The organism is Pantoea sp. 1B4 (assembly GCF_016925765.1).
GTDB lineage: Bacteria > Pseudomonadota > Gammaproteobacteria > Enterobacterales > Enterobacteriaceae > Pantoea > Pantoea agglomerans.
On record NZ_JAEUWZ010000001.1, the window covers coordinates 980,418 to 1,037,237 of the forward strand.

Consider the following 56,820-nt stretch of genomic DNA (forward strand, 5'->3'; position numbering starts at 1 on the left):
TAATCATTGTGCAGCAGAACAAGGGAAAAGCGAGTGATAAAATAGCCCTCTGCTTCATCCTTTCTATCACAAATTAAACAGAAACTGATGCATAGCACTTGCTGAGGCAATGCCCCCCTTATACAGAACTGTATCCTTGCTTTGAATGATTTTTATATTGAGGAAATGCCAGCTTAAGTTGCCCATGATCCACCAGCTGCTTAAGATATTGCTGGCGCAGCGCATTAGGGTTACGGTTCAGGATTTCTCCTAGCGCAGATACTGAAATAAAATGTCCCTGGCATACTGTCAGGATCACCGTATTCATCTGATCCTTGTTCTTTAGTCGCAGCTTTTTACGCGGGACTGCCGCTTGCGCATACAAATTATTACGGAACGCTTGTGTCAGATTATCTACAGAGTCTATGTAGGGTAAGTCAATAAAGCGGTTTAATATGCGTCCATGTTCATCCCTTATAACGTATTGATGACCATCTTCCAGACCAGACTCGTTCATTGCTGAGTCATCTGGCGCAATATCACGCTGTGTCAGGCCATCATCGATATGTGTGGAGTCCTGTACGCTATGTGTGGAGCTCTCACCATAATGTGTGGAGCTGCTTAACACATTAACCACACCCTGTGAGAAGACTTCCTCTGGTGTCATCACTGATACGCCTGGCAACGTGTAATGTTTGCTCTTCTGCTCCCCAGCTGACGCGAGGAAACCTTTACTTTCCAGCCGGGGGAGTGTCAGAGTAACTTCCCGTGGATGCTTAGTGGTTAGCTGACATGCACGTTCATGATTTACCCAGCCTTCAATGGCTGCTGTTGCAATAATGACCTGTTCAAAGTCGTCAAGCACGTTGAACCGCTCACCAAATTGCTGGTGTAACGCGTCAAGGATGTGCTGAGGAATAAGACTTGCAGTTGATAGCTCGAGCAGCGTCTGCGCTGGTATTGGTTTTTCCCATAACTTTGGTGTTCTCCAGTTAGCCGACGTCCAGCCACTGAATATTTTAGGCATTCCTGAACCGGCTTTCTCGCCCAGCCCAATAAGCAGAAACATCTGGTGCAGAAGGCGATTACGACAGTCGCTTGTACCGCCTGCTACCACATCTTCTAAAGGCAGGCGCATAAGCCCTGGGTTCCGAAAACCGAACATATCGGGTCGTTTAACAATGAGAATGGAAACCCGATCCGAGTAATCAGCGTGCACCAGCGTATTAACCAACGCTTCGCGCAACGCGATGTGGACTGGCGTATCGGTTTTACGCTGCCCTTCCTCAAGGGTAAAAGGGACTTTAAGATCGGAAACCAGCCTCTGATAAACTTTGCGGTAAAAATCAAAGAGGTTGCCTGACCAGGTGCCGTCAGGAGTTATCCTGTCAACCCAGCGCAGTTCCGTTTTTGCCTCTGGACGCTCCTGATAATCCACTATATAGTTAGGTAAAGCAGCCGTAATGGCCTCCCACTTACCAAACATCAGAATTCCTGCAAGTGTTATGCCCTGCTTTCCCGTTTCACGGTCTTTTCTCCACCCACCAACCATCTTGAGTAACTCAAAAGGTTCACAGGCTAGATAGGGATGCTGGGGATTATTTAAAGAAAGTAAGTTGCGGTAAACTTTCAGGCTATCAAGATCGATGTCTTCGTCGAAACCATAATGCTCAGAGAGGACTTCATTGTCGCGACTGTCGTGGATTTGCTCGGCAAGCATACGCTTAACCGTCATATCATCACAGACGCGATCCCCTTCATGAAGCCGCTGGTAGGTGTTACCAAAAGGGGATTTTTTTAAGTGAACGGGCTTTTGTTTTCGCATGGCGGGAGAGATGTGTATAGCTAATACCTCCTTACCCTGTAAGCTCACCAGCTGCACATCTTTTTCGGATCGAATTACATTGGCACTGACCCGATCGCGATCGTTCAGTTGATTGAATAAATCAGTTTTAATCTTTTGGGAATCAACTACACCGACGGGCGTGAACTCACCATCCTGTTCCTTGACGCCCAGGATGACCCAGCCACCTCTTCCATTTGCCATTGCAGAATAAGTCGGCCAGAAATCTTTTGGTAACTCACCTTTGCCGTCTTTGCCACCAGCCAACTTAAACTCGACCTGCTCTGATTCAATGAGAGTCTGCAGATCAATGATATCCTGTATTTGCAAAAACATATCTATTCCTCATCCCCGAAAAACGGACTAACTTAACATACATTAATCACCCGATTTTTATCACCGCCAGTAAAATGCAGCGGATCCTCACTGCCGGGATATCCAGGAAAGACTCACGAAGAACTTTTGTGATAATCATTTTGCAAAATGTTATTCAGTAAGAAGCTGCTATGCACGAGAGGTGGTATGAACGGGAGTCATTATCATTGATGATTTGAAAGCCATGGGTATCGTCAACTCGCTCCATTTTTAGTTAACAGGCTGACCTTCAACATTACTCAATTAAAGTGGGATACAGGCTTATCGCTGCGCAGAAATCAGCACCATCATTGGTCGTTCCGCTTTTTCGGCTAAAGCCTGGTTTGTGTCGATCAGCTCTCTTGTCGGTCCTCATTCATTGACTTGAAGGAGAGTAAAACCCGCCCTCATTAGGGCATTCCGCAGTGTGCTTAAGCAGAAAGTCGATTAACGTTTTTACTCTTTTCGTTTTACCCGCGCTTTTAGGATAATAGAGATAAACCGGCGGATAAGTTTTCCAGTAACGCTCCATCACCGGAATAAATGCCTCTTTATCCGGCTGTAAATTATGAACCGGTTCAAACAGTCGCCCGATACCCAGCCCGTTGCGAATGCCATCAGCCATCACCTCAATATCATTACTCATCAACTGACCCGGCATCTCAACGGTCAGCTGTTCGCCATGATGATCCAGAATCAGCGGCAGAATACGATTATTGGTGATAAACCGGTAACCGATAAGCCGGTGCTGATGCAGGTCAGACGGAGACGCTGGAATGCCGAACGCTGCCAGATAGGCAGAAGAGGCATACAAACCTTCGCGAAACGGCTTCATCAGCGGTCGCGCCACCACGCCACCTTCCAGAATGTCGCCAAACCGGATCCCCAGATCAAAACGTTCATCAATGATGTTCACGGTACCATCGTATACCGAAATTTCCAGCTGAATACCGGGATATTGCTGGCAGAAAGCGGCCATCGCAGGTTTCAGCACCAGCAGATAAGCAAAGCGCGAAAGGGTGATTCTGACCAGTCCCGACGGTTCCTGATTCTGGTCACGGATGCTTTCCAGCGATTTTTCCAGCGAGGCTACCGCTGCTGAGGTTTGTTCCAGCAGCTGCTGTCCGGCATCGGTCAGCTCAATCCGGCGCGTGGTTCGCACAAATAGCGGATGACCGATGTGCGCTTCAAGCAGCTTCAGCGCCTTACTGACAGAGGGGGGAGTAATCTCCAGTTTGCGAGCAGCCGATGAAATATTTCCTTCGCGGGCAATGCTCTGGAAGATGCGTATCTGATTATAGATGGCGTTGTTCACGGGATAATCCTGACACAATCGGGCTGCTTATTATTAGCCGCAGGCTAAATATCTTTGAGTCAATAGTGGCCTAATCTTCACTAAATCGCGAGCATATACTCCTTATCAGTTCCCCCCTGGCCGTGAATCTCAGGAGATTGATATGCGAATTTTGTGTCTGGATAAACCCGCGCCCGAAGCCACGCTGGAAAAGTATCACCCTCATCTGACTGCCGAAGCTTTCCATGCCTGGAGTCTGTATAAATCCGGTGCGCTACGCGATATTTACTACCGACAGGATCGACCCGGCGTCGCGATTTCCTTGAATGCGACTCGGTGGAACAGGCCCAAAGCCTGCTGGCTGACTTTCCGCTGGCAAAAGCCGGTCTGCTGAGTTTTGACTGCATCCCGTTAGGTGCATTCACCAACTGGGAAAGCCTGTTCGCTGCGGAGTATAAGCCTCAGCAAGAGGGCGTGACCCAATGATCAGTCGCAAACCGCTACCGTGTGTTGTCACCAGTCATCCGACAGGTGTCAGGCAGGCGGCGCAGTAAAAACGCCGCGTGAAGCGCTAACGGCAGGAAAGGCGGATGCCGTAGCGAGTGGATTTGATTAAACGGTGCCGGACGGCAAAAAGTACCCAGCGCGTGATGGCATCGCCAACGCCTGGCCATCTGTTAAAAAAAGATGATTAAAAACTGAAAATGAAAAATATATTAATTATTTCCGGTCATCCTGACCTGAGCCATTCGGTCGGTAATGCTACCATTCTTAATGAAGTCGCTTCTGCGCTGCCTGATGCTGAAATCCGTCGTCTGGATGCACTTTATCCGGACAACAACATCAATGTCAGCGCCGAACAGGATGCACTGCTGAAGGCAGATATTATCGTCTGGCAATTTCCCTTCTCATGGTATTCGCTGCCAGGGCTCATGAAGTTATGGCTGGATGACGTATTTGTTCATGGGTTTGCGCACGGATCGACGGCCAGACTCGGCGGTAAAAAAACTGATCCTCTCCTTCACCACTGGCGCACCGCAGGCGTTATACGCGGCAGATGGCGTCTTTGGTCATCAGCTGGAGGATTATCTGATTCAGTTTGAAACCACCGCCCGGCTCTGCAATCTGGAGATGCAGAAACCGGTTTATACCTGCGGGATAAGCTATGCCAGTCGTAATGAAACTATTATCACGCAGCAAATTGCTGCAGCAAAGCAACACGCGTCGCGACTCATTGCTCAGCTCAATACGGAACTCACAACGGCTTAATAGCCAGATGAAACAGAAATCGCGCCGGTTAATACACCGAATGAATCGCAAATCACCTCATCCGATAATTAAGGCAGACCGTGAACAATATTACCGCTCTGACTCTGACTCTGCTGATGGCCGGCCCGGCATCGGCAGCCGCTTTAACAGAACCCACAAATCGTGTCATTAATCTGCATGAAATGGAAATTAAGGCCGGGAAAAACGGACAGTACGATGAAGTTGCCAGAGATAATATTACCCGTTCGCTGGCAGAGCAACCAGGTACGCTGGCGATGTATTCACTGAAACATAAAGAAAATGCTCATCAGGCTTATATGATTGAAATTTATGCGAGTGAAGAGGCATACCAGCAACATCTCAGTTCTGAGCCGTACCGGTCTTTTATTACACGCGCACCTGATCTTATCGGCCAGAAAAAGAGCACCGTGCTGGAGCCGCAGTTTCTGGGTGATAGACCCTTCGTACAGAATAAAGAAACCATTAATAACCTGGTGATTGTTGACGTGAAACCGGCCGATCAGCAGGCATTCCGCGATATTGTGCTGCCTGAAATGGCGGAATCAATGAAGGTGGAACCGGGCGTACTGGCGATGTATGCCGCGACCGATTCGAAAAACAGATATCGCTGGTTCTTCTATGAAATCTACGCGAGTGACGCCGCCTATCAGCAGCACCGCGAAACGCCCCATTTTCGCGACTATATCCGGCTGACAGCTGAGATGACCGACCGCAAAGAGGCGATCCCCGTGGTGCCTGCTCTGCTGAAAAACCGCGGCGCTCTTAATGCTTTTGTTAACTGACCTTTACCAGGGAGCTGATCAGAGGATGAAAAAAGTGATTGCCGCCGCCGCGATCTCCATGATGCTGGCCGACCTGGCCGCTGCTGAACCCAAAAGAGGTGAAACTATGTTGAACGTTAATCCATCCAGCCTTTCGGTTGCCGACATTGAGTCCGTCTCTCCCGCACTGGCTCGTTTCGGACGTGAAGCGATAACCGACGATCTCTGGAAACGCGATGCACTTTCGATCCGTGACCGCAGTATCGTCACGCTTGCCATTCTCATCGCCCGCAACCAGCCTGCTGAGTTACAACATTACGCCGGTGTGGCGCTCGACAGTGGCGTGACGCCTGCTGAAGTCTCCGAAATAATCACTCACCTGGCGTTCTATTCCGGCTGGCCTAATGCGATGTCCGCAATTGCGGTGACCAAAAATGTGTTTCAGGCGCGAGGTATTGGTGCCGATCAACTGGCCGAAGCCTCTCCGGCACTGCTGCCACTGAATCAGACAGCAGAACAGCAGCGTTCTGCAACGGTGGAGAAAAATGTGGGGCCGATCTCGCCCGGGCTGGTCAGATTCACCGCCGATACGCTGTTTCTCAATCTGTGGCAGCGGCCAGCGCTACAGCCTCGAGACAGAAGTCTGGTGACGGTCAGCGCACTGATTGCTTCGGGACAAAGTGCGCAAATTAGCTACCATCTCAACCGGGCGATGGACAACGGATTGACGGCTGAAGAAGCGGGCGAGATTATCACTCAGGCCGCGTTCTATGCTGGCTGGCCAAATGCCTTTTCAGCGGTTCCGGTGGTGGGGGGAAGTGCTGCGGGATCGCGCAGCAAAACAGGAATAACCCGCAGCGGGTGAGGATCTCAGGTTTTACTTCACCCGCCGTTTCTTATGCCCGCCGGATACCGGCAGAGATCCGGCAAAGTGCTGCGCCATTCTGGTGTTTTTTTCACTCCCGCCGCAATGTCATGATGATCCACTCAAAACCTCCGCTCACGACCAACCGGCCACAGAGCATAAAAACAGGGAGCACCGCGTCATGGAAAGTAAAAATCTGACAGATATTGCTGAAGACGTTTCAGACGGTGTGAAATATAAAGCAGTAATAAAGGAAGGATGGGCAGGGAAGGACGCAGGAGTTATTTAACAGAATAAATGAATTAAGCCGTGGCGGGCGCCACGGCTAATGTTTTATGCAGACTGCCACTCACTTTCAACATCCGCTTTGGCTTTAGAAAGGATGACTTTATTATCATCAACCTCTTTCACCCAGCTGAATGGAATAATGTGGTGTTTGCCGCCCGCTTCAGGATCGCTTTTCGCCAGCTTAATTTTGTCGTCGCCTTCGAAGTGGTCGACAATCCCGACATGTTCGCCATTCACATCAACAACCTGCGCGTGATCTAAAATTTCTGATTTATCTACCATGGTGGCTTAATCCTTATATTTAATGAGTTCAGTTGCCCTCAGACAAAACAAGCCTGGTTGTTAAATGCTGTTTTCGCCAGGGGGATTAACAAAATGAAATAGTTCAGTGAACTGGACCTGGTCGCAGTTATTTATTTGCGGCAGGAGAATAAAGGGCATATAAGCGAAACCGCAAACAGAGCCGGAGTATCTGCAGCCACGGGTCTGCTGACCTCACTGCCTGCCACATCGACACCATCAGATTTGCCGCAATCGTCTGCCGCCCGTTCAACAATCAACGCTATGATAATCAGGTCAATCGCCACGCCGCAGATCGGCCAGCACGCGGGCGGTTTAACTTACCCAAAGGAGTGCCTATGACAGCAGTCAGTTCCATTACCACTGAAGGTGGCGTCTGGATTAATCAGCCGCCGGTACACAGCCTGGATGGCGATACGCTGAGGTTCGAAACCGCGCTGAACAGCGATTTCTGGCAGCGTACCTGGTACGGCTTCGAACGGCACAGCGGCCACGCTTTCGGCTTCTGGGTGGAAAATGACTTTACCGTTCAGGTGCAGGTAAGGGCGGATTTCAGTCAGCTCTACGATCAGGCCGGGCTGTTTATTCAGGATAACGAAACGCACTGGGTTAAGGCGGGCATTGAGTTTAACGATGACCAGCCCGCAATTGGCAGCGTGGTGACGCGCGAGTTTTCCGACTGGTCTACCGGTGTGTTTCCCGGCGATGCGCGCCAGTTCTGGCTGCGCGCCACCCTGGAAAACGCGGCCTTAAGAATTCAGTACTCTACCGACGGCGTGAGCTGGCCGCTGTTACGGCTCTGCCCGTGGCCCGGTCAGGCGCGGCGGTTTGTCGGAGTAATGGGCTGCTCGCCTGAACGTGAAGGGCTGGCGATGAGTTTTACGGACTTCGCTATTACTCCACCGCTCGGCAAAGCACTGCACGATCTCTCCTGAGCCAGGCGGCGCATTGCATATCGTCGCAGAATCGGCTTAATTGTCAGGTCAGAATTTGCGGTGACGCGTCGCCCGTGCAAGACGACGCCTTAACAGGGAAAGCTATGCGTTGCGCCACCTCGTTTATCCCGCTGCTGGTCATCAGTTGCTGCGCCGGATGGGCACAGCAGGCCACTGCTGATACCGTCTGGCTGAATAATGGCGATCGGCTGACCGGCACGATTCGTTATCTCAGCGACGGCAAGCTGGGGATAGAGACACACTACGCCGGTACCGTCACGCTGGACTGGAGTGCGGTCAGTACGCTCGCCAGCGAGAATCCGGTGAATGTCGAAAACAAAAAGACCGGCGAACATTATCAGGTGCGGCTCTCCTCATCCGATCCCGGCTATGTCTGGGTGGAACGCAACGAGCAGGAGCAGCAGGTTTCGCTGCGGCGCATTGATGAGTTTATGAAAGCCAAAGTCCGCAGCGATCAGCTTGCCTGGACCGGCAACATTGATGCAGGCGTGAAGGTCAAAAAAAGCCTCGACCAAAACTGACGACTACAGCTTCGCGCTCAACACGAAACTGAATCAGGGAAAATGGCGTCACGATATCGGTGCGACCTACAATCGCGAGCAGGAAAACGAGAACATCAATACCGATAACTACAGCCTGCGCTACGCCTTCGACTATCTGGTCAGGGAGCAGTTCTTCTGGCAGACCCGCGCCACCTACAAGCGCGACTGGGTGGAGAATCTGTCACGTCAGGCGCTAATCGGCACCGGTCCGGGTTATCAGTTGTGGGATACCGAACTGAGCGCGTTCTCACTCTCGGTGCTGGGTGGTGCCTTTGAGTATGGCTACAGCGATGACCGGGAAGAGCGGCACTTTGGCGGCTCGCTGCGCTGGAACTATCAGCGCTATCTGCTGGGCAAATCGGTCACGCTTTACAGCAATGGCGATGTTGGCCATTCGCTGGATGATGACGGCGTATTTATGCTGGATGCTGAAGTCGGGCTGCGCTACAGCCTGACTTCGTGGTCAACGCTGCACGTTGGCTATCACCGTAATCTGGTCAGCGGCATACCCGATACCCTGAACGAAGGCATTTTCTCCACCGGATTAGGGCTGAAGTGGTAAGCCGCTGATCGAACAGCGTCGCAGCAAATCCTTACGGTTTTTATCCGGTTACAGGCGCGGGATTGGCTAAGCTGCATGTATTGTCACAACGGGAAAGCAGAAGATGATCGTAAGCAGCAGGGTGTATCGTCCGGGATGCGCGGGCGAAGAGGTCGAAGTCGATGATATCAGTGAAGTGATCAAAGAGCCTGAGGCGTTTATCTGGCTCGGGTTGTGGCAGCCAGACGCTGAGTTTATGGCGAAGATTAAAGAGGAGTTCGGCCTTCATGAACTGGCGGTTGAGGATGCACTCAATGCCCATCAGCGACCTAAAATTGAACATTATGGCGAATCGCTGTTTATCGTGGTGAAAACGGTGTGCGCTAAGGATGACAGCTGCGAACTGGGCGAAACGCATCTTTTTGTCGGAAAAAACTTCCTGATCAGCATCCGTCACGGTGCCTCTGAAAGCTACACCCCGGTGCGGCAGCGGGCGGCTGAAAACCCGGCGCTGCTGAAGTTTGGTCCCGCTTATCCGCTCTACTGCCTGCTCGATTTTATTGTTGATCGCTATGCCGAGCTCTCTACCTCGCTGAATGAACGGGTCGGACAGATGGAGAACGATCTCTTCACCAGTGAATTTGACCGCAAGTCGGTGCAGTCGGTCTACACCGTGCGGCGTCATCTGCTGAAACTGCGCAATGCGGCGCTGCCCGTGGAGGAGATCTGCAATCAGCTGATCCACCTGCATGAAGATCTGATCCCGCGTCCGCTGCGCGCCTACATCCGTGACGTGCAGGATCACGCCCGCCATGTCGTCACCGACGCGGAAGATATGCGCGAAATGCTGACCAGCGCCATGCAGGTCAATCTGGCGCTGGTGACGGTGCAGCAGAATGAAGTGGTGAAAAAGCTGGCAGGCTGGGGTGCGATCCTGGTGATCCCGACCGTGGTCTTCAGTATGTATGGCATGAACTTCGAGCATATGCCGGAGCTGAAGTCGCTGTATGGCTATCCGCTGGCGGTGGGGCTGACCCTGCTGGCCTGCGGCGGGCTGTGGGCCAAACTGCGTCGCTCCGGCTGGCTGTAAACGGCAGGATGCGGTGCCAGATTGTCCCGGTGAAAAGGTCACGACCCGCCAGATAGTGAACCGATACTGTCTGGCTATGCTTAACGCAGCGTGCAGTTTTTGTTCCTGAGCCAACAGTGTGTGAGGTCACGGTGAAAAAAGAGGATAGCAGCGGTCAGGCAGTACCGATTCAGGAAAACCTCCGCTGGGTACGCCGTGAATGGCTGATTCAGCGTATCGGTGAATACGTCCTGATTGCGCTGGTGATTCTGGGTGCGTGCGGACTCTTTTCCAAAGGCGTGCTGAGTAACGGCAGCGCCCGCTCGCCGGACGGGACCATCCAGGTGGAGTATGAACGGTTTGGCCGGGTTGAGAGCAATATGGATATGCGCATTCGCTACAACGCACCAGTAGCCGATCGCTTTACCGTTACGATTGGCGGTGGCGCCCTGGATAACCTGCAAATCCAGACGCTGCAGCCTCAACCGCTGGAGGCGGTGACGATTGGCAGCGATCTGCGGCTGACCTTTTCGGCCCGCAACACCGGACCGGATCACGCGATCTGGCTTGGCCTGCAGCCGCGCAATGCGGGCCGCATTCACGTCACTATTCACGGTGACGGCCATGCTCCGGCCCGTTTTACCCAATGGATTTATCCCTGACAGAGGCGCTTTATGGAAACGGTATTACGTGCCGCAGCGATCTACCTGGTGCTGATGGTCGTGTTCAAAATTGCCGGCAGACGCACTCTGTTGCAGATGACCTCTTTCGATCTGATTCTGCTGTTGATCATCAGTGAAGCAACTCAGCAGGCGCTGCTGGGCGACGATTTTTCTGTTACCGGCGCGGCGCTGACTATTATCACGCTGGTAGCGATTGATATTGTGCTGGGCAAATTGAAAAGTCGCTTTCCGGTGGTGGAGCAGGTGATCGATGGTGGCCCGGTGATCCTGGTCGAGAATGGTAATCTGCTGACTGACCGCATGAAGATGACCGGCATCAGTCCTGATGATGTGCTGGAAGCGGCGCGCTCCGGGCAGGGTCTGGAGCGATTTGATCAGATTAAATATGCGGTGCTGGAGGTTAACGGGCATATCTCGATTATTCCCCGAGCCGATAAAGAGTCCTGAGGGGCGTTCGCCCTGGCCTGACAGGAGAGCGCCCGTGCCGGAGCCGCGCAGGTTACACACACCTGAAATATCCTCATCCCCTTGCTGCAGCAGGCCCTGAATGCATTACAGATCCTCATTGCGTCACGCTGCGCTTGTTATGCCGCTTCCCTTGTAATCCTGTCGATTTCGTTCAGACTGAGTATTCCACTCATGCTTTATCATCAGAGCTGGCCTGACTATCAATCAGCGTTATGCTTTTACAGTCAGGATTAAATGAATGAATTTACGCGATTTACCTTCTACCCGGTTACCGGCTGGCATATTGGTCCCCTGAATACCCATCAGGCACTGGTAGTGAAATTCGGTTATATCGATCCCGATGCCCCGCGTGAAAAGGGCCCGCAGGAGACCCTGTTTCTGGGTCTGACCCTCGAAATGGCGAAAAAGCTGGTCGCCAATCTTTCCGAACACATCGACTACGCTGAAAAAAAGAGCACCCAGCACTAGTTTCTCACCGCGATCGGTACCGCGCCCACCGTCGGGCTATTTTGCTGCGCTGTCGCCCGGTGCATAAACCCGCAGTGCACTGGCGATCAGGCGAAAATGCGCGGGTGTCTGACCGATAATCTCACCATCTGCATTGATGTAATGGGGACGGCGCGTCTCAATCGTCAGCTCCGTGGCGCTGAATGCCCGCACGTTACGCCAGCGACCGTGAGTGCCGCGCCGCAGAAAGGGCAGCAGCGCAATGAGCTGCCAGCTATGCTGCAGCTCCAGACTATAGACATCCAGTAACCCATCGTCCGGTGCGGCACGCTGTTCCACTGTCATGCCGCCCCCCATAAAAGCGTCCATTGCCCACCGACACCTGAACCGTTTTGATCGGCGTCCGATGGCCCTGATGCACCAGCGTAGCGCTGAAGGGACGGCTCTGCCGCAGCACCCGCAAAGCCGCCAGGGCATAACCGCCCACTCCCCAGCGTTTTTTCGATTCCGCCGTGAGGTTGCGCGCCAGTTCCACTGAAAAGCCGATGCTGGAGACGTTCAGAAACAGGTGCTGATTCACTTCACCCAGGTCCACTGCGCGCAGCTGCCCGTCAGCGATAATCTTTATCGCGGACTCCAGGCTGGCAGGAATGCCCAGCGTGCGGGCAAAATCGTTGGCGGTGCCCAGCGGTAAAATGCCCAGCGGCAGGCCGGTCTGCATCAGTCCTGGCGCGGCCGCATTAAGCGTGCCGTCGCCACCGCCGACGATCACCGCATCAACGCGATGGGCATACGCCGCGATTAATTCGCTGTAGCTGCGGGTATCATCTCCGGCCGGTTGCAGCAGGGTGAACCCGGCCTGAGCCAGCAGCGACTGTGCGCGGCTGGCCTCGGCGCGTCCTTTGCGCGAGCGCTGATTAATCAGCAGCAGGGCAGTTTTCTCCTGTTGAGACATACTTTTGCGTTATCCCGATGTCAAAATGGCTGTAACGAGACGGCAAGTACAGCACTGGCCTGACCGGTGAACAACCCTGCTTGCGCTACTTTACGTAACCTGTTGAGTGCCATAAGCGGCGATAAAGATCGTCTACACTGCTAAGGGTCAGATCCACACTGAGGAGTTGCGATGACAGAACACGAATTCAGAAAATTGTTAGCCGAACAGGGTTTTGACGAGCCTCTGTTGATTGAGCGTGCAGCCGCCGCCCAGCTTGATAATCATGTACATCCCTTTGAAGCACTGGCACTGATTCTGAGTGGTGACATCACCATCAGTACCGAACAAGGCGATACCACCTATCATCCCGGTGAGACATTTCATCTGCAGCCCAATGAACTCCATCGTGAGGCGTTCGGGTCGCAGGGCGTACGCTATCTGGCGGGACGTAAATATGAGTGACTGGCAATCAGCATGAAGGTTTCTGACGATCTTTTTTACCCGGCTGTCACGCTCGCCGTTCCGCCAGCGCTTTCGTCTGGGACGCGCGGAATATGATTATGCGAGCAGCAAAGGCGAGCCGGTATTGCGCCAGCACGCCGCTGAGTTTGTGGCACAGCGGCTGGCGCCTGCGCAGCCTGAAAATGATGGCAAGCAGACGCCGATGCGCGGCCACCCGGTGTTTATCGCTCAGCACGCCACCGCAACCTGCTGTCGTGGCTGTCTGAGTAAGTGGCACAATATCGGACAGCACCAGCCGCTGAGCGCGGAGCAGCAGACCTATATAGTGACGGTGTTACTGCAGTGGATCACTCATCAGATGCAGCAGCCTGCACCGCCTGCTCGCGTTAGCCGAAGCCAGCCGAAACCGGACGACGATCCGCAACTCGCACTTTGGTAATGGACGAAAAAGCTACAACCGGCGGCTTTTTCTGGTGAAAACTGGCCCTTTTTCATTCCTGGTTTATTCTTAAATCTTTCCTGGGAACACTATGCCAGGATTAAAACCTACACGGCAACGATTCATACAGAGGGAATTATGAAGAAATCAATTATTGCACTGTCTGCTATTTTGCTGGCCTCGCCGGTATTTGCTGCTACCACCACAGACAACACCGTTGCGGAAGCGCATAAAGGCGCCGATACCGCGAAGGAAAAACTGCATCAGACCCAGAACGAAGGCAAAGAGCTGAAGCTGAAGTCTGAGCACGCCGCTGAAGGCAAAAGCGATACCACCGGCAGTAAAATCACCGAAGGTACGCAGAAAGGCTGGCACAAAACCAAAGAAGGCACTGAGAAAGGCTGGGATAAAACCAAGCAGGGTGCTGAAGATCTGAAAAACAAAGCGACTAACTAATTCGCGGCTGTTCTCAGGTTAAAAAAAAGAACCCACCGAAAGGTGGGTTTTTTTTATGGGTGATAAAGCCGACGCGTAATGCCCCTGGCAGCAACGCATAAGCTCAACGCGCAGGGAACACGGTCAGAAGAGGAAAGCGTCCCGCGCCAGGGATGGCGCGGGCCGAGCATGCCATGGATGGCGGGTTTTGCGCCTTTCCGATCTGACCGTGTTTCCTGAGCAGGCCTCGCTCTCACTGCGATACTAACCTGGGTTTGCCTGACGCGGATTAGGCTTTCTTTTCCGCTGTTTCTTTCTCCGAGGCGGCTAACGCCGCGACTTTCCTTTCCGTCTCTGCAGCCGCATCGGCGGAGGCCGCCGCCGCTTCAGCCGCAGCCTCTGCCGCGGTATCGGACTGTTTCTTACCTTCTTCGATAAACTCTTCGTCGATGGCTTCGATGTTTTCGCGGTTATCGCGTCCGGAGAGCAGGTTCCAGCAGGCGATAAACAGAGCGGCAATCACCGGACCGATAACAAAACCGTTGATGCCGTAGATTTCCATGCCGCCCAGCGTGGCGATCAGAATCAGATAGTCAGGCATTTTGGTGTCTTTGCCGACCAGCAGCGGACGCAGGATGTTATCCACCAGTCCGACGATCACTACGAAGAAGCCCACCAGGAACAGCCCTTTCCACAGTGCACCGGTGGCGAAGAAGAAGATCGCCGCAGGCACCCAGATAATGGCGGAACCGACTGCCGGAATAAGGGAGAGGAAGGCCATCAGCGCGCCCCACAGCAGGCTGCCGTCTATACCGGTAAACCAGAATGCCAGCCCACCGAGAATACCCTGAACAATACCGACCACCACCGTGCCTTTCACCGTCGCGCGCGCCACGGCCGCAAACTTCACCATCAGGTGATGCTTCACGTAGGTTGAGAGCGGCAGCGCTTCCAGGATCAGATGCACCAGATAGGAGCCATCTTTCAGCAGGAAGAACAGCAGATAAAGCATCACGCCAAAGTCGACGGTGAAGTTGAACGTCCCTTTACCGATGATAAAGGCGCTGCCTGCCACATACTGACCGCCCTTAAGGGCAAACGAGGAGAGCTTCTGCTGAATCTGTTCGGCGTTATCCAGGTTGTTTTCAGCCAGATAATGTTTTGCCCAGCGCGGCAGATGCTGCAACAGATCGGCGAAGACCGCCGGGAACTGCGCCGAATTGGTCTGCAGTTTGTGATAGACCGCGTTGGTTTCGACCACCAGCGATGAGGCGATAATAGCCAGCGGCGTGAACACAATCAGGCAGATACAGAGCAGGGTAATCAACGCGGCCAGGCCATTGCGTTCGCCCATTCGGACCCGCAGATACGTTTTCAGCGGATGGAAAATCACCGCCAGAATCGCCGCCCATAAAATCGGCGAGAAATAGGGCGAAAGCACCTCGAAAAAACCGAGGGTGGCGATAGCCAGAATCAAAATGAAAAACCCGATGTTCAATCCTTTAAAACGCATGGAAAAACCTCATCTCGAACAACTCTGATAAACCCGACGCGCGAATTTTCTGTGTCTGGCTTTGCTTATGCGGCTGCCTCGATCACTGATTATCGGTCAGGGTTTGCTTTTTAAACGCTGCTGATGACAGCATCATGCTGGCTAACTCTTTGAAAGGTCTGGCAGAAGTGATGAACGGGCAATGTGCGTTCGCTGCGTGACTTCCTATAGGTAACACGCTGCAACTGACAGCAGCGCGCTGAATCCTACATTAGCGTAGCGGTTTCGACCATTATTGGTAGGTCAGAGACTCATGATCCCGGGGGGATGCTGCCGATAACAGTATTAACTGGATAAAAAACAGGCAATGAAAAATGAGTAAACAGAGCGTTTTAATCGTGCTGCTGACGCTGGTATTAAGCGGCTGCGCCACCAAGCAGTATCCGCAGGCATCCGCGGTCACCCCGGAAGAGACGGCGATGCTGAATTGCAGCGCGCTGGATCAGGAGCTGGTGAAAGCGCACAGCGTGCAGAGTGATATTGAGCAGACCGGCCAGTTCGATGCACTGACCGTGCTGGGCTTTGTCGGGGATTTCGGGCTGGGCAATGGCATTGCGAAATACAATGCCAGCCAGAAGGCGGAGCGGCGACTGACGCAGTTGCAGTCGCTGAAAGCCGCGAAGTGCAGCCAGCGGCTTTCGTAGCGACTGCGCCGGGTCAGCCGAGCGTCCGTTCGCTGACATGCTGCAGCCGGACATTTTCGGCGGCGCGTTTACCGGCAAGGAAGGCGTGATCCGAGTTGTAATATTCCCACTCGCTGTAGCGGCCTGACAGATGAATGTCCTGGGTCAGCAGCCACTGGCGGATCAGCGCCACGTTAGCGCTGCGCGCATGGTCATAGACCACGTAGGCGTAGGGCATATCGACCTCTGAGGCACAGAGCAGCGGATCGTCCGCGGTGATCATGCCAACTCTGATGCAATCCTGACGGCAGCGCTCAATCAGCGCATCCCCCGCTAGCGGCAGCGGATTGGCCGCGTTATAGGTAATTTCGCAGGTTAAGCCGAAACCGCCCGGCGGGTTGCAGTGCGGACTCGCATTGCCCTGCACAAAGATGCGGTGAAACAGCGTATCACCAGGATAGTAAATCCAGTGCTTTTCGGTCAGGTCAGCGCGGCCAATCCCCAGATTAACGCAGCGCACCGAGACAAACTGCAACTGCTGCGCCGCCCGTTGCACACTATCCGGCACTTCATCGCCCATCAGTTTAATCAGCTCCGGCAGCGGCATGGTGCTGATCAATTGTTCATAACGGTAGTGGCGGCCATCCGCCAGCAGCGCGACGTGCGCCTGCGGGTAGAGGCGGGTCAGGGTGGCGTCCGTTTCCAGCGTACATTTCAGGTGCGGCAAAAAGCCGGACATCAGCGCCTGGAAGCCACCGCGCAGCGGATAGCCGAAACGGGCGTTGGGGCCAACCGGTTTCGCCAGCGGTTGCAGTGCGCCATCAATGATCTGCGCCAGATCGGGCAGCGGTACGCGTCCGCCCAGCCATGAAGTTTCCATGTCGGTCAGCGGCACCTTCCACAGTTTCTGGTTGTAGGGCAGGGCAAAGTGACGCGCGATGCCTTTGCCCCAGGTGCGCATAATGAAGTGCTGGAAATCCTCTTCGCCTTCCACCACGCCTGTGCTGCTGCCCTCATCGGGGATCGCGCCATCTGCGCAGCAGTCCCGCCGTGCCCGCGCCCGATCCAGTGGCACCGCGGCGGCGGCCGTTTCGCCATAACGCGCCTCGATAGCGCCCAGCACGCACTCTTTTACCACCTCGACCGGCAAGCCGTGCAGCGCGGACTGGAAGGGATAGCGGGTATAAACGCCATCGCTGTAGACCCAGGCTTCACGCGCCTGCCAGTGCAGGTTGTCGCCCAGCAACATCTCATACAGCTGCAAGACGTACGGGTCCTGCGAGAACATAATGTGACCGGCATAGTCGAAGGTAAAACCCTGATCGTCAATCGAGCGGCACCAGCCGCCAGGCGTGGCATTTTTCTCCAGCAACACTGCGCCTTCGCCATAGTGATAACCGGCGCTCAGCCCGGTTGGCCCGGCTCCGATAATCAGGCAGGGCACGGCTTCACTCTCCAGCATCAATGGGGTTAACGGCGTGATATTCGCCTGCGCGCTGCCCTGGCTGGCCGACCTTAGTGCGGGCTGACGCTGCGTCAGCGCCTGCTGGATCAGTCCATGAATCTGTTCAGCGGTGCGATCCCATGAGGTGGCATCGACCTTTGCCTGCATCCGTCCCGCCAGCGCCAGCCGTTCTGCGGCACCAATCGCCATTGCCTGTTCACAGGCGGCAATAAATTCCGCGTGGCTCTCTGCCACCGCGACTTCCTCTGCGTAATGCCGCGCTACGTCAATAATCGCGGTACTGACAATCGGCAGCTGCGCCGCCATATACTCCAGCACCTTAGTCGGTGAGATGTAGCGCGTCGAGGCATTGATGGCAAACGGCATCAGACAGACATCCCAGCCTGCCAGAAACTGCGGCAGCGCCTGATAGGGCTGCTGTCCGAGCCAGTGAATATTGTCGCGCTGCGGCAGGCTGGCGGGATCAATTTTTACCACCGGCCCCACCATAATAATCTGCCACTCGGGGTGGCTGTCCGCCAGCGCCGCAATCAGCGGCAGGTCTATGCGCTCATCCAGCACGCCGTAATAGCCAAGACGCTGTGCCGGAATCGCATCCTGCATCGGATGACGATTGCTGCGATCGCGCGCCTGCTCAAAATGAATAGCATCAACGCTGCTGGGAAAGCAGTAAACCTGAGGATGTTTGTCACGCTTCGCTTCATAGAGGCTGGTGCCGCCGGTAAAGACCAGATCGGCACGGGTCATCAGCGCGGATTCGCGCTGCTGCAGCTGGCGCGGTGCATTCTGAAAAGCGGAAAGCTCATCCATGCAGTCGTAAATCACCAGTGACGGATCAAAAGGGGTCAGCAACGGCAGCGCCATCGGCGTATAGAACCAGATCAGCGGCTGTTCATCTTCCTCCAGCAGCGGCGTCAGCAGCAGCAGCAGCGGGGCGATCTGGCTGTCGTGGAAACCAGGCGCGTCGCTGTCGGTATGCGGCTGGATCACCGTGATGTTAGCGGCAGGCGAGCTCTGATGCAGGCCCTGTGGCCCCGCCTGCCAGACCGGCTCTTCGACAAACAGCACGCGATAGTGCTGTGCCAGTCGTGTCAGTAGCTGCTGCGGACGCTGAAAAACAAATCCCCAGCGTAAATGGCTGAAAACAATGAGAACAGGTGGTTTCATAGGGTGCTCCTGACAGGGGTGTTTTGAGGAGTGGATGTGCTGCAAAAAGCGCTGCGCCTGACGTAATGCGTCGGCATAAGGCTGCTGTAGCTGGCGGGCATAGGGATCGGCCCCCAGCAGATCGAGATCCCACAAACCGCTGCGGGTCCAGAAAGTCGTCTCCTCCCATAAGGGACGATCGAGGATCGGATAGAGGCAGATGCCGTGCAGCTCAACGCCTGCCAGTTGCGCCTGCGCAACCTGCGCGGCGATCTCAAGGATCCAGCTTCCGCGTCCGCTGCCGACGTGGCTGGTTTCCGCCAGCAGCTGTGGCCGCTGATAACGCTGCCAGACCTGCTGCAGCATCCGATGCAGCGGCAGGCGTCGGCTGTCGCCCAGATGCCAGTAAAGCCGCCGGTTTGATCCCTGCTCCCACTGATTGTCGTGGTAGTAATTCACGCCAATCAGATCGAGATAGCGTGGGGCGCCGCCCAGTTCCGGGTTGCGCCTGCCGCTCAGCATGTCCCATGCCTGATACTGGGTGTCACACATCTCACGTGCCAGTACGTCGCTGGCCGGATCGGCGGGATCGGGCACGATATGGATCAGTGGATCACAGTGCAGCAGACGGGCTCGCGGATCGGCCAGCCAGATGGCATCACAGGCTGCCAGCGTAGCGCGCACCAGCTGCTGCTTGGCGGCATCCGCCCGATCCGCTTCAGGGATCGCCTCACAGGTGAACAGCCCTACCGAGATACCCCAGCTGACAAAGGAGATCTCATTCATCGGAGAGTAGACCGGCGCCTGCTGATACCAGGGGGCCAGGAAGCGGGCCAGTGCGCCACAGAAGGCGGCGAAACGGCTGACAAAGTCGTGGTCAAACAGGCTGACGCCAGCGGGCCAGCCGTAGTGGCAGATTGTCCAGCTCAGCTGAATGCCCTGCTGCTCTGCGGCCTGCATCCGGGCCGCGACCGTCGAGAAGTCATAGCGGCCATCGTGCTCACATAACCGCCAGCCGACGCTTTCGCGCACTGTGCGAATGGAAAAGGGGGCCAGCGCGGCATAATCTTCTGCTGCACGCGCCTGATGCTGGTTAAGATCGTTCATCGACAGCGCAAGGCCGGCAGGATTGATATGATCGGCACCTTCGTAGCCGGCCTGCCAGAAACTGGAAAAGGGCGTCATGGCATCTCCCGAAAAAAAGCAACACGCTTCCCGCTGACGAGCCGTCGTGAAACGGGTCAGGGCGTCAGGGTATGCATTGCAGACTGATCGATCTGACCACTCTGAACGGACGGGCGATCCATGCCATAAGCCACAGACACTGAGTTGCAGGCATCAGGGCCTGTCGCGGTGTGGACGAGTGAGATAGCAGGTATAGGCCAGTGACGCTATCGGCAGAAAAAGGCTGGCTTCTCTGGATGTTGAAAGGATTTACGGAAGCCTTACTGGAAAGTATAGGCAGTAAGGTTTGGTTCGCAATTTATTGAAGTAAAAGAAAAAAGCGCAGCGGTAAAAATTATCCAGCCAGAAACAGGAGGTTTTAGCATGCGGTTTTGCGAACGGCCCGATAAGCGTAGCGTGAATAGTGTCAGCGCCATTTTCAGCTTTGTTAACCTTTTCCTCAACATGCAGAGAGGTCAGACTCGCCCACTTTCGCGTTACAGCTTCGCTTGCCTTTTGGCGGGCTGGCGACAAGATTTACTTATCACTGGCCTGAATCTGCGGGTCATCAACGGGTGATGCGACGATGCGCGCCCCCTAAAACAGGATGTTTTACAGACTATGTTCTCATTCGACTGGCATCGTTTCTTACTTAACGATCAACCGGCCACCTTTTTGTTTGAGGTGGTGGTACGGGTCATGATCGCTTATCTGGTGGTGTTCACCTTTCTGAAAGTCTCAGGACGACGCGGCGTGCGCCAGCTGTCGCTGTTCGAGCTGGTGGTGATCCTGACGCTGGGTTCCGCGTCCGGTGATGTGACATTTTACGATGATGTGCCGGTGCTGCCGGTCATTATGGTGTTTGTAGTCCTGCTGGCGCTCTACCGCTTCACGACCTGGCTGACGGCGCACAGCCCGCGCTTTTCACGGCTTATTCAGGGCGACGTGATTACCCTGATTAAAGAGGGATTGTATGTGCTGGAGAGTCTGGATCGTCTGAATATTTCCGAAGATGAGTTTTATATGGAGTTACGGCAGAGTGGTGTGGAGCATCTGGGGCAGATCCGGCTGGCGCTGGTGGAGGTCGATGGTCAGCTCAGCCTCTATTTCTACGATGACGATGAGATGCGCGCCGGGTTAAGCGTACTGCCCCCCTGAGCACCGGCAGGATTACAGCACTGTGCCGGTCAGCGCGCTCTATGCCTGCACCCATTGCGGCCAGACGCAGATCATTGAGGCTGAGCAGCAGGCTGTCTGCCCGCGCTGTCAGCGACAGCGCTGGTCCGCGGCACTGACCGTGCGTCGGTTGCATTAACGAGATCAGCAAATCGGGCTAAACAGCAGTTAAACCGGTTGTGCCTTGTCTCCGCTTACCACATAACTTTGCCTGTTACTGACAGAAAATGAAAACCCTTCGGGCAGCATAGCGGCACCGTTACCAAAGAGGTGTGCGTATGAAAGTGAGGCTGGCCAGTGCATTACTGTTTTTGCTGTTATCGTTTGGCGCGTTTTCACAACAGGTGATCAGCGAAAGTCATCCCCATTCACGCAGTGCGCGATGGCTGGAGCAGAGCAGTCAGGTTGATACGGCGGATTCGCCGGATGAACATCTGCTGGAGAGGCGGGAGTGGCGAAGCAGCCTGCAACGCAAGCCGTTCTGAGATGAGATCCCCGGCGGAGAACAGCCGGGGAGCCAGGGGTTAAGCGTTTCAGACCCGATGTGAAATTATATTGTGGCCTGTGTCGCTGCCATGCCAGGCACCAGAATCACCTTGCGGCACTCCTCTTCGCGTTTGGCGAAAATATCGTAGCCACGCGCAGCATCTTCCAGCGGCAGATGGTGGGTCACAATCTCTTCCGGCGTCAGATGACCCTGTTCGATCAGCTTCAGCAGGTCGGGCAGATAAGCGTGTACGTGGGTCTGTCCCATCTTAAAGGTCAGCCCTTTGTCAAAGGCGTCACCAAACAGGAAGCCGTGAATGAATCCGGCGTAAACGCCCGGCACGCTGACGATACCGCCACGCCTTACTGCGGCAATACACTGACGTAACGCTTTACCGCTGCTGCCTTCCAGTTTGAGATTGGTGAGCACGGTTTCGGTCATGCTGCCTTTTGCCTCGAATCCTACTGCATCAATTACCGCATCCACACCGCGATTGCCGGTGCTGTGTTCGATAATCCAGCCGGCCGGGTCATCGATCTCATCGAAGTTAATCGGGATAACACCGTAGCGCTCGCGGGCAAAGTTTAAGCGGTAATTGTTGTGGTCGATCATGTAGATCTGTTCGGCACCCTGCTGTCGGGCGCAGGCGGCACTGAGCAGGCCAACCGGTCCGGCACCGAAAATCGCCAGGCTGGAGCCAGGTTTCACCTCGGCGTTTTTCACCGCCTGCCACGCGGTGGGCAGAATGTCTGACAGGAACAGCACTTTCTCATCCGACAGTACCGACGGCACTTTAAACGGGCCGGTATTGGCTTTCGGCACCCGGACATATTCCGCCTGTCCACCAGGCACACCGCCATAGAGTTTGCTGAAACCAAACAGGGCTGCGGGCGGCGTGATGTTTTTCCGGTTCAGGATGGCACCCCGTCCGCTGTTGGTATTTTCACAGGCAGCATACTGGCTCATCAGGCAGAAAAAACAGTCGCCACAGGCGATAACAAACGGGATCACCACCCGATCGCCTTTGGCCACGGCGGTCACTGCGCTGCCTGTCTCAACCACTTCGCCCATAAACTCATGACCAAAGATATCTCCGTGCCCGGTACCGGGGATTTTGCCGCGGTAAAGGTGCAGGTCTGAACCGCAAATAGCGGTGGCGGTCACACGCAGAATAATGTCATCTGCGGCTTCCAGACCGGGATCGGGAACGTTATCGACGCTGACTTTATGGGGGCCGTGATAAGTTAATGCTTTCATCTGTTCATCTCCTGATGATTAGGGGACGGCGGCCAGACCAGAAGGCGTGGCCACGCACGGGAAAGACTCAGGAAACCTGAAATCGAAACCTGCCTGAAGTGTAGTAATCCTTTAAGGAGTAAGCAGAGCGGTGCAGCAGACTGGTCAGTTTCAGCCGGGCTGACAGGGCGGCTGAACCTGCGTTGTGGCGACCGTTACGGCTCGGGTTTCGGGTTGCCAGAGAGCGAGGTCGGCAAACGCACGACGATAAACCGTGTCGATTTGTGCCGGAACCTGTTCGATGTAGTGCCAGGCATGCTCACGCGTTTCACCGGTGAGTTGCTGCAGATAGTGCCGCGCGTCGTCCAGCGTCGGGATCTGGCCTTCGACACCCGCCATGCGGGCAGGCAGACCGGTCCAGATCAGACCTTCTATGCCTTTGGTCTTAGCCCACTCTGCCAGTGGTCCCGCTGAGGTCGCTGTCACCGTCATCATCCCGATGCCATCGATACGGCTGTCCGGAATGGCTTCACGGAGGCGCAATGCGCGGCAGGCGCTCTCAAGTGAGGCGGTATTCAGCCAGGCCCAGTACACCGGCACCGGGCTGGCGTTAAGGCAGATCGCGGTCGACAGCTCGCCGCCGTCAGCGATGCGCACAAACTCAATCGGTAGCTCAGGACCATCATGATGCCACTGACTGGCCACCGGCAGTGCGCCAGCTTTCCAGATTAACGATCCCCATCCGAGGCAGGCAATTTTCATTCTCTTCTCCAGTGCACCTGTCGGCGTGATCGCGACAGAATCTGTTTAAGCGTAGCCCGTTGCGCTGAACCGTTACAGGGATCACCTTTTTAGGGGCGGTAAAACCGCCACAAAGATGGCATGATCGCCGCGCAGTCACTTTGCACAACCTGACGGTTTTTTCAGCAATCCATGCGTGTTTATCTGCACGGCTTGAACTTTAATCGTCAGGTAGTGTAAAAAAGTGGCGCACGCAATCGATTACCTATGCACGGGCGGGTCAGCATCACGTTGACTGATCCGGTTGCAGCTGAGGCGCAGAGTGGGGCGGACATTTGCCTGCCTGACGGCTCAGGTTACTGGCGGCTTTTAAAACGGAAGATCTGATGAAAACCACGCAAACTGGCACGCTGGGCGCGCTTGAGAGTGACGTCGATACGGGATGGCGTAAAACCGACACCATGTGGATGCTGGGTTTATACGGCACGGCGATTGGGGCGGGTGTGCTGTTCCTGCCTATCAATGCTGGCGTCGGCGGGCTAATCCCGCTGATCATCATGGCGATACTGGCGTTTCCGCTGACCTTTTTTGCGCACCGCGCCCTGACCCGATTCGTTCTCTCCGGTAAAAATCCGGCCGGGGATATCACCGAGGTGGTCGAGGAGCATTTTGGCGTTGGTGCGGGCAAGCTGATTACGCTGCTCTATTTCTTCGCTATCTACCCGATTCTGCTGATGTACAGCGTAGCGATCACCAACACGGTTGAGAGCCTGATGGTGAATCAGCTCGGCCTGGTGCCGCCACCGCGTGTGCTGCTGTCGCTGCTGCTGATTGTCGGACTGATGACCATTGTGCGTTTCGGCGAGAAGATGATTGTCAAAGCGATGAGCGTGCTGGTTTATCCCTTTGTGGCGGTGCTGATGCTGATGGCCTGCTATCTGATCCCGCACTGGCACGGCGCTGTGCTTTCGACCCTGAACGTTCAGCCCGCGGGCAGCAGCCTGTGGATGACGCTGTGGCTGGCGATTCCGGTGATGGTCTTCTCCTTTAATCACTCGCCGATTATCTCCTCATTCGCGCTGGCAAAGCGGGAAGAGTATGGCGATGCCGCAGAGAAAAAGTGTTCGCGCATTCTGGCCTGCTCGCACCTGATGATGGTGGTGACGGTGATGTTCTTTGTCTTCAGCTGCGTGCTGAGCCTGTCGCCTGAAGATTTACACGCCGCCAAGGCGCAGAACATCACCATTCTTTCCTATCTGGCGAACCATTTTAAGGTGCCGATGATCGCCTGGCTGGGACCGCTGATTGCCATTGTGGCGATCACGAAATCGTTTCTCGGTCACTATCTTGGTGCGCGCGAAGGATTTAACGGCATGGTTAATAAGGCGCTGCGCAGTCGCGGCAAAACCATCGCGCCCGCCAGACTGAATCGCCTGACCGGACTCTTTATGCTGCTGACGACCTGGCTGGTGGCAACGCTGGATCCCAATATTCTCGGCATGATTGAGACGCTTGGCGGGCCGGTCATTGCGATGATTCTGTTCCTGATGCCGATGTACGCTATCCAGAAGGTACCCGCGATGCGGAAGTACAGCGGTCACATCAGCAATCTGTTTGTGGTGCTGATCGGACTGATTGCCATCTCCGCAATCTTCTATTCGCTGGTGAAGTAACACTTAGCGCAACAGGCGCATCTCAATCCCCCCTGGGATGCGCCTGCCATTCTGCCCGCCCTTCGCCATTCTCTCCGTGCACCTCCACGTATTCAGCGATATCGCTCCCTGATTTAAGCCCGCTGCCGCGTTGTTAATGCCGCCTCTCAGACGCATCTGGTTAGCAATAGTTACATTTGGTACTTATCAGCATGGTAGAGTTAACGCGAATAATTATTATTCCCTAAAAGGACAGGAGAAAAATGAAAATCGGGATAGTTGCTGCCACCACACTTTTACTGTCAACCGCCTGTGCGGCTACCACCTATCCGGTCACGGTGACCGATATGGATGGTCAGAAAATCACGCTGCAAAAAGAGCCGCAGCATGTGATTTTACAGGATGGGCGTGACGTGATGGCGCTGGCATTACTGGATCGCCAGAACCCGTTTCAGCGTGTCGTTGCCTGGAACAACCTGCCGAAAAAGCAGGATACCCAGACCTGGGACCTGCTGAAGCAGCGCTGGCCGCAGGCGGCATCGATTGTTGATATGGGCTTTAACGATCAGGGGCAGGTCAATCTGGAGAGCGTGCTGGCGAAGCAGCCCGATCTGATGATTGCGCAGCTGCGCGCCAAACCGGCCCTGACGCAGTCAGGCGTGCTCGCCACCCTGAAAAATCTCCATATCCCGGTGCTGTTCCTTGATGTTGAACTTCATCCGAAAGAGAACACCCTGAAGAGCGTGAAAGTGCTGGGCACCGTTCTGAATCGCGAAGCCGAGGCGAAAGCTTACGCCGATTTTTACCAGCAGCGCTGGCAGATGCTTCAGCAGAAGATTGCGCAGGTGCCGCACAAGCCAACCGTGTTTATTGAACCGATTGCCGGTAACAGCGACAACTGCTGCTTTACCCACGGTCATAACGGCTGGGGCGCGCTGGTGGAAGCGGTCGGTGGCAAGAATATCGGTTCTGCACTGCTGCCCGGCAGCTCAGGATTTGTGTCGCTGGAGAAGATTATCGCCATGAAGCCGGACGTCTATATCATGACCGGCTCTAAACGCCCGAACAGTAACGTGCTGCCGTTTGGTTACGGTGCCAGTCAGACCGACGTGACCGCCACCTTTAACCGCCTGCAGAGCCGCACCGGTCTGGAGCAGATCGAACCGGTGAAACAGAAACGGGTGTATGGCGTTTATCACCATTTTTATAATCACCCTTACAACATTATCGGCATGGAAATTCTGGCAAAAGATCTCTATCCGGAAGTGTTCCGCGATCTGGACCCGACGGCTGATTACCACCACATCGTGACGCACTTTACCGGGTTACCGGATGCGCCAGTGATCCTCAGCACGCCATAACCGCAAAAATGTCAGGGTGCGTTTCAGCATTCTGACTTTTCATCGGCCATCATCCGTCAACCAGAGCGTGATTTTCAGACAGCGCAGGTTGCCCGTTTAACCTCTGGATTGCGTCAGCAACGTTGTCATCGCATGTCCTGTGTTAAGAAAGCGCTAAGCAAGCGTAATAGTGTGTAAGTTACCGGATTTTAAGACTTTTACAGATGTCTCCCGCCACAATTATTGCCATGATGCCGATCAACGGTGCCTGAACAGCCGTTATTTTCGGAGGCAGTATCATGAAAAAAACAACATTAACGCTTATCGCTTCACTTTTAACATGCAGCACACTCTTTTCTCAGGCCTCACGGGCAGACGATCGTGATGACGCGCACCGCAAGCCTGTGCCGCATCAGAACGGTGACCATCGTGCTGACAATCGCGGTTCTGACCAGAATCAGGAGCGTGGCAACAACCGTCATGACAGCGTCAATCATCGCCCGGATCAGGACAACAACGGTCGGGGCAGAGAGGCACGTAATGACCGCGACCATTTCGCCTGGCAGGGACACGACTTCCGTCGCGGGCATCCTGTCCCGCAGGCGTACCGCGGCGACCATTACCGCGTAGCCGACTGGCATGAACGTGGTCTGCGTGAACCGCCGCGCGGTTATCACTGGGCAAACATCGACGGCAACTATGTGCTGATTGCTGCCGCAACCGGGGTAATTACCGCGCTGGTGCTGAACAGCGCCCTGAACTGATCCCCAGGGGATGGCTGCGGCCATCCCACTTTCTTTCCGTTTTGCCGCGCCAGCGGCTATCCTGACACTCCACGCTGAAAATTCCCTGTGTAAGGAGTCATGATGACGACGGTTAAGATGGTTGCGGTAGATATGGATGGCACCTTTCTGGACGATAACAAGCAGTACAATCGATCCCGCTTTCTCGACTGCTATCAGCAACTCACCGCCCGTGACATCAAATTTGTGGTGGCCAGCGGCAATCAGTATTACCAGCTCAAATCATTCTTCCCGGAGATCGCCAGCGATATCGCCTTTGTAGCCGAAAACGGCGCATGGATTATCGATCGTGATGAGGAACTGTTTTGCGGTGCCTTTGAACGCCGCGATGTTGAAGCGGTAATCGATACCCTGCAAAACGGCGACTATCCGGGTCTGCGTTACCTGCTGTGTGGCCGGGAGAGCGCCTGGTACTTCGACGGCATGGAAGAGAACTGGCTTAAGAAGATGCGCCATTACTGTCACCGGCTGAAGCCGATTCATCATCTGGATGAGGTGCAGCATGACCGGCTGTTTAAGTTCGCGCTGAATCTCTCTGATGACTATATCGAGCCACTGATGGCGGATATTGAACGTCTGCATCAGGGGCGTGTGGCAGCGACCTCAAGCGGTCACGGCTCGGTGGATTTGATCGTGCCGGGGAATCATAAAGCGCACGGTCTGGATCTGCTGGCACAACGCTGGGGGATCTCGCACGACCAGGTGCTGGCCTTTGGTGATGGCGGTAACGATCTGGAGATGCTCAGACAGTCTGGCTTCAGTTTTGCCATGGACAACGCGCCACAGCGGGTGAAACAGGCGGCACGCTATGCCGCGCCTTCTAACAACGAGCAGGGCGTGCTGCAGGTGATTGAGCAGATGCTGGCAGGTGAGGGGCCTTTTAGCGCCATGCAGGCTTAGCCGTCTGGCGCTGCGATTAAGCCAGGGCGGTTAGCGCCGTGATTCAGCCAGCCGCCTGGCTCAGAGAGCGGGTGCAACAGGATAGCGCTGAGGAGCAGCAAAGCCGGGCGAGGCTGGCAGGCCCGGTTGTGCCTGGTCAGCGAATGCGGGCAACGCGGCTCCTGATCACGCCGTGATTTCCCAGGCCTGCGCGATCATCATCTGCATCTGTTCGCGGCTGTAATTCACCAGCGAATTTTTGCTGTTGGCTCGCGCCAGAATCCACTCCACCTCGGCGCGGCTCAGTGAAGGGCCATCCTGCCAGAATGGGGTGATCGCCTGCTGCTGCAGCCACTGTTTCAGAAACTGCGCCGGTGAGTCCGTGGTTTCGCTGAAGAGCTGCGGGTGCAGTTCCGCCATTAGCTTACGCTGCAGCGGCTGTTCGCTGTCGGACAACAGATCCAGGAACGGAAACAGCAGACGTCCGCACACTTCACCGTGATGGAACGGCTTTATCGCGCCCAGTTCCCCCCGCAATACCGTGGATCACCCCCCAGACCCGCACTGCTGAGACTGACACCGCCCAGCCACGACGCCATCATCATCGCTTCCCGTGCCGCGTCGCCAGCAGCATCCTCACGATTAAGGGCAGGCCAGGCCTGAACAAACTGATGCAGGCCGGTCAGCGCCAGCTGTCGGGTAAAGAGGTTGCCTTTGCCGGAGAGATACGCTTCAAACAGGTGGGTAAACGCATCAATACCGCAGGTCGCCAGCACCCGGTCAGGCGCACCTTTCAGCAGATCGGCATCGAGAATTGCCACCTCCGGCACAAAGACCGGGTGGCGCAGTGACGCTTTTATCTGAATGTCACGCTGATCAGTCACTACCGCATTTTGCGTCACTTCACTGCCGGTACCGGCGGTGGTCGGAATAGCAATCAGCGGCAACGTGATGGGCTGAACCGCGGTGTCACCCACTTTTTCCAGATAGCGGGCGGTTGGCAATGGGTGTTGCACCATCGCGCTAAACGCTTTCGCCGCATCCAGCACGCTCCCGCCGCCAATCGCGACGACCCGATCCACATGACCGCGCCAGCGCGCAACCCAGCCATCAATCTCGGCGGGTGAGGCTTCATGGCTGACAATTTCATAGCCAATAATATGATCGTTGAGTCCGGCTTTTAGCCGGGCATATGCGGGGCCTTGCAGAAAAGATTGTCCACAAAACAGCAGAGTAGGCTGTGACCGGGCGGTCAGCAGCGGCACCAGTTTATCCAGGCTGCCCCGGCCAAAGAGGGTTCGTTGATTACTGTACAGCTCACTCAGGTTCTCACTCACCAGCGCATCCTTTTTACATTTCGCTAAAATCTGAGTGTAACGAAAAGCAAGGCGCCGGGACTGGCAAACTTTCTGATAACGCATTGGCAAAAAAGTTGATCACCTTCGCAAAACAGAAATTCACCCCCCGGCGGGGTGGTGCTTTCCTGCTGATGTTACCCTTAACATGTTATCGGTAACAGCGTTTGTCGGGATGTGTAAACATCTTACAGCGCACTGTTTTGTAGCCCTCAGGGGATCATGATAATAAACCGACACTGAATGATGTTCAGTGCACAAGGTGGAGAAAAGCTATGCCATTACTCTATGTGGCGATTGGCGTCGCGTTACTGCTGCTGCTGATGATTCGCTTTAAGCTTAATGGATTTATCGCGCTGATCCTGGTGGCGCTGGCGGTCGGTGTGATGCAGGGCATGCCGGTTAATAAAGTGATTACCTCAATCAAAGCGGGCGTGGGTGGCACGCTGGGCAGCCTGGCGCTGATCATGGGCTTTGGTGCCATGCTCGGTAAATTGCTGGCCGACTGCGGCGGTGCGCAGCGTATTGCCACCACCCTGATTGAAAAATTCGGCACTAAGCATATTCAGTGGGCGCTGGTGCTGACCGGTTTTATCGTCGGATTTGCGCTGTTCTATGAAGTCGGCTTTGTACTGATGCTGCCGCTGGTGTTCAGCGTTGCGGCGTCGGCACGTGTGCCGCTGCTCTATGTCGGGGTGCCAATGGCGGCTGCCCTGTCCGTGACGCACGGCTTTCTTCCGCCGCATCCTGGCCCGACCGCAATCGCGACGCTGTTTAACGCTGACATGGGTAAAACGCTGCTGTTTGGTACGCTGTTGGGTATTCCTACGGTGATTCTGGCGGGTCCGGTCTACGCCCGCTTCCTGAAAGGCATCGACAAACCGATTCCTGAGGGTCTCTATAACCCGAAAACCTTTACCGAGGCGGAAATGCCGGGGTTTGGCGTCAGCGTCTGGACGGCACTGGTACCTGTGGTGCTGATGGCGCTGCGTGCGGTGGCAGAGATGCTGCTGCCTAAAGGCCATGTGCTGCTGCCCTATGCGGAGTTCTTTGGCGACCCGGTGATGGCGACACTGATTGCGGTGCTGATTGCAATCTTCACCTTTGGACTGAATCGCGGCCGCACGATGGAACAGGTCATGGATACCCTGACCGACTCGATCAAAATCATCGCCATGATGTTGTTGATCATCGGCGGTGGTGGTGCCTTCAAACAGGTGCTGGTGGATAGCGGCGTGGATAAATACATTGCCAGCATGATGCATTCTACTCAGCTGTCGCCAATCTTTATGGCCTGGTCGATTGCCGCGGTGCTGCGTATTGCTCTGGGTTCTGCCACGGTAGCGGCCATTACCGCCGGGGGGAATTGTGGCACCGCTGATTGTTACCAGCGGCGCCAGCCCGGAACTGATGGTCATCGCCGTAGGGTCCGGTAGCGTGATCTTCTCGCACGTTAATGACCCGGGCTTCTGGCTGTTCAAAGAGTATTTCAACCTGACGATTGGCGAAACCATCCGCTCCTGGTCGGCGCTGGAAACCATTATTTCGGTCTGTGGTCTGGTGGGTTGCCTGCTGCTCTCCTGGGCGATTTAACCTCTGGCCGCTGGCAAGCCTGCCAGCGGCTCTCCGCTTTCGCGTTTCTCCCGCTGCCTCTTTGAGCTTTGAACATCCCGTCGCGCTTGCTGCCCCTGTTGCCGGTTAAACCGGAAAGGCGGGATGTGCGGGACAGACAGCATAAAAAAAGGCCGCAAGGTGCGGCCTGACAGAGAAGATTCAGTCTGAATCTGCCACGTTAATGAGGCGGTTCAAAACCGGCTTTCACCATCTGTTCCCGCAGCGCGTGTGCAATGTCACGGTTGCCACCGGTAACGGGGTAGATAACGTTATTCACCACATCATCAAGGTAGTGCTCGTCAAACTCCTGCAGAGAGAGCCGCGTGCCGCCTTCATCGTTGATGGCGAAAGTCCCTTTGATGTGGTTACCGCTGTTTTTTGCCTTGAGGCTGTAGCGGCCCATGCTGGTATTAATCGTGCTCATAAGATCTCCTCGCGACTCATTTTCAATCTCATCACTCTTGAGGCCTGCCTTGCCGCCTAAATTTTAGCCAGGAGTGTTCTGTAAAACGAAGAAAGAGAGCCGTTAAAAAGTGGTGTTGCGATCGTTATCTCAGAATTTAAATAAAGCTCAGGGTTGATGAACTTATGACCAGTTGAGCCGTAAGTGAAGCGGCAGGGCGCATTTTCCTGTCTATAATGCTTACAGGAAAAGTGTTTAATTGGTGAGGGGAAAGGAAATGAAAATTATTCTGTGGATTATTGCGATCATTTTTATCGTTGGCTTACTGACCCTGACAGGGGTGTTCAAACTGATTTTCTGATATCTGTTAACGCTTCAGCAACAGCGGGCACCTAATCAGGTGCCCGCAATGTTTTCTGGCTGGCCAACAGAGCGTCTGTAATGGGATCCATCGGCGTATTGGGCAGCAGATCCTGTGAGCCCAGAGGTTTCTTACAGTATGCGCAGCAGGCACCATGAAAGTTTCGCTGGCCCTCGCGGTAATCAGTAAAAACGAATCGGGCGCTTCCACATTGACCGCAACGTATCTTCATCACCATCCTGTGTCTCACCCTCCTTTTACTCAGCATTAACGGATGCCTGTGCCTGACAGGTTAAGCGGACTTTATCTATTGCGCGGCAATATTATTTCGCACTGCGATAAGAAAAGTAGTTTCTTATACTTTTGATTGTTTGTTGCCAAATGCGCATTCGGCCACTAAAAAGCATTTCATTGATCCAGATCAGTGTTTATTAGTTGTTGGCTAAAATATCCGCGAATAGCCTGCCATGACTGATGATAATGGCACAGCCGACTCATTTTTTTTGGCGAGGGAGCGGGATCTGCGCCAGTGAATTTAAGATTTATCGTACAATAAATAGCCACTGGCAGGACGCAGGCCTGAAAAAGCAGAAAAACGGGTTTAAGGTCATGGGACTTACCGTCTGGATGATAGAAAAAAAATGTCTTTTTTAGCGGCGTAAACGTCATTAAGAACAGGAATATATCTTAATCAGATTTTTCTTTTTAACGTCAGTAACGTAACCGCTTAAAATTAAAAAGGGTTTCGTTTCCAGCAGGTTAGCGACCGATACCCGCTCTGCGCCTGATACGCGTTGAGCGATGTTTCGCAAGTCGAAAAGCAGGAAAGTGTGATGGATGTACAGAATGTCGATATTTATCACTTTTTCATCAAATCATGCTGGACAAATCCCTCAGCAATTGCTGTACTAGACCCCGACACAGTTTAGTGTCCATTTTTCATGTAAAGGTAATATAGATGTCTAAGATCAAAGGTAACGTTAAGTGGTTTAATGAATCTAAAGGATTCGGTTTCATTACTCCTGAAGATGGCAGCAAAGATGTATTCGTACATTTCTCTGCAATCCAGAGCAACGGCTTCAAAACTCTGGCTGAAGGTCAGCGCGTAGAGTTTGAAATCACCGACGGCGCTAAAGGCCCATCTGCTGCTAACGTTATCAGTCTGTAAGTTAACAGTCAGAATTCTAAAAACCCGCCTTATGGCGGGTTTTTTTTATGGCTGTAATCTGCGCTTCATCCCCCCCTGTCGTACTCTCACTCTCGGCGTGTTGCCGCACAAACTGCGCGGCGGTTCACACTAAATAACCGTAACATATTTATAACAACCCGATATGCAGCTTTTTGGCTTGCGACGCTATATAACTGTGCGACAGAACCCGGTGAGTGAGGAGGCAGGATGAACATACGTCAGGCAGAGTTGAAAGACAGTTTTGCGTTGAGTGCATTACTGAGCGAGTTAGGCTACGGCGGCACTGAAAGCTTTATTGAACAGCGCCTGGCGCAGTTATGCAGCGATCCCAGTGAAGCGCTGTTGGTGGCTGAACATGGCAGTCAGGTGCTGGGGTTTCTCTCCTTACATTTTATTCCTCAGCTGGCGCTGGCCGGTGATTTCGCCCGCATCAGCTATTTCTGCATTGCAGAAGGTGAGCGCAGTAAAGGCGTCGGCCAGCAGCTGATTCAGCATGCCGAAATGCTGGCGGCTCGTCGTGGCTGCGATCGCATGGAAGTCCATTGCCATCAGTCACGTCTCAAGGCGAACCAGTTCTACGCCCGCGAAGGCTATGTTGAATCCCCCTGTTATCTCATCAAAGATCTGCAAGCGAGTTAACTTCCCGTCCGCTGGCGATGATCAGCGCCCCGGCAATCATCTCCCGCTGTTCATCCCTGAGGCTGGCGATACTGACGCGAATAAATTGGGTTGGGCCGAGCCGACAGCGCTCGCCTGGTACGACCGCAATACCGCGGGCAGCCAGCGTGATCATGGCAAACTGCTCTGAAGTCACCGGAATATAGAGGCTTAATCCGTCGCGAAGCGGCAGATCAAGCCCACGCTGTGCCAGCGCCGCGAGCAACGCTTCACGCCGTTGCCGGTAGGTCGCGCGTGCGGTGGCGATCTGCCGTTGCGTTTCCTCATCCTCCAGCAGCCACGCCACCGCATCCTGCAGAATGCGGCTGGTCCAGCTGACGCCAAAATTTCGCCATGACTGAATGCGCCTGACCATCTCCGAGGTGGCAGAGAGCACTGCCAGCCGCAGATCCGGTCCATAGGCTTTGGAAAACGAACGGACGTGCAGCGTGCGCTCAGGAAAGATTGAACCCAGGCTCCAGCTCGCCTCCGCGGAGAGATCGCCAATACCATCATCCTCAACGATCAGTGTGTTGCTCTGTTGCAGAACCTGCGCCATTGCCTGACGTCGCGCCGGGCTGATGCTGTTCCCGGTGGCTGAGTGGGTGCGGGGCTGATAGATCAACATTACCGGTGCCTGCTCCAGCAGAAGAGAAAGAACCTCTGGCAGCGGGCCTTGATCATCACACGCCAGCGGCAGAATCTCTGCGCCGACGTTATCCAGTATATCGAGCAGCCGGGTCGCGGTCGGATCTTCAATAATCACGCGGTCTCCCGGCGAGACCAGGGTTTGCACCAGCAGATTCATCGCGTCAAAACCGCCATCTGTCGCCAGAAACGCCTCTGCAGCATAGGGCCAGCGCGGCGCGATCGCCTGAAGCAGCGGCGCGGAAATCGCCTCACGGGTGTAGCTGTTGAGCTGCGGTGAGTGCAGGGCCGCCTGCAGCGCACGCTGCAGGTCAGGCAGCAGGGCGGGGTCGGGCGCGGCGAGGGTCAGATCGGCGCGGATGTTATCACCGTAGTTGCCGATCTTCTCAAAGCGAATCGGACGCGGCATCACCGTATTACTACTGACCCAGACACCACTGCGCCCCTTGCCCGCCAGCACTTTCTGCTTTCTTAGTTGCGCCCAGGCAGCAGAAACGGTTGCCGGGCTGACACCCAGCTGCTCCGCTATCTCGCGCACCGCAGGCATCTGCATACCTGTCGCGATCTGTCCGTCACGAATCAGCGCGGAGGCTGCCTGTGCAATGCCTTTCACTGAAGGCGATTTTATCTGGCTGCAAAACCAGTTGAGGTCGACGCTCTCTGTCATAAGAAAATACTTTGTTCAGTAACAAATTAATGATTGTTCAGGTAAGTATTCCGGATCTAGTATCAAATTCAAGCACTATTTTATGCCCCGTCCCGACGGTGCAGCGTAAACGGAGAGATCATGGCAAGGCTACTCATCAGACTGGCGGTACGCGACTGGGACTACTTTACCCCGCTGGCGCTGGGCGATATCAGACCAGAAGGTTTTGAACTGCAGATCGACCGCGTCGGCACACTTGTGAATGATCTGGCGACCAGCCCCGACTATGACGCGGGCGAAGTCTCCTTCAGCCGCTATGCTCAGGGCCGGGCCAGAGGAGACGAAACACTACTTGGCCTGCCACACTTCCTGATGCGCGGCTTCCGCCAGCGCTGCATTATCACCACCAGCAGCAGCCCCATCACCACGCCTGCGCAGCTGAAAGGTAAGAGAATCGGCGTCACCGGCTGGCAGGATTCGGGCAATACCTGGACACGCACGGTGCTGCGTGAAGCAGGCGTCGAAATCGATGATGTGTTCTGGTATGCCGGTCGTCTTACTGCCGATCATCCGATTGTCGATCGGCTGGCGGGATTTGGCCGCCCGGGCCGCATTGAACCCGCGCCTGACGAACGACCGCTGCTAGAGATGCTGCAGGCGGGTGAGCTGGATGCCATCTTCACGCCATTTATGCCGGAGGGCTTTTTCCTGCCGGGTTCGGGATTACGTCAGCTGCAGACCGATTTTTATCAGGCGGAGCGGGACTACTTTAATCGTGTCGGCTATGTGCCGGGCATCCACATTCTGGCGCTGAAACCGGCACTGGCGGCGGAGCATCCGTGGCTGCCTGCGGCGTTAAGTGAGGTCATCGATCGCTCTTACCGGCTGTGGATGCAGAAAAGAGAGAAATATGCCGACACCACGCCGTGGCTGCTGGACGATTTGCGACGCACTGCGCAGGAATTGCCCGCTGACTGGAATCAGAATGGTTTTAGCGTTAACAGAAAGATGATTGCGGACTTTGGTCGCGAGCTCTATGAGCAAGGGCTGACTCACCAGGTACTGACGCCGGAAGCAATGTTTCCGGCCGCTGCGGGAGAAGAGAAATGATGAAAGTAGCACTGGGACAATTTGCGGTGAGCCGCGAATGGCAGGAGAACGCCAGTATCTGTCTGGACTTAATGCAGCGGGCGACAGAAGGTGGCGCCGATCTGCTGGTACTGCCGGAAGGGGTGCTGGCACGTGATATAGCCGACCCCGATTTAGTGCTGAAGGCGGCGCAGCCGCTGGATGGCCCTTTTCTGAGCCAGCTGCTGGCCGCCAGCAAGCAGACTGCGCTGACCACCATGATGAGCATTCACGTTCCCACCGGGGAGCAAAAAGCGCTCAACGTGCTGGTAGCGATCCGCAACGGTGAGATCATCGCCGCCTATGAAAAGCTGCATCTGTACGATGCCTTTGCGATGCAGGAGTCGCAGCGGGTCAATCCCGGCCACGTCATTCCGCCGCTGATTGAGGTCGCGGGTATGAAAGTCGGATTAATGACCTGCTATGACGTGCGCTTCCCGGAGCTGGCGCGTCGGCTGGTGCTGGATGGTGCAGAGGTGCTGGTGCTGCCTGCCGCCTGGGTTAAAGGTCCGCTGAAAGAGATGCACTGGGAACTGCTTACCCGTGCCCGCGCGCTGGAAAACACCTGCTATATGGTGGCGGTGGGGGAGTGCGGCCCGCGCAATATCGGCAACAGCCTGGTGGTCGATCCGCTGGGCGTAGCGGTGGCGAATGCGGCGGAATCGCCGGCGCTGCTGTTTGCCGATCTCGATCCTGAGCGCGTCGCCTATGCCCGCCGGGTGCTGCCGGTACTGGAAAACCGGCGCTTTGCCCGTCCCGAACTCAACTGATCCGCTGAACCAGGAATCCATTATGACGAAGAGAGCAACCGCCTTAATCGTGGCGCTGGGGCTGACTGCATCCCTGGCGCAGGCTGCCGACGCTATTCCGGTGCAAAAAGTTGACCAGGCCCTGCATGACAGGCTGCCAGATGAGATCAAAAAATCGGGCAAAATGATTTCAGTGAATAACGGTTCATTTCCGCCCTATGAAATTGTGAATGGCCCGCACTCAATGGAGGGCGCGTCGGCGGAGTTAACGACTGCGCTGGCACAACTGCTGGGTGTGAAGATCGAGCATGCGACGGTGAGTGGTTTATCAGGCGTACTCACCGGCATCAATGCGGGTCGTTATCAGCTGGCGATTGGGCCGATTGGTGATTATCCGGACCGCCAGCAGAAAGTGGATTTCATCGATTTTGTGCAGGAGTTTGTGGTGTTTGGCGTGCAGAAGGGCAATCCGGCCAGAATCAATCAGCTGGACGATACCTGCGGCAAGCGCATTGCCGTTATGGCCGCTGGCTCTGCGGAACAGGTTATCCGTAAGCAGTCAGCCCGGTGTGTGGCCGACGGGAAACCGGCCGTGACGGTGCAGGCCTTTACCGATCAGCCTTCATCAATTCTGGCGGTACGCTCTAAACGCTCCGATGCGTTCTTCTCATCACAGGCGCCGCTGACTTACTTTGTTAATCAGGCGAAAGGGCAACTTGAGCTGGCGGGCAAAGGGCAGAAAAACGGCTTTGGCGATATTTTCCAGGGCACGGTGGTGCCGAAAGGCTCGCCGCTGGGTCAGGTGGTGCTGGATGCCTACAAAGAGCTGTATCAGAACGGAACGTATGCGGCCATCATGAAAAAGTGGCAGCTTGAGGGCAACATGACCACCGCACCCGGACTGAATCTGGCGAAAGAGGCCAGCAAATGAGCCCGCCGCGCCATCTGCACAGCGGCGAGGCACAGCTGCGCGACGTGGCGTTCGCTCGCAGCGCCCCCACTTACGGACGCTGGATCAGCTGGATTTTAGTGCTGGTGATCGGCACCAATCTATTGTGGCTGGTGGCGAGCAACCCTAATTTTGAATGGCAGGTGGTACTCAAGTGGTTTACCGAAGGATCCGTGCTCAAAGGGTTGCAAGTCACTCTGGGGCTGACAGTGGTGTCGATGGTGCTCGGCACGCTGCTCGGTCTGCTGCTGGGTGTCTGGCGGCTCTCTGAGAACCGGTTGCTGCGCGGCGTTGCCGGACTCTATATCTGGTTCTTTCGTGGCACGCCGCTACTGGTACAGCTGATCTTCTGGTACAACCTTTCTACGCTGTTTCCGGCGCTGTCGCTGACGCTGCCGTGGACCGATATCACGCTGGCCAGCTGGAACACCAACGATCTGATCACCCCACTGACAGCCGCTATTGCCGGGCTGGCGCTGAATGAAGCGGCCTATATGGCGGAAATTATTCGCGCCGGTCTGCTGTCGGTGGATAACGGTCAGGTAGAGACTACCCAGGCCTTTGGCATGAGTCGTTCACGGGCGCTGCGGCGCATCATCATTCCTCAGGCGATGCGATCGATTATTCCACCCACCGGCAACCAGCTGATCAGCATGATCAAGGCGACGTCGCTGGTCAGCGTGATCGCAATGGGCGATCTGCTCTACTCGGTGCAGGCGATCTACAACCGTACCTTCGAGATCATCCCGATGCTGATGGTGGCGGTGATCTGGTATCTGCTGATCACCTCGATCCTCAATCTGGGCCAGTCCGCCATCGAGCGTTACTACGCGCGTGGCACTCGTCGGGTGGCCAGCGCCCCCCAGACGCGCCACCATCGCGGCTAACGTGCAACCCCAGCAGGAGGAGCAATGAGTCAGCGTGAACCCCTGGTCTGCGCCCGCAACGTGCAGAAGAATTACGGCGACAATCAGGTTCTGAAAGGGATCGATCTGGATGTCTGGCCCGGTGAAGTAGTGGTGATCCTCGGGCCATCTGGTTCCGGTAAATCCACGTTTCTGCGCTGCATCAATCATCTTGAAGAGATGAACGCCGGATCGATTCGGGTCGGTGATGAGCAGATCGGGTATGTACTTAAAGGGCATGTGCTGCACCGGTTGTCGCCACGCCAGATCGCCCGTCAGCGCCAGAAAATTGGCATGGTGTTTCAGCAGTTCAATCTCTACCCCCATATGACCGTGCTGCAGAACATCACTGAAGCGCCCATCGGCGTGCATAAATTCCCGCGTCAGGAGGCGATGGCCCATGCCCGATCGCTGCTGGCGACGGTGGGGTTAAGCGATAAAGCGGACGCCTGGCCACGTCACCTCTCGGGGGGGACAGCAACAGCGTGTGGCGATTGCGCGGGCGCTGGCGATTAAGCCGCAGCTGATGCTGTTTGATGAGCCGACCTCCGCGCTCGATCCGGAACTAGTGGGCGAAGTGCTGGCGACCATGCGTACCCTGGCCGACCAGGGATTAACGATGATCGTGGTGACTCATGAGATTAGCTTTGCGCGGGAAGCCGCCGATCGCGTGGTCTTTATGGATGGGGGGTGGTGGTGGAGCAGGGCACGCCTGAAGAGGTGATCGCGAATCCACAGCATCCGCGCACCCAGGCGTTCCTTAGTCGCTTCATCTGAGATCTTACTCTGTTACAGATTCCAGTTGTCGCCGCAGGCAAACTGCGCGTAAATATCAGTCACCGTGATTCGATAAAGTTGAAAGGTTAAATATGGAAGGTATCAGTATTGCCAAGCTGCTGATTATCGGTGCGCTTATCGTACTGCTTTTTGGTACCAACAAGTTGCGCTCACTGGGTGGCGATCTGGGCTCCGCAATCAAGGGCTTTAAAAAAGCCATGAAAGATGAAGATACCAGCGCAACCCGAACTGCGGCTGAAGACGTGCCGGCAGAACGCGTCGTTCATAAAGATTAATCGGTTATTTGCTGCAAATAACTGTTACTTTTTATTTCAGGCACAGATAAAAAAAACCAGACTGTTTCCAGTCTGGTTTTTTGTTTTTCGGGCTTTCTAAAGCAAAAGCGTGCTTATTTCACTTCTTCGCCTTTGGCCTGCATATCCGCATGATAGGAAGAGCGGACAAACGGACCGCACGCGGCATGGGTAAAGCCCATCGCCATCGCTTCTTCTTTCATCTCATCGAACTCAGCTGGGCTGACGTAGCGCTGAACCGGCAGGTGGTGGCGGCTCGGCTGCAGATACTGGCCCAGCGTCAGCATGGTGACACCATGGCGACGCAGATCGCGCATCACTTCAACGATTTCGGCATTGGTTTCGCCCAGGCCCACCATCAGACCCGATTTTGTCGGGATGTGAGGATGCGCCTCTTTGAAACGTTCAAGCAGCTTCAGTGACCACTCGTAGTTCGCGCCCGGACGCACCTGGCGATAGACGCGCGGTACGTTTTCCAGGTTGTGGTTAAACACATCCGGTGGCGTCGCGGTAAGAATCTCCAGCGCGCGATCCATACGGCCACGGAAGTCCGGCACCAGCGTTTCGATTTTGATCGTCGGATTTTTTTCGCGAATCGCGCTGATGCAGTCGGCAAAGTGCTGTGCACCACCATCACGCAAATCATCGCGGTCAACCGAGGTGATCACCACGTAGCGCAGGCCCATATCGGCAATCGTCTGCGCCAGTTTAGCGGGTTCGTTAGCGTCAGGGGCATTGGGGCGGCCATGTGCCACATCGCAGAACGGACAACGACGGGTACAGATTGCGCCAAGGATCATAAAGGTGGCGGTGCCGTGGTTGAAGCATTCGGCGAGGTTAGGGCAGGATGCCTCTTCACAGACTGAGTGCAGCCCGTTTTTGCGCATCGCGGCCTTAATGCCCTGAATACGACTGGAGTCAGCTGGCAGCTTGATTTTCATCCATTCCGGCTTACGCAACATCTCCTGCCGTTCAACAGCCACGGTTTTCACCGGGATCAGCGCCATTTTGTCTGCGTCACGATATTTGACGCCGCGTTCCATCTGAATTGGTTTACTCATAAATCAGCAGGTTCCGGTCGGATTGCGATTTGAAAGCGTTCCCATTCAAACCGGGAAGGCTGCTTTCAACTTTATTTGAAAAAAGTGCAAAAATTATATCATCACATCGCCTGCGAAGCAGCCACAGTCAGCGCGGATAAGTTACATATTTGTAAATTCGCATTCTGCGTTAAGGTTTAACAGGGAGATCCCCTGAAATCCATTCAACATTTTCATAACCTGACAGCCGTGCAAACGCGCTGACCAGCGGAGAGTGTACCTGCTCCGTCGTCACCTCTGGCTGGAAATTTTTCAACTGGGTCATGCTCATGCCGGCGTAACCACAGGGATTAATACGCAGGAAGGGCGACAAATCCATGGCAACATTCAACGCCAGACCGTGAAACGAGCAGCCTTTACGGATGCGTAATCCCAGTGAGCAGATCTTCTCTTCCCCGACGTAGACGCCAGGTGCATCAGCACGGGCGCGGGCGCTGACGCCAAACTCTGCCAGGGTGGCGATAACCGTCTCTTCCAGAATGGTCACCAGCTGGCGTACGCCGAGCTTACGGCGTTTCACATCGATCAGGACGTACATCACCTGCTGTCCTGGCCCGTGATAGGTGACCTGACCCCCACGGTCACTCTGCACCACCGGGATTTCGCCTGGCATCAGCAGATGCTCTGCTTTGCCCGCCTGACCCTGAGTGAAGACCGGAGGATGTTCAACCAGCCAGATTTCATCACGACTCTGGTCGTTGCGCTGGTCGGTATAGTGATGCATGGCGTCGGAGACAGATTGCCAGTCGCGCAGACCTGACTGGCGGACAAGAAGAGTTTCAACTGACAAAACGATAGCCCGCTAAAGGAAATAACGCTGAGGATAACGTCGGCAAACCGTCAGGCAGAGGCGCCTTGCCGACCCGTAAATTACAGTACCATCCGCACAATTTCGATGTTGCCCAGCTCTTCGTACAGGCGTTCTACCTGCTCGATGTGGGTGGCGGTGATAGTGATGTTGACGGAGTGATAGTTGCCTTTGCTGCTCGGCTTAACTTCAGGGCTGTAGTCGCCTGGCGCATGGCGTTGCACCACTTCAACCACTTGATCAACCAGCTCCGGTTGTGCCAGACCCATTACTTTGTAGGTAAATGGGGTAGGAAATTCGAGCAGCTCATTCAGTTTGGTTTTCATATTAACTCCGGTGCATAAAAAACAGGCTCCCGCCTGAGCGGGAGCAACATAATATCGTGTAATGGGGGCGAAGGGGTGATTTTTCAATCACCCGCCACGCTTAACCGAACCAGTGATGGAACATCAGCTTGATGTAATCAACGATACGGCCAAAGAAACCTCCTTCAGAGATCTCGTTCAGTACCACCAGCGGACGCTGTTCGATAGTCTTGCCATCCAGCTGAAAGTTGATGCTGCCGACCACCTGATTTTTCTTCAGTGGTGCATGCAGTTCCGTGTTGGTCAGCACATAGCTGGCTTTCAGATCTTTCATGCGGCCACGTGGGATGGTCAGGTAAGCATCTTTTTCCACGCCCAGCTGCACACGGTCGTTATCGCCGAACCAGACTGGCTCAGAGGCGAACTCTTTGCCCGCTTTCAGTGGCGCCACGGTTTCAAAGAAACGGAAGCCCCAGGTGAGCAGTTTCTTACTCTCAGTTTCACGGCCTTTGTAGGTATGACCGCCCATGACTGCGGAGATCAGGCGCATCTGGCCTTCAGTCGCAGACGCCACCAGGTTGTAACCGGCAGAGTTGGTGTGACCGGTTTTGATGCCGTCCACATTCAGGTTGGTATCCCACAGCAGACCGTTACGGTTCATCTGACGGATATTATTGAAGGTGAACTCTTTCTCTTTATAGACAGCATACTCTTCCGGCACGTCACGGATCAGCGCCTGACCGATCAACGCCATATCGCGCGCGGAGCTGTACTGACCTTCCGCGTCCAGACCATGAACAGTCTGGAAGTGGGTATTCTGCAGACCAATCGCTTTAACGTAGTTGTTCATCAGGTTAACGAACGCATCCTGGCTGCCAGCAACATAGTCAGCCATTGCAACACAGGCGTCGTTACCGGACTGCAGCACAATCCCACGGGTCAGCTGAGAAACCGGCACGCGGTCGCCTGGCTTCAGGAACATCAGCGATGAGCCTTTGAACACCGGGTTGCCGGTCGCCCAGGCATCCGGGCCGACGGTGACCATATCGTCCTGATGAATTTTACCCGCTTTAACGGCCTGACCAATGACATAGCTGGTCATCATCTTGGTCAGACTGGCAGGATCGCGGCGTGCATCGGCGTTTTTCTCTGCCAGCACTTTGCCTGAGTTGTAGTCGATAAGGACATACGCTTCGGCATCAATGTCCGGCACGCCCGGAATCATGGTCTTGAGATTGACGTCATCAGCAATAGCAGCATGGCTGAGAGAGAAAGCGATCAGTGATCCCACTGTCAGGCGTTTCAGCAAACGAGATGATTTCAGCGTGTTCATGTGTAGGACTACAACATCCGTGAGTTTGAGGTTGAAAATGTCACTCATCATACCCAATGCCAGATTAACTGGCACCGGGCGTGATGATTGGGTTGTTAGCAGACGTAACGTGCAGCTGTCTGATAAACGGTTCAGCGACGCGTGTTAGTAATAAATGAGGCGGCCTGGCCTTCACTGCTCAGACGCTGTTGCAGCGCAGCCGCTTCGGCGCGGGAGGCGTAACCGCCGAGTTGAACGCGATACACATTGTTGCCCGCGTCTTCTACCTTACCGGGCACGCCATAACGCTGGCTCAGGCTTTTCATCATCTGCTGGGCACGCGCCGGGTCATTCAGCGCACCGACCTGCACCACATATCCATCGGCACCACCACTGCTGGCTGCAGGCGCGGCGCTGGCTGCTGCGGGAGCAGCATTGCTGACTGCCGGCGCGGAACTGGCGGGTGCGGCGGCTGGCGGTTCGTTACCTTCCAGTACGCCGGTCGCTAATGGCTGGGGTGCACCAAGAAAGCCGCTGCTCTGCACCGGCGCGCCCATATTGTCACCGCTTTGCAGCGTGCTGTTGCTGATGGCCTCAACATTTTGCGCAGGCGGCTCTGAGGGTGCTGAGCTGCCGCCGTTCATCACCGCGCCACCACTCAGGTCCGGACGGGCAGGCAGAGAGTAGCTCTGTTTTGCCACGACGGTCCCGATGGTGCCGGGGCCAGAGAGCGAGCCGTCTGGGGCGACCTTGATGTAATCAACCCGCACGCGCGAATTGTTGGAGATATTCAGGCGGTCACCGGCAGCCCGCGACAGGTCGATAATGCGTCCTGGCGTGTAAGGGCCGCGATCGTTAACGCGCACCACAATCTGACGGCCATTCGCGATATTGGTCACGCGCACATAGCTCGGCAGCGGCAGAGTAGGGTGGGCCGCGGTCAGCGCATCAGGATCGTAGGCTTCGCCGGTAGCGGTGCGGTTGCCCTGCGCCTCTTCGCCGTACCAGGTGGCCAGGCCGACTTCACTGTAGTTCGACGGATCTTTAATGACGCGATAATTTTTGCCGTTCACGCTGTAATCCTGGCTGGTGCCTGGATTGATCGGCTCATAACGTGGCTCAACGCCTGGAATCTCCACCACCGGTCCATTGTAAGCCGGTTGCGGCGGCGCCGTATTTTGGGGTTCCGGCGTGGTACAGGCCGCCAGAACCAGTGATGCCAGTGCAACGCCAAGCCATTCCTTACGCATCTGCAGCCTCTTAGACACTTTTAGATAACATTTTTCGGTGAGTGTGGATCGACATCACAATGCCAAATCCCGCCATAAGCACGATAAGCGCGGAGCCGCCATAACTGACCAGCGGCAGCGGCACGCCAACTACCGGTAAGATACCACTAACCATGCCAATGTTAACGAAAACATAAACGAATAAAATCAGCATTAAACCGCCCGCCATTACCCGGCCAAAGGTGGTCTGCGCCCGGGCTGCCACAACCAATCCCCGCATGATCAGCAGCAGATAAAGGGCCAGCAGCAGCAGCACGCCAACCAGGCCTAACTCTTCGGCCAGAACCGCAAAGATAAAGTCAGTATGACGTTCCGGCAAAAACTCCAGCTGAGACTGGGTGCCCTGCAGCCAGCCTTTACCGCGCAGACCTCCTGAGCCAATAGCAATTTTCGACTGGATAATGTGATAACCCGCTCCCAGCGGATCTGTTTCCGGGTCGAGCAGCATCATCACGCGGTCACGCTGATAATCGTGCATCAGGAAAAACCACAAAATCGGGATAAAGGCGGCGACCAGCAACACGGCTACGCCAATCAGTTTCCAGCTCATACCCGAGAGGAACAGCACAAACAAGCCGGAGGCGGCAATCAGAATTGAGGTGCCGAGATCGGGCTGGGCCGCCACCAGCAGGGTGGGCAGGAAGATCAGAATCAGCGCAATGCCGGTATTTTTCAGCGTTGGCGGACAGACATCGCGGTTAATAAAGCGCGCCACCATCAAAGGCACCGCTATCTTGGCAATCTCAGAGGGCTGAAAACGCACAAAGCCGAGATCGAGCCAGCGTTGAGCGCCTTTACTGATCTGCCCAAAGGCATCCACCGCCACCAGCAGAATGACGCAGACAATATAGAGATAGGGCGCCCAGCCTTCATAGACGCGCGGCGGTACCTGCGCCAGCACAATCATGATGACCAGCCCCATCGCGATCTGACCGAGTTTACGCTCCATCATGCCGGGGTCCTGACCACTGGCGCTCCAGATCACCACAGCGCTGTAGGTCAGCAGGCCGAGAATGATCAGCATAAACAGCGGATCGATGTGGATGCGCATCCAGATCGAACGTTTCTGCGGACTATCTTGCATCGACATGTTTATTCACCTTCATAACCGGGCGGCACAGGAGCGGCGTCCGGCAGGACTGTATTGTTATCACCCAACATAATGTGATCCAGAATCTGGCGCATGACGGTGCCGACAGCCGGACCGGCGCCACCATTTTCCAGGATAATGGTCACGGCGACCCGAGGTTTGTCATAAGGGGCAAACGCGGTCATTAATTTATGGTCGCGTAATCGTTCAGCAATTTTATGGGCGTTATAGGTTTCGTTCTCTTTCAGGCCAAAGACCTGAGCCGTACCGGACTTGGCGGCGATTTTATAGGGCGCATCGGCGAAGCTCTTGTGCGCGGTGCCGTTGGGCCGGTTCGCCACGCCATACATGCCATCTTTGGCAATTTCCCAGTAGCCGGAATGGATATCACCAATCGGGGCTTCAGGCGGCTGGCGATAAGGTACCAGGGTACGGCCTTCGCGGGTGGCGCGCAGCATATGCGGCACCTTGACGACGCCGTCGTTGATCAGAATCATCATCGCTTTGTTCATCTGCAACGGCGTGGCGGTCCAGTAACCCTGTCCGATCCCCACCGGAATGGTATCGCCCTGATACCACGGCTTTTTAAAGCGTCTCTGTTTCCAGTCACGGGTCGGCATGTTACCGGCGCTCTCCTGCGGTAAATCGATGCCGGTACGGCTGCCGTAACCAAATTTATTCATCCACTCCGACAGCCGGTCGATACCCATGTCATAGGCAACCTGATAGAAGAAGGTATCGGCAGACTCTTCCAGCGCTTTGGTGACGTTCAGACGTCCGTGGCCCCATTTTTTCCAGTCGCGGAAGCGTTTTTCTGAACCAGGAAGTTGCCACCAGCCGGGATCAAACAGGCTGGTATTACGGTTAATCACGCCAGCACTCAGGGCAGAGACCGCCACATAAGGTTTAACCGTCGAAGCCGGTGGATAGGCAGCCTGAATCGCACGGTTATAGAGCGGACGGTTTTCATCTTCCAGCAGGCCGCGGTAATCCTTACTGGAAATACCGTCGACAAACATGTTGGCGTCATAGCTTGGCGTTGAGACCATGGCGAGGATTTCGCCGGTGCGCGGATCGCTGACCACGACGGCCGCGCGACTGCCCGCCAGCAGGGTCTCGACATATTGCTGCAGTTTGAGATCGATAGTCAGATAGATATCACGGCCTGCCTGAGGGGACTCCTCATGCAGCTGGCGAATGACCCGGCCACGGTTGTTGACCTCAACCTCTTCAAAGCCGGTTTTGCCGTGCAGCAAATTTTCGTAATAGGCTTCAATGCCCAGCTTACCGATGTCGTGCGTCGCGGCGTAGTTAGGCCATATGCCCTCTTTGTCGAGGCGTGCAACGTCACGATCGTTGATTTTTGAGACGTAGCCGACCACATGCGTCAGCGTGGCACCGTAAGGGTAGTAGCGGCGCTGGTAACCTTTAACTTCCACGCCGGGGAAGCGGTACTGATTGACCGCAAAGCGCGCGACCTGCACGTCATTCAGACCGGTTTTAACCGGGATAGAGGTGAACCGACGCGAGCGTTTACGCTCTTTCTGGAAGTTTTCGAGGTCGTCGTCAGTCAGCTCAAGAATCGGGCGTAAGTTTTCCAGGGTCTGTTGCAGATTATCAACTTTTTCCGGAACCAGTTCTGCCTGATAGATGGTGCGGTTCAGCGCCAGCGGCGTGCCGGTACGATCGTAAATTATGCCGCGGCTGGGGGCCACAGGCACCAGTTTGATACGGTTCTGGTTGGAGCGGGTGCTGTAATCATCAAAGCGAAGGATCTGCAGGTGGTAAAGGTTAACCACCAGTACTGAAGAGAGCAGTAAGATACCGACGAAGGCGATAAAGGCCCGACGGACAAAGAGTTTCTGTTCGGCGCTGTAATCGCGAAAGGCGTTGCTTTGTAATTTCATCCGCTACTTGTCATGTCTGATGTGGGCTGATCGGTCATTCACGATGATAAGGATGATTTGTCGTTATGCTCCAGGCCCGATACAGACTTTCGGCTACCAGCACGCGCACCAGCGGATGGGGCAACGTCAATGCTGACAGTGACCAGCTCTGCTCTGCCGCCGCTTTACAGGCGGGGGCCAGGCCTTCAGGCCCGCCAATCAGCAGGCTGACGTCGCGACCATCCAGCTTCCAGCGTTCAATCTGCTGTGCCAGCTGCGGGGTTTCCCACGGATGACCAGGAATATCCAGCGTGACGATGCGATTGCCTTTGCCGACCGCCGCTAACATCGCTTCACCCTCTTTTTCAAGAATGCGTTTGATATCAGCATTTTTACCGCGTTTACCTGCGGTCACTTCGGTCAGCTCAAGCGGCATATCTTTCGGGAAGCGGCGCAGATATTCCATAAAACCGGTCTGCACCCAGTCAGGCATTTTCGTGCCGACGGCAACAAGTTGCAGTTTCACCGATTAGCCCCAGAGTTTTTCCAGCTCATACAGCTGGCGACTCTCTTCCTGCATCACATGCACGATGACATCACCCAGATCGACCACGACCCAGTCTGCCGCGCTTTTACCTTCAATGCCTAATGGCATCAGGCCTGCTAAACGCGACTCCTGCTCTACGTGTTCTGCGATCGAAGTCACATGACGCGTGGAGGTGCCGGTGCAGATGATCATGAAATCGGTGATGCTGGATTTGCCCTGAACGTCGATGGTGACAATGTCCTGGCCTTTGAGATCATCAATCTTATCAATAACGAACTCTTGGAGTGCTTTACCTTGCAAAAGGTTCCCCTTGGAATCTGGTGGTAACGAGCCGGCTGTAAGCCCGGAGAGTGCAGCCAAAAAATTAAGCGGCGTAGTATAGCATGCCCGGATCAGTCGCGATATAAGCCTTCGCGGTCGATATAATCGATAACCGCAGCGGGCAACAGATCGTCGCAGGGCTGATTTTGGTGGCGACGGCGGCGAATTTCAGTGGCCGAAATGTTATAGAGAGGGGTGTCCGCCAGCCAGATATGGCCTGCGGGCTGCTGATGCAGCTGCCGGATATCCTGAGCGAGGTGTTGCTCAAGCCAGCGCTGCATGTCAGGCGAGTCGAACCGGGTCGGATAGCCGGGGCGCTGGCACACCAGCAGATGGCAGAGTGACAGCAGATCCTGCCAGCGATGCCATTTTGACAAGCTCAGCAATGAATCCTGACCAATAATAAATCCCAGCGGCTGCTCTGCACCGCGTTCGGTGCGCCAGGCTTCCAGGGTGGTCACGGTCCAGGACGGCGTGTCGCGTTCCAGCTCGCGGGTATCGATCTCAAACAGCGGCAGGTCGCGGATAGCGCAGCGCAGCATAGCAACCCGCTGGGCAGCGCTGGCTTCCGGTTGCGGACGATGCGGCGGCACATTGTTGGGCAGCAGCGTCACACGCTGCAGGCCGGTCTGTTGCGCCAGCGCTTCGACCGGGCGCAGATGGCCAAAATGAATCGGATCAAAGGTGCCGCCAAACAGTGCGTGTAACTCAGACATGGGCAAAGCTCGTCGGAAAAGCACGACTGCTGAGCAGCAGCGTCAGGGTCTGTAACTGCGGCCACACCGGCTGTCCATAATCCTGCTTCAGGGTGATCTCAATCTGACTCAGCAGATGAATGGCGCGTTGCAGACGCGTGGCATCCACTCGTTGCAGCGCGTCGGTAAACAGCGCACGGCGATTCTGCCAGATGCGCTGCTGATCCATCAGCGTACGCAGCGGCTGCGCTGTCTGGTGGCGTTGCAGATGCAGCAGCGTCAGCAGATCACGCTGCAGCGTACGCAGCAGTATCACCACTTCGCTCTCTTCTTTCTCCAGCTGATGCAGAATATGCAGGGCGCGGCGGCTTTTTCCCGCCAGCAGGGCATCCACCCAGTGGAAAGGAGTAAAGTGCGCGGCATCACTGACCGCCTCTTCAACCCGGGGCAGTGTCAGCTTGCCGTCGGGCCACTGCAGCGAGAGCCGCTCAAGCGCCTGCGCCAGCGCCAGCAGATTGCCTTCATAGCAGTAACACAATAGCTGCACGGCTGCGTCATCCACCGATAATTTCAGCGCCTTAGCGCGATTAACGACCCAGCGTGGCAGTTGCGCCTGTTCAGGTGTCTGACAGGGCACCAATACCGCAGAGGCGGACAACGCTTTAAACCAGGCGCTGTTTTCCTGCGCTTTGGTCAGCTTCGCCATCCGGCAGATCAGCAGAATATCGGCGTGCAGCAACTGCGACAGCTTAAGTAGTTGCTCTGCCATCGCGGCGTTGGGGCCATTATCGGGGAATTGCAGCGTCATGGTCTGACGCTGAGCAAACAGACTCAGTGACTGGCAACTGACGAACAGGCTCTCCCAGTCAGTCTGTGCATCCAGCGTAAAACTAAAATGTTCTTCGAATCCCTGCGCGGTTGCGGCGACGCGAATCGCATCTGAACTTTCCTGCAGCAGCAGCGGTTCGTTACCGGCTAACAAATAACAGGCGCGCAGCCCCTCACGGAGCTGCGCGCTGAGTTGCTCAGGATAAATCCTGATCATTGCAGGCTGGTAGCAGAGGAAGTGGGCGCTTCCTGTGAACCCTGACCCGGCACCGGAATCACTGACGCCGGTAAGGTCTCTTTGCTGTTGATCTGCGCGGCGTGTACCGTCAGCAGTTTACGTACCAGCTGTTCAGCAGCACGCTGACGCATCTCCTGCGTAATCAGATCCTGCTCGGCATCTTTTGCCAGCGCAGCGTTCGGGTTATCGAAGAACGACCGATAAACCGTGGTGCTGATAGGATAGATACCTTTGCCCGGCAGCAGCACCTGCGCGGTGAGGGTCATCACCAGCTGATACTCGGCAGTGGTGCCGCTGATAAAGACCGAAGCCGTGTTACGGCCCGAGGATTCAGGCCCCAGGCGCAGCGTTGGAATATCCGTGCGATTCTGTTTGCTGTCTTCAACAATTTTGACATCGTTGATACGCAGCTGCTGACGCACAGTACGCGCCAGCGGCCCATAAGGATCGCCGGTTGAAACAATCAGGGTTTTCAGTTCGCTGGGCACCTGAGTGGTGCCGCGCGGATGAAAACCACAGCCAGCGGTGATCACCACCGCCAGCATGACAAACAGCCTGATAATCGGATGTCGCACAGTTCCTCCTGAACTTAACCTACGACCAGGTTAAGCAGTTTGCCCGGTACATAAATGACTTTACGGATAGTCACGCCGTCCAGATACTTCGCTACCAGATGCTCCTGCGCAGCGCGTGCCTGAACCTGTTCCTGTGTTGCATCGGCTGGCACGGTGATTTTACCGCGCACTTTACCGTTAACCTGAACCACTACCAGCAGCGAATCTTCAACCATAGCGGCTTCATCCGCAACCGGCCAGCTCGCTTCATCGATAGTGCCTTCGCCACCCAGCGTCTGCCACAGAACATAGCAGGCGTGCGGGGTAAACGGATAGAGCAGACGGACGATGGCCAGCAGCGCTTCCTGCATCAGGGCGCGATCCTGCTCGCTTTCCTGCGGGGCGCGTGCCAGTTTGTTCATCAGCTCCATGATCGCCGCAATGGCGGTGTTGAAAGTCTGACGACGGCCAATATCATCCGCCACTTTGGCGATGGTTTTGTGCAGATCGCGACGCAGCGATTTCTGCTCGTCATTCAGGCTCTCCACATCCAGTGCCACGGTCGCACCTTTCTGTGTATGCTCGAAGACCAGCTTCCAGACACGTTTCAGGAAGCGGTTCGCCCCTTCAACGCCCGACTCCTGCCACTCCAGCGTCATATCCGCCGGTGAAGCAAACATCATAAACAGACGCACGGTATCCGCGCCGTAACGCTCAACCATCAGCTGTGGGTCGATGCCGTTGTTTTTCGACTTCGACATTTTGCTCATGCCCGCGTAGATCACTTCGCGGCCCTGCGTGTCTGTGGCTTTAACAATGCGGCCTTTCTCATCCCGCTCAACCTCAACGTCAACCGGTGAAACCCAGTTACGCTCGCCGTTGGCACCAAGGTAGTAGAAGGCGTCAGCCAGCACCATGCCCTGGCACAGCAGACGTTTGGCTGGCTCATTGGAGTTCACCAGGCCGGCGTCACGCAGCAGCTTGTGGAAGAAGCGGAAATACATCAGGTGCATGATGGCGTGTTCAATACCGCCCACATACTGATCGACCGGCAGCCAGTAGTTTGCCGCTGCCGGATCCAGCATGCCTTCCTTGTAGCTGGCGCAGGTATAACGCGCGTAGTACCAGGAAGACTCCATGAAGGTGTCAAAGGTGTCGGTTTCACGCAGGGCTGGCTGGCCGTTTACCGTGGTTTTAGCCCACTCCGGATCCGCTTTGATTGGGCTGGTAATGCCATCCATCACCACATCTTCCGGCAGGATCACCGGCAGCTGGTCTTCTGGTGCAGGCATAACGGTGCCATCTTCCAGCGTCACCATCGGGATAGGGGCACCCCAGTAGCGCTGACGGGAGACACCCCAGTCGCGCAGGCGGTAGTTCACTTTACGCACGCCCACGCCTTTTGCCGCCAGCGAATCCGCGATGGCGTTAAAACCGGTGGCGTGATCCATGCCGTTAAACTCACCTGAGTTGAACAGCGCACCTTTGTCAGTCATCGCCGCAATGCTGACATCAGGAATGGAACCATCCAGATTCAGGATGACCGGCTTAATCGGCAGATCATATTTAGTGGCAAACTCCCAGTCGCGCTGATCGTGCGCCGGAACCGCCATCACAGCGCCGGTGCCATATTCCATCAGTACGAAGTTGGCAACCCAGACCGGGATAAGCTCGCCGGTCAGCGGATGAACAACAGACAGGCCGGTCGCCATGCCTTTCTTCTCCATGGTCGCCATATCGGCTTCAGCCACTTTGGTATTGCGACATTCAGCGATAAAGTCAGCCAGCGCCGGATTATTGACCGACGCCTGGGTCGCCAGCGGATGGCCTGCGGCAACGGCAACATAGGTTGCGCCGATAAAGGTATCCGGGCGGGTGGTGTAGACAGTGACCTTCTCTTCGCTGTCAGCCACATCGAAGGTGATTTCGACACCTTCAGAGCGGCCAATCCAGTTACGCTGCATGGTTTTGACCTGCTCAGGCCACTCTTCCAGCGTATCCAGATCGTTCAGCAGCTCCTCCGCATAATCGGTGATTTTGATAAACCACTGCGGGATCTCTTTACGCTCAACTTTGGTGTCGCAGCGCCAGCAGCAGCCGTCGATCACCTGCTCGTTCGCCAGCACCGTCTGATCGTTCGGGCACCAGTTCACGGCAGAGGTCTTTTTTATAGACCAGGCCTTTTTCATACAGTTTGGTAAAGAACCACTGTTCCCAGCGATAGTACTCTGGCTGGCAGGTTGCCAGTTCACGACTCCAGTCATAGCCAAAGCCCAGCAGTTTGAGCTGGTTTTTCATGTAGGCGATATTGTCGTAAGTCCACGGGGCCGGAGCGGTGTTGTTTTTCACCGCAGCGCCTTCCGCAGGCAGGCCGAAAGCATCCCAGCCAATCGGCTGTAGTACGTTTTTGCCGAGCATACGCTGATAACGCGCGATTACGTCGCCGATGGTGTAGTTACGAACGTGGCCCATGTGCAGGCGGCCAGAAGGATAGGGCAACATGGAGAGGCAATAGTATTTCTCTTTACCTTCCTGCTCAGTCACTTTAAACGTTTCGTTTTCATCCCAGTGCTGCTGCACACGGGATTCAATTTCTTCCGGGCGGTATTGCTCTTGCATGGCTGCCTGTGGTCCTTTATGAAAAACATTTTTCTGGCTCTAAGATCCGCATAGCATACCCATAAGGCCGCGTATCAACAACACTTCCCACTTTTGCCGGCACGATTTCTGCCGAAAGCGTCAGAGCCTTCACCCTTTTGTAATTCACTGTACAGACGACACGGCAAAAGCAACATTACGACTAAACTTAGTTCAGCGAGGGTCTGCATAAAGGAGAACAAAATGAATAAAGTGGCTCAGGAATATCGCGAGTCGTTAGCCGTATTGACCGAACGTCTTCGTCAGGGCGATCGTAACCTTGATGAGCTGATTGCCGGGCGACGAAGCCAGTTGCTGGTGCGCGATGATATGACGGAACAGGAGATTGACCAGGCGCTCAGCTCAGTGCGCCGTGATCTGGGCGAGTTTGCACGCAGCTACACCGATGTGGAAGAACCGCTGGCGGACTCACTGTTTATGCGCATCATCCGCGAGAGCGTCTGGAAAGAGCTGGCGGATATCACCGATAAAAGTCAGCTGGAGTGGCGAGAGGTCTTCCAGGATCTGCATCACCACGGGGTTTATCAGAGCGGGGAAGTGGTGGGGCTGGGCAATCTGGTCTGTGAGAAATGCCAGTTCACCCGGGCAATCTACACGCCTGAAACGCTGTCACGTTGTCCGGAATGCGGCAATGACCAGTTCCAGCGTCAGCCTTTCGAACCCTGATAGTGCGGCGTAGCTAAATGAAGCGGGCCACCCTGGGTGACCCGCCTGTTCGTCAGGTTTAGTGCAGAATTTTTGCGAGGAAATCTTTAGCGCGCTCAGACTGTGGATTATTAAAGAAGTCATCTTTGTTGGTGTCTTCGATAATTTTCCCTTCATCCATAAAGATCACGCGATTGGCAACCTTACGGGCGAAGCCCATCTCATGGGTCACCACCATCATCGTCATCCCTTCCTGTGCCAGTTCAACCATCACATCCAGCACTTCGTTGATCATTTCCGGATCCAGCGCGGAGGTGGGTTCATCAAACAGCATCGCGATGGGGTCCATACAGAGCGCTCGCGCAATCGCCACACGCTGCTGCTGACCACCCGAGAGCTGGCCGGGAAACTTCTCAGCATGGGCGGAAAGACCCACACGCTTCAGCAGCTTCAGCCCTTTATCGCGGGCTGCCGCTTTGTCGCGCTTCAGCACTTTCACCTGCGCCAGAACCAGGTTGTTGATAATGCTCAGATGCGGAAACAGCTCGAAGTGCTGGAACACCATCCCGACCTGGCTGCGAAGCTGCGCAAGATTAGTCTTTTTTGTTATTCACCTCGGTGCCGTTCACCGCAATCACGCCCTGCTGAATCGGCTCAAGGCCGTTCACCGTTTTGATCAGCGTTGATTTACCGGAGCCGGACGGGCCGCACACCACCACCACTTCACCGGTTTTGACGTCGGTTGAGCAGTCGGTCAGCACCTGAAAGTGACCATACCACTTAGAAACATTTTTCAGGCTAATCATTTAAACCGTCCTTTTTCTTTTTAGATAGCTGACCAACAGCGATGCGCTCAGGCTGATAACGAAGTAGACCAGACCTGCAAACAGAACCATTTCAACCTGGGTGCCATCACGCTCACCAATGGTGGACGCGGTACGGAAGAAGTCCGCCAGGCTTAAGACATAAACCAGCGAGGTATCCTGGAACAGCACGATACCCTGCGTCAGTAACAGCGGAACCATGGCGCGAAACGCCTGTGGCAGGATGATCAGTCGCATTGCCTGCCACTGCGTCATGCCCAGCGCCAGAGCTGCACTGCCCTGTCCACGCGAGATACTGATGATGCCGGCGCGAATAATTTCAGAGTAGTACGCCGCTTCGAACAGCGAAAAGGCGACCATGGCTGAAATCAGTCGGATATCCGTTTTGGGCGACAGGCCCAGCACCTGCTGCAGAAAACTCGGCACGACCAGATAGAACCACAGCAGCACCATGACCAGCGGCACTGAGCGGAACAGGTTGACGTAAATTTTAGCGAACCAGCTGATAGGCTTAAACGTCGACAGGCGCATCACCGCCAGCAGAGTGCCCCACAGGATGCCGAAGACCACGGCGGTAATCGTGATCTTAAAGGTGATCACTAAGCCATTAAGCAGATAGGGCAGGCTGGGTGTAATCGAACTCCAGTCAAACTCGTACATTACTTGCCTCCCGCATTGCCTGGCAGCCGGACTTTGCGCTCGACCAGACTCATCAACAACATAATCACCAGGTTAATCGCAACGTAGGCCAGCGTAATGGCGGTAAAGGATTCATAGGCGTGGGCAGAATAGTCGAGCAGTTTGCCCGCCTGCGCCGCCATATCGACCAGACCAATGGTGGAGGCGATAGCGGAGTTCTTCACCAGGTTCAGCATTTCCGAGGTCATCGGCGGCACAATCACGCGATACGCATTCGGCAGCAGCACATAGCGATAGGTCTGCGGCAGGGTTAATCCCATCGCCAGACCGGCATTCTTCTGTCCACTCGGCAGTGACTGAATCGCTGCGCGCACCTGCTCGCAGACGCGGGCGGCGGTAAACAGGCCAAGACAGATCATCGAGGAGAGGAAGAACTGAATGTTGGGATCCAGCTCAGACTTAAACCACATGCCGAGCTTTTCGCCCACCAGCTCGGGCGCCACCAGATACCAGAAGAAGAACTGGACGATCAGTGGGATGTTACGAAACAGTTCGACATAGCAGGTGCCAATGGTCGACAGCAGGCGATTAGGCACGGTGCGCAGAATGCCGAAAAATGAACCCACGCAGAAGGCGATAATCCAGGCGCAGCAGGAGACGGCAATCGTCACCTGAAAACCGGACCACAGCCAGCCGAGGTAGGTCGTGTTACCGAACGGGGCCTGTTCGAGGAATATGCCCCAGTTCCAATCGATACCCATAACGAGCTCCGGAAAAAAAGGGTAGCTAAGCTACCCTGAAGATTGATGAACGGCGTTGTATTTCCTGACTCAGGGGAACGACCCGTGTCAGTCTGTCTGTCCATGCCGCGGTTTCAGCAATCGAGAGGGCAGCCAGGCCGCCCTTGTTATACCCGTCGTCTTTCAGGCTGCATTTTTGTTGGCTACATTCACTCACCCGAATCACTTACCGGAGTAGGCTCATCGGGAGTCATTTTTCTGCTGCCTCAATGCAATCTGAAATCCATTGGGTATTTTGTTGTTAATTCAGTGCTTTATCATTTGGCGTTTTGAACAGCGCTTTCATGTCATCAGAGAGCTCAAAGTTCATGTTCAGGTTCTTTGGTGGAATCGGCTGTTTGAACCAGGTGTCGAACCATTTTTCTGCCT

The 56,820-nt window shown here is 55.1% G+C and carries 53 protein-coding genes and 8 pseudogenes (1 of these 61 cut by a window edge); 32 read left to right on the forward strand and 29 right to left on the reverse strand.

All coding sequences use genetic code 11. From position 1 onward, the window contains the following. Window positions 1-118 precede the first annotated feature (118 nt). Both JNO11_RS04750 and JNO11_RS04755 read right to left on the reverse strand, forming a co-directional pair. Entirely contained in the window at window positions 119-2,158 is a 2,040-nt protein-coding gene (locus JNO11_RS04750; protein ID WP_325177020.1) for an RNA-binding domain-containing protein, read from the reverse strand. 394 nt (window positions 2,159-2,552) lie between these two features. After that, the gene (locus tag JNO11_RS04755; protein WP_062758191.1) at window positions 2,553-3,491 is read right to left on the reverse strand and encodes a LysR family transcriptional regulator; all 939 of its coding nucleotides are present in this window, start codon (window positions 3,489-3,491) and stop codon (window positions 2,553-2,555) included. A gap of 142 nt (window positions 3,492-3,633) precedes the next feature. Between JNO11_RS04755 and JNO11_RS04760 the strand changes: the two are divergent. From JNO11_RS04760 to JNO11_RS04775, 4 genes and pseudogenes are all read left to right on the forward strand, one after another. Next, window positions 3,634-3,956, forward strand: a pseudogene (locus tag JNO11_RS04760) (superoxide dismutase). 218 nt (window positions 3,957-4,174) lie between these two features. Further along, window positions 4,175-4,739, forward strand: a pseudogene (locus JNO11_RS04765) (NAD(P)H-dependent oxidoreductase). Between the two features lie 80 nt (window positions 4,740-4,819). Continuing rightward, window positions 4,820-5,542, forward strand: coding sequence for an antibiotic biosynthesis monooxygenase (locus tag JNO11_RS04770; protein ID WP_111533508.1), 723 nt, complete (start codon window positions 4,820-4,822; stop codon window positions 5,540-5,542). Between the two features lie 25 nt (window positions 5,543-5,567). After that, the gene (locus tag JNO11_RS04775; protein WP_325177021.1) at window positions 5,568-6,386 is read left to right on the forward strand and encodes a carboxymuconolactone decarboxylase family protein; all 819 of its coding nucleotides are present in this window, start codon (window positions 5,568-5,570) and stop codon (window positions 6,384-6,386) included. Window positions 6,387-6,719: 333 nt separating this feature from the next. Here the strand turns inward: JNO11_RS04775 and JNO11_RS04780 are convergent, their stop codons facing one another. Further along, window positions 6,720-6,956 carry a DUF2171 domain-containing protein gene (locus JNO11_RS04780; RefSeq protein WP_003854080.1) on the reverse strand — a complete coding sequence of 79 codons (237 nt, stop codon included), beginning with the start codon at window positions 6,954-6,956 and terminating at the stop codon, window positions 6,720-6,722. A 356-nt stretch (window positions 6,957-7,312) separates the two neighbouring features. On the opposite strand from JNO11_RS04780, the gene JNO11_RS04785 reads away from it, so the two are divergent. The 7 genes from JNO11_RS04785 (at window position 7,313) to JNO11_RS04815 (ending at window position 11,701) form a co-directional block, all read left to right on the forward strand. Next, window positions 7,313-7,909, forward strand: coding sequence for a DUF1349 domain-containing protein (locus tag JNO11_RS04785; protein ID WP_050498552.1), 597 nt, complete (start codon window positions 7,313-7,315; stop codon window positions 7,907-7,909). 104 nt (window positions 7,910-8,013) lie between these two features. After that, on the forward strand, window positions 8,014-8,451 hold the full coding sequence (locus JNO11_RS04790) for a hypothetical protein (RefSeq protein ID WP_325177022.1): 438 nt from the start codon (window positions 8,014-8,016) through the stop codon (window positions 8,449-8,451). 28 nt (window positions 8,452-8,479) lie between these two features. Further along, window positions 8,480-9,034, forward strand: a complete 555-nt coding sequence (locus tag JNO11_RS04795; protein WP_325177644.1) for a DUF481 domain-containing protein — start codon at window positions 8,480-8,482, stop codon at window positions 9,032-9,034. A 103-nt stretch (window positions 9,035-9,137) separates the two neighbouring features. Continuing rightward, on the forward strand, window positions 9,138-10,103 hold the full coding sequence (locus tag JNO11_RS04800; protein ID WP_010259025.1) for a magnesium and cobalt transport protein CorA: 966 nt from the start codon (window positions 9,138-9,140) through the stop codon (window positions 10,101-10,103). Window positions 10,104-10,219: 116 nt separating this feature from the next. Continuing rightward, window positions 10,220-10,744 (forward strand): hypothetical protein, encoded by a 525-nt coding sequence (locus JNO11_RS04805; protein WP_325177023.1) that lies wholly within the window; start codon window positions 10,220-10,222, stop codon window positions 10,742-10,744. A 12-nt stretch (window positions 10,745-10,756) separates the two neighbouring features. Next, window positions 10,757-11,212, forward strand: a complete 456-nt coding sequence (locus tag JNO11_RS04810) for a YetF domain-containing protein (RefSeq protein WP_010671255.1) — start codon at window positions 10,757-10,759, stop codon at window positions 11,210-11,212. Between the two features lie 255 nt (window positions 11,213-11,467). Next, window positions 11,468-11,701, forward strand: a complete 234-nt coding sequence (locus JNO11_RS04815) for a hypothetical protein (protein ID WP_033779612.1) — start codon at window positions 11,468-11,470, stop codon at window positions 11,699-11,701. A 36-nt stretch (window positions 11,702-11,737) separates the two neighbouring features. Here the strand turns inward: JNO11_RS04815 and JNO11_RS04820 are convergent. Next, window positions 11,738-12,635 (reverse strand): annotated as a pseudogene (locus tag JNO11_RS04820) (lipid kinase). A gap of 171 nt (window positions 12,636-12,806) precedes the next feature. Between JNO11_RS04820 and JNO11_RS04825 the strand changes: the two are divergent. From JNO11_RS04825 to JNO11_RS04835, 3 genes and pseudogenes are all read left to right on the forward strand, one after another. Next, window positions 12,807-13,079 carry an AraC family ligand binding domain-containing protein gene (locus tag JNO11_RS04825; RefSeq protein ID WP_010259018.1) on the forward strand — a complete coding sequence of 91 codons (273 nt, stop codon included), beginning with the start codon at window positions 12,807-12,809 and terminating at the stop codon, window positions 13,077-13,079. Window positions 13,080-13,091: 12 nt separating this feature from the next. Beyond that, a pseudogene (locus JNO11_RS04830) lies at window positions 13,092-13,518 on the forward strand (DUF4186 domain-containing protein). Between the two features lie 138 nt (window positions 13,519-13,656). Continuing rightward, window positions 13,657-13,974, forward strand: a complete 318-nt coding sequence (locus JNO11_RS04835) for a hypothetical protein (RefSeq protein ID WP_010259015.1) — start codon at window positions 13,657-13,659, stop codon at window positions 13,972-13,974. Between the two features lie 268 nt (window positions 13,975-14,242). On the opposite strand, the gene JNO11_RS04840 is transcribed toward JNO11_RS04835, so the two are convergent. After that, entirely contained in the window at window positions 14,243-15,466 is a 1,224-nt protein-coding gene (locus JNO11_RS04840) for an AI-2E family transporter (RefSeq protein WP_325177024.1), read from the reverse strand. A gap of 353 nt (window positions 15,467-15,819) precedes the next feature. Between JNO11_RS04840 and JNO11_RS04845 the strand changes: the two genes are divergently transcribed. Further along, complete coding sequence (locus JNO11_RS04845) at window positions 15,820-16,149, forward strand: hypothetical protein (protein WP_010259013.1); 330 nt, start codon at window positions 15,820-15,822, stop codon at window positions 16,147-16,149. Window positions 16,150-16,162: 13 nt separating this feature from the next. Here the strand turns inward: JNO11_RS04845 and JNO11_RS04850 are convergent, their stop codons facing one another. Further along, the gene (locus JNO11_RS04850; RefSeq protein ID WP_325177025.1) at window positions 16,163-19,924 is read right to left on the reverse strand and encodes an NAD(P)-binding protein; all 3,762 of its coding nucleotides are present in this window, start codon (window positions 19,922-19,924) and stop codon (window positions 16,163-16,165) included. Between the two features lie 600 nt (window positions 19,925-20,524). On the opposite strand from JNO11_RS04850, the gene JNO11_RS04855 reads away from it, so the two are divergent. The 3 genes from JNO11_RS04855 (at window position 20,525) to JNO11_RS04865 (ending at window position 21,564) form a co-directional block, all read left to right on the forward strand. Then, on the forward strand, window positions 20,525-21,061 hold the full coding sequence (locus JNO11_RS04855) for a YetF domain-containing protein (protein ID WP_325177026.1): 537 nt from the start codon (window positions 20,525-20,527) through the stop codon (window positions 21,059-21,061). Between the two features lie 22 nt (window positions 21,062-21,083). Then, window positions 21,084-21,218: a hypothetical protein gene (locus JNO11_RS04860; RefSeq protein WP_325177027.1), complete on the forward strand. Its 135-nt coding sequence runs from the start codon at window positions 21,084-21,086 to the stop codon at window positions 21,216-21,218. 139 nt (window positions 21,219-21,357) lie between these two features. Then, window positions 21,358-21,564, forward strand: a complete 207-nt coding sequence (locus JNO11_RS04865) for a hypothetical protein (protein WP_122889111.1) — start codon at window positions 21,358-21,360, stop codon at window positions 21,562-21,564. 65 nt (window positions 21,565-21,629) lie between these two features. Here JNO11_RS04865 and JNO11_RS04870 read toward each other — a convergent pair whose 3' ends face one another. Together JNO11_RS04870 and JNO11_RS04875 are read right to left on the reverse strand one after the other, a co-directional pair. After that, entirely contained in the window at window positions 21,630-22,823 is a 1,194-nt protein-coding gene (locus tag JNO11_RS04870; RefSeq protein WP_045140685.1) for a zinc-dependent alcohol dehydrogenase, read from the reverse strand. A 150-nt stretch (window positions 22,824-22,973) separates the two neighbouring features. After that, entirely contained in the window at window positions 22,974-23,564 is a 591-nt protein-coding gene (locus JNO11_RS04875; protein ID WP_163640627.1) for a hypothetical protein, read from the reverse strand. A 365-nt stretch (window positions 23,565-23,929) separates the two neighbouring features. Here JNO11_RS04875 and JNO11_RS04880 point away from each other — a divergent pair, with 365 nt between their 5' ends. From JNO11_RS04880 to JNO11_RS04895, 4 genes are all read left to right on the forward strand, one after another. Beyond that, the gene (locus JNO11_RS04880) at window positions 23,930-25,216 is read left to right on the forward strand and encodes an HAAAP family serine/threonine permease (RefSeq protein WP_010671264.1); all 1,287 of its coding nucleotides are present in this window, start codon (window positions 23,930-23,932) and stop codon (window positions 25,214-25,216) included. Window positions 25,217-25,458: 242 nt separating this feature from the next. Then, window positions 25,459-26,556 (forward strand): ABC transporter substrate-binding protein, encoded by a 1,098-nt coding sequence (locus JNO11_RS04885; protein WP_033756865.1) that lies wholly within the window; start codon window positions 25,459-25,461, stop codon window positions 26,554-26,556. A gap of 278 nt (window positions 26,557-26,834) precedes the next feature. Then, the gene (locus JNO11_RS04890; RefSeq protein WP_010671265.1) at window positions 26,835-27,299 is read left to right on the forward strand and encodes an RcnB family protein; all 465 of its coding nucleotides are present in this window, start codon (window positions 26,835-26,837) and stop codon (window positions 27,297-27,299) included. A gap of 102 nt (window positions 27,300-27,401) precedes the next feature. Further along, window positions 27,402-28,238, forward strand: coding sequence for a Cof-type HAD-IIB family hydrolase (locus JNO11_RS04895; RefSeq protein WP_256849389.1), 837 nt, complete (start codon window positions 27,402-27,404; stop codon window positions 28,236-28,238). Between the two features lie 165 nt (window positions 28,239-28,403). On the opposite strand, the gene JNO11_RS04900 is transcribed toward JNO11_RS04895, so the two are convergent. Further along, a complete protein-coding gene (locus tag JNO11_RS04900; protein ID WP_325177028.1) occupies window positions 28,404-28,754 on the reverse strand; it encodes a hypothetical protein in 351 nt (116 codons plus the stop codon). After that, window positions 28,730-29,554 carry an iron-containing alcohol dehydrogenase gene (locus tag JNO11_RS04905; RefSeq protein ID WP_325177029.1) on the reverse strand — a complete coding sequence of 275 codons (825 nt, stop codon included), beginning with the start codon at window positions 29,552-29,554 and terminating at the stop codon, window positions 28,730-28,732. Before JNO11_RS04905 ends, JNO11_RS04900 begins: the two co-directional genes overlap by 25 nt. A 293-nt stretch (window positions 29,555-29,847) precedes the next feature. Here JNO11_RS04905 and gntT point away from each other — a divergent pair. Then, window positions 29,848-31,165 (forward strand): annotated as a pseudogene (gene gntT, locus JNO11_RS04910) (gluconate transporter). Between the two features lie 199 nt (window positions 31,166-31,364). Here the strand turns inward: gntT and JNO11_RS04915 are convergent. Further along, window positions 31,365-31,610 (reverse strand): hypothetical protein, encoded by a 246-nt coding sequence (locus JNO11_RS04915; RefSeq protein WP_325177030.1) that lies wholly within the window; start codon window positions 31,608-31,610, stop codon window positions 31,365-31,367. Window positions 31,611-32,908: 1,298 nt separating this feature from the next. Between JNO11_RS04915 and cspE the strand changes: the two genes are divergently transcribed. Then, on the forward strand, window positions 32,909-33,118 hold the full coding sequence (gene cspE, locus JNO11_RS04920) for a transcription antiterminator/RNA stability regulator CspE (RefSeq protein WP_006118399.1): 210 nt from the start codon (window positions 32,909-32,911) through the stop codon (window positions 33,116-33,118). Between the two features lie 228 nt (window positions 33,119-33,346). Then, a complete protein-coding gene (locus tag JNO11_RS04925) occupies window positions 33,347-33,778 on the forward strand; it encodes a GNAT family N-acetyltransferase (protein WP_010258992.1) in 432 nt (143 codons plus the stop codon). On the opposite strand, the gene JNO11_RS04930 is transcribed toward JNO11_RS04925, so the two are convergent. Beyond that, window positions 33,756-35,111: an aminotransferase class I/II-fold pyridoxal phosphate-dependent enzyme gene (locus tag JNO11_RS04930; protein ID WP_033756872.1), complete on the reverse strand. Its 1,356-nt coding sequence runs from the start codon at window positions 35,109-35,111 to the stop codon at window positions 33,756-33,758. The genes JNO11_RS04925 and JNO11_RS04930 overlap by 23 nt on opposite strands. A gap of 120 nt (window positions 35,112-35,231) precedes the next feature. Here JNO11_RS04930 and JNO11_RS04935 point away from each other — a divergent pair, with 120 nt between their 5' ends. From JNO11_RS04935 to tatE, 6 genes and pseudogenes are all read left to right on the forward strand, one after another. Continuing rightward, window positions 35,232-36,200 (forward strand): ABC transporter substrate-binding protein, encoded by a 969-nt coding sequence (locus JNO11_RS04935; protein ID WP_187491593.1) that lies wholly within the window; start codon window positions 35,232-35,234, stop codon window positions 36,198-36,200. Beyond that, window positions 36,200-36,988 carry a deaminated glutathione amidase gene (locus tag JNO11_RS04940; RefSeq protein WP_187512307.1) on the forward strand — a complete coding sequence of 263 codons (789 nt, stop codon included), beginning with the start codon at window positions 36,200-36,202 and terminating at the stop codon, window positions 36,986-36,988. Before JNO11_RS04935 ends, JNO11_RS04940 begins: the two co-directional genes overlap by 1 nt. 22 nt (window positions 36,989-37,010) lie before the next feature. After that, a complete protein-coding gene (locus tag JNO11_RS04945) occupies window positions 37,011-37,898 on the forward strand; it encodes an ABC transporter substrate-binding protein (protein ID WP_010671270.1) in 888 nt (295 codons plus the stop codon). Next, window positions 37,895-38,803, forward strand: a complete 909-nt coding sequence (locus JNO11_RS04950) for an amino acid ABC transporter permease (protein ID WP_325177031.1) — start codon at window positions 37,895-37,897, stop codon at window positions 38,801-38,803. Before JNO11_RS04945 ends, JNO11_RS04950 begins: the two co-directional genes overlap by 4 nt. Before the next feature lie 24 nt (window positions 38,804-38,827). Next, a pseudogene (locus JNO11_RS04955) lies at window positions 38,828-39,598 on the forward strand (amino acid ABC transporter ATP-binding protein). A gap of 92 nt (window positions 39,599-39,690) precedes the next feature. Continuing rightward, on the forward strand, window positions 39,691-39,894 hold the full coding sequence (tatE, locus tag JNO11_RS04960; protein ID WP_010671272.1) for a twin-arginine translocase subunit TatE: 204 nt from the start codon (window positions 39,691-39,693) through the stop codon (window positions 39,892-39,894). 113 nt (window positions 39,895-40,007) lie between these two features. Here the strand turns inward: tatE and lipA are convergent, their stop codons facing one another. The 13 genes and pseudogenes from lipA to leuS all read right to left on the reverse strand — a co-directional run bounded on the left by lipA (window position 40,008) and on the right by leuS (window position 53,504). Then, the gene (gene lipA / locus JNO11_RS04965; RefSeq protein WP_010258979.1) at window positions 40,008-40,973 is read right to left on the reverse strand and encodes a lipoyl synthase; all 966 of its coding nucleotides are present in this window, start codon (window positions 40,971-40,973) and stop codon (window positions 40,008-40,010) included. A gap of 169 nt (window positions 40,974-41,142) precedes the next feature. Beyond that, window positions 41,143-41,802, reverse strand: coding sequence for a lipoyl(octanoyl) transferase LipB (lipB, locus tag JNO11_RS04970; RefSeq protein ID WP_029519432.1), 660 nt, complete (start codon window positions 41,800-41,802; stop codon window positions 41,143-41,145). 80 nt (window positions 41,803-41,882) lie between these two features. Then, window positions 41,883-42,146 (reverse strand): DUF493 family protein YbeD, encoded by a 264-nt coding sequence (gene ybeD / locus JNO11_RS04975; protein ID WP_003854030.1) that lies wholly within the window; start codon window positions 42,144-42,146, stop codon window positions 41,883-41,885. A 100-nt stretch (window positions 42,147-42,246) separates the two neighbouring features. Beyond that, window positions 42,247-43,458, reverse strand: a complete 1,212-nt coding sequence (gene dacA, locus JNO11_RS04980; protein WP_010258977.1) for a D-alanyl-D-alanine carboxypeptidase DacA — start codon at window positions 43,456-43,458, stop codon at window positions 42,247-42,249. A 131-nt stretch (window positions 43,459-43,589) separates the two neighbouring features. Beyond that, complete coding sequence (gene rlpA, locus JNO11_RS04985) at window positions 43,590-44,687, reverse strand: endolytic peptidoglycan transglycosylase RlpA (RefSeq protein WP_033756879.1); 1,098 nt, start codon at window positions 44,685-44,687, stop codon at window positions 43,590-43,592. Window positions 44,688-44,697: 10 nt separating this feature from the next. Further along, entirely contained in the window at window positions 44,698-45,810 is a 1,113-nt protein-coding gene (mrdB, locus tag JNO11_RS04990; RefSeq protein WP_010258973.1) for a peptidoglycan glycosyltransferase MrdB, read from the reverse strand. An 8-nt stretch (window positions 45,811-45,818) separates the two neighbouring features. Next, window positions 45,819-47,723 (reverse strand): peptidoglycan DD-transpeptidase MrdA, encoded by a 1,905-nt coding sequence (gene mrdA, locus JNO11_RS04995; RefSeq protein ID WP_010258971.1) that lies wholly within the window; start codon window positions 47,721-47,723, stop codon window positions 45,819-45,821. A 34-nt stretch (window positions 47,724-47,757) separates the two neighbouring features. Continuing rightward, a complete protein-coding gene (gene rlmH / locus JNO11_RS05000) occupies window positions 47,758-48,228 on the reverse strand; it encodes a 23S rRNA (pseudouridine(1915)-N(3))-methyltransferase RlmH (RefSeq protein ID WP_010258969.1) in 471 nt (156 codons plus the stop codon). Window positions 48,229-48,231: 3 nt separating this feature from the next. After that, window positions 48,232-48,549, reverse strand: coding sequence for a ribosome silencing factor (gene rsfS / locus JNO11_RS05005; RefSeq protein ID WP_010258968.1), 318 nt, complete (start codon window positions 48,547-48,549; stop codon window positions 48,232-48,234). 92 nt (window positions 48,550-48,641) lie between these two features. Then, a complete protein-coding gene (gene nadD, locus JNO11_RS05010; RefSeq protein WP_163637361.1) occupies window positions 48,642-49,286 on the reverse strand; it encodes a nicotinate-nucleotide adenylyltransferase in 645 nt (214 codons plus the stop codon). Further along, complete coding sequence (gene holA, locus JNO11_RS05015) at window positions 49,279-50,310, reverse strand: DNA polymerase III subunit delta (protein WP_182504484.1); 1,032 nt, start codon at window positions 50,308-50,310, stop codon at window positions 49,279-49,281. Before holA ends, nadD begins: the two co-directional genes overlap by 8 nt. Further along, window positions 50,307-50,906 carry an LPS assembly lipoprotein LptE gene (gene lptE / locus JNO11_RS05020; RefSeq protein ID WP_010258965.1) on the reverse strand — a complete coding sequence of 200 codons (600 nt, stop codon included), beginning with the start codon at window positions 50,904-50,906 and terminating at the stop codon, window positions 50,307-50,309. The genes holA and lptE overlap by 4 nt, the downstream gene beginning before the upstream one ends. A 14-nt stretch (window positions 50,907-50,920) precedes the next feature. Next, window positions 50,921-53,504, reverse strand: a pseudogene (gene leuS / locus JNO11_RS05025) (leucine--tRNA ligase). 222 nt (window positions 53,505-53,726) lie between these two features. Here leuS and JNO11_RS05030 point away from each other — a divergent pair. Next, a complete protein-coding gene (locus JNO11_RS05030; protein ID WP_010258963.1) occupies window positions 53,727-54,209 on the forward strand; it encodes a zinc ribbon-containing protein in 483 nt (160 codons plus the stop codon). A 58-nt stretch (window positions 54,210-54,267) separates the two neighbouring features. On the opposite strand, the pseudogene JNO11_RS05035 reads toward JNO11_RS05030, so the two are convergent. The 4 genes and pseudogenes from JNO11_RS05035 to JNO11_RS05050 all read right to left on the reverse strand — a co-directional run. After that, a pseudogene (locus JNO11_RS05035) lies at window positions 54,268-54,994 on the reverse strand (amino acid ABC transporter ATP-binding protein). Continuing rightward, entirely contained in the window at window positions 54,995-55,672 is a 678-nt protein-coding gene (gltK, locus tag JNO11_RS05040; protein WP_010258961.1) for a glutamate/aspartate ABC transporter permease GltK, read from the reverse strand. Continuing rightward, complete coding sequence (locus tag JNO11_RS05045; RefSeq protein WP_010258960.1) at window positions 55,672-56,412, reverse strand: amino acid ABC transporter permease; 741 nt, start codon at window positions 56,410-56,412, stop codon at window positions 55,672-55,674. The genes gltK and JNO11_RS05045 overlap by 1 nt, the downstream gene beginning before the upstream one ends. Before the next feature lie 280 nt (window positions 56,413-56,692). Then, on the reverse strand, window positions 56,693-56,820 hold the end of the coding sequence (locus JNO11_RS05050) for an amino acid ABC transporter substrate-binding protein (RefSeq protein WP_325177032.1). The gene runs 769 nt beyond the window's last position; 128 of the gene's 897 nt are visible here — the last part of the coding sequence; its start codon lies beyond the right edge, outside the window; it ends in the stop codon at window positions 56,693-56,695.

What these genes read in the sequence shown, in the direction of transcription:
- JNO11_RS04750 (WP_325177020.1), bottom strand. Translation starts at nt 2,158, where the DNA reads ATGTTTTTGCAAATACAGGATATCATTGATCTGCAGACTCTCATTGAA.
- JNO11_RS04775 (WP_325177021.1), top strand. Translation starts at nt 5,568, where the DNA reads ATGAAAAAAGTGATTGCCGCCGCCGCGATCTCCATGATGCTGGCCGAC.
- JNO11_RS04780 (WP_003854080.1), bottom strand. Translation starts at nt 6,956, where the DNA reads ATGGTAGATAAATCAGAAATTTTAGATCACGCGCAGGTTGTTGATGTG.
- JNO11_RS04785 (WP_050498552.1), top strand. Translation starts at nt 7,313, where the DNA reads ATGACAGCAGTCAGTTCCATTACCACTGAAGGTGGCGTCTGGATTAAT.
- JNO11_RS04790 (WP_325177022.1), top strand. Translation starts at nt 8,014, where the DNA reads ATGCGTTGCGCCACCTCGTTTATCCCGCTGCTGGTCATCAGTTGCTGC.
- JNO11_RS04800 (WP_010259025.1), top strand. Translation starts at nt 9,138, where the DNA reads ATGATCGTAAGCAGCAGGGTGTATCGTCCGGGATGCGCGGGCGAAGAG.
- JNO11_RS04810 (WP_010671255.1), top strand. Translation starts at nt 10,757, where the DNA reads ATGGAAACGGTATTACGTGCCGCAGCGATCTACCTGGTGCTGATGGTC.
- JNO11_RS04815 (WP_033779612.1), top strand. Translation starts at nt 11,468, where the DNA reads ATGAATGAATTTACGCGATTTACCTTCTACCCGGTTACCGGCTGGCAT.
- JNO11_RS04825 (WP_010259018.1), top strand. Translation starts at nt 12,807, where the DNA reads ATGACAGAACACGAATTCAGAAAATTGTTAGCCGAACAGGGTTTTGAC.
- JNO11_RS04835 (WP_010259015.1), top strand. Translation starts at nt 13,657, where the DNA reads ATGAAGAAATCAATTATTGCACTGTCTGCTATTTTGCTGGCCTCGCCG.
- JNO11_RS04840 (WP_325177024.1), bottom strand. Translation starts at nt 15,466, where the DNA reads ATGCGTTTTAAAGGATTGAACATCGGGTTTTTCATTTTGATTCTGGCT.
- JNO11_RS04845 (WP_010259013.1), top strand. Translation starts at nt 15,820, where the DNA reads ATGAGTAAACAGAGCGTTTTAATCGTGCTGCTGACGCTGGTATTAAGC.
- JNO11_RS04850 (WP_325177025.1), bottom strand. Translation starts at nt 19,924, where the DNA reads ATGACGCCCTTTTCCAGTTTCTGGCAGGCCGGCTACGAAGGTGCCGAT.
- JNO11_RS04855 (WP_325177026.1), top strand. Translation starts at nt 20,525, where the DNA reads ATGTTCTCATTCGACTGGCATCGTTTCTTACTTAACGATCAACCGGCC.
- JNO11_RS04865 (WP_122889111.1), top strand. Translation starts at nt 21,358, where the DNA reads ATGAAAGTGAGGCTGGCCAGTGCATTACTGTTTTTGCTGTTATCGTTT.
- JNO11_RS04870 (WP_045140685.1), bottom strand. Translation starts at nt 22,823, where the DNA reads ATGAAAGCATTAACTTATCACGGCCCCCATAAAGTCAGCGTCGATAAC.
- JNO11_RS04875 (WP_163640627.1), bottom strand. Translation starts at nt 23,564, where the DNA reads ATGAAAATTGCCTGCCTCGGATGGGGATCGTTAATCTGGAAAGCTGGC.
- JNO11_RS04880 (WP_010671264.1), top strand. Translation starts at nt 23,930, where the DNA reads ATGAAAACCACGCAAACTGGCACGCTGGGCGCGCTTGAGAGTGACGTC.
- JNO11_RS04885 (WP_033756865.1), top strand. Translation starts at nt 25,459, where the DNA reads ATGAAAATCGGGATAGTTGCTGCCACCACACTTTTACTGTCAACCGCC.
- JNO11_RS04890 (WP_010671265.1), top strand. Translation starts at nt 26,835, where the DNA reads ATGAAAAAAACAACATTAACGCTTATCGCTTCACTTTTAACATGCAGC.
- JNO11_RS04895 (WP_256849389.1), top strand. Translation starts at nt 27,402, where the DNA reads ATGACGACGGTTAAGATGGTTGCGGTAGATATGGATGGCACCTTTCTG.
- JNO11_RS04915 (WP_325177030.1), bottom strand. Translation starts at nt 31,610, where the DNA reads ATGAGCACGATTAATACCAGCATGGGCCGCTACAGCCTCAAGGCAAAA.
- cspE (WP_006118399.1), top strand. Translation starts at nt 32,909, where the DNA reads ATGTCTAAGATCAAAGGTAACGTTAAGTGGTTTAATGAATCTAAAGGA.
- JNO11_RS04925 (WP_010258992.1), top strand. Translation starts at nt 33,347, where the DNA reads ATGAACATACGTCAGGCAGAGTTGAAAGACAGTTTTGCGTTGAGTGCA.
- JNO11_RS04930 (WP_033756872.1), bottom strand. Translation starts at nt 35,111, where the DNA reads ATGACAGAGAGCGTCGACCTCAACTGGTTTTGCAGCCAGATAAAATCG.
- JNO11_RS04935 (WP_187491593.1), top strand. Translation starts at nt 35,232, where the DNA reads ATGGCAAGGCTACTCATCAGACTGGCGGTACGCGACTGGGACTACTTT.
- JNO11_RS04940 (WP_187512307.1), top strand. Translation starts at nt 36,200, where the DNA reads ATGAAAGTAGCACTGGGACAATTTGCGGTGAGCCGCGAATGGCAGGAG.
- JNO11_RS04945 (WP_010671270.1), top strand. Translation starts at nt 37,011, where the DNA reads ATGACGAAGAGAGCAACCGCCTTAATCGTGGCGCTGGGGCTGACTGCA.
- JNO11_RS04950 (WP_325177031.1), top strand. Translation starts at nt 37,895, where the DNA reads ATGAGCCCGCCGCGCCATCTGCACAGCGGCGAGGCACAGCTGCGCGAC.
- tatE (WP_010671272.1), top strand. Translation starts at nt 39,691, where the DNA reads ATGGAAGGTATCAGTATTGCCAAGCTGCTGATTATCGGTGCGCTTATC.
- lipA (WP_010258979.1), bottom strand. Translation starts at nt 40,973, where the DNA reads ATGAGTAAACCAATTCAGATGGAACGCGGCGTCAAATATCGTGACGCA.
- ybeD (WP_003854030.1), bottom strand. Translation starts at nt 42,146, where the DNA reads ATGAAAACCAAACTGAATGAGCTGCTCGAATTTCCTACCCCATTTACC.
- dacA (WP_010258977.1), bottom strand. Translation starts at nt 43,458, where the DNA reads ATGAACACGCTGAAATCATCTCGTTTGCTGAAACGCCTGACAGTGGGA.
- rlpA (WP_033756879.1), bottom strand. Translation starts at nt 44,687, where the DNA reads ATGCGTAAGGAATGGCTTGGCGTTGCACTGGCATCACTGGTTCTGGCG.
- mrdB (WP_010258973.1), bottom strand. Translation starts at nt 45,810, where the DNA reads ATGCAAGATAGTCCGCAGAAACGTTCGATCTGGATGCGCATCCACATC.
- mrdA (WP_010258971.1), bottom strand. Translation starts at nt 47,723, where the DNA reads ATGAAATTACAAAGCAACGCCTTTCGCGATTACAGCGCCGAACAGAAA.
- nadD (WP_163637361.1), bottom strand. Translation starts at nt 49,286, where the DNA reads ATGTCTGAGTTACACGCACTGTTTGGCGGCACCTTTGATCCGATTCAT.
- holA (WP_182504484.1), bottom strand. Translation starts at nt 50,310, where the DNA reads ATGATCAGGATTTATCCTGAGCAACTCAGCGCGCAGCTCCGTGAGGGG.
- JNO11_RS05030 (WP_010258963.1), top strand. Translation starts at nt 53,727, where the DNA reads ATGAATAAAGTGGCTCAGGAATATCGCGAGTCGTTAGCCGTATTGACC.
- gltK (WP_010258961.1), bottom strand. Translation starts at nt 55,672, where the DNA reads ATGTACGAGTTTGACTGGAGTTCGATTACACCCAGCCTGCCCTATCTG.
- JNO11_RS05045 (WP_010258960.1), bottom strand. Translation starts at nt 56,412, where the DNA reads ATGGGTATCGATTGGAACTGGGGCATATTCCTCGAACAGGCCCCGTTC.